Genomic DNA, 57,671 nt, shown 5'->3' on the forward strand with positions numbered 1-57,671 from the left:
TAGAACGTGCAGAAGGCTTATTATTGCGGATTTACTTACATTGTCCCGAACAGCGCCAAACTATTTTAAATGCATTAGAAGAAAGAGACTTACAATTTAGCCTTTCTCACCACCGCTTTTTATGGCAAAAAATTATCGAGTTAACCATAGAGCAAGTAGACTTAATTTCCAATCTGCAAGATAGATACCTAGAATTAGCTGAGGATTTGAATTTAGTATCTCATTTGTTTCATTTAAATGAGAAAAACAAGAAAGATATCATGCGGACTCCGCAAGTAGTTCAGGCTGCGATCGCTTGTATGGAAAGGGTAATGCGAGAAAAGCGCTATCGTCACTTTTTGGAACTTTGGCAAGAAACCGATCCAGAAGCAGAACCAGAAAGATGGCAATCATATTATCAAGCTTTTTATAACGAAAAACTACAACTTCAGGAATTAGATCGTCAACGCCAATTTTCCATCACAGACTTGGTTTAGCCATTCAATTTGAGTTTTGATATTTCCATCAATCTGTAATTTGCCCAGAATCATTTGTAGAAGCGTTTTTGAAAAATACCATTTTGAAAAAAGAATGTGACAGATTGGTAGGTAGGGGCACGGCACCAGTAAGATAATTTGATATACCAAAAGATTATAGATGCCGTGCCCTTACAAAGAATTTATTTGTCGCAAATATTATTTGAACTTGGATAAGAAATATAAACTCTTGATGTATCAAATTTTTGATGAATACTAAAGTTATTTAATAGTTGATTTTGAAACTTCTATGAATGATGATTCAAAATTCTTTTTAATGTTTGGTTCAATGTTTGCGGGTATTGGCGGTCTATTTGCTGTTATAGGCATTGTTTTTTTCATTAATACTCACTCTTTTGTCAAAACAGCCGAATCTCTACCAGGAACTGTAATTGATTTCAAGTTACGTTCATCAAGAGATAGTAAGGGTCGATCATCTTCTGCTTATTATCCAATTGTTAAATTTACACCCAGTTCTGGCCAAAAAACTATATTTGAATCCCATACAGGTAGTAAGCCACCAGCATTTAAAAAAGGTCAGCAAGTAGAAGTTTTATATCACTCTCAAGACCAGGATTCCGTCATGATTAATTCTTGGTTTGAGCTATGGTTTTTGCCTACAATGTTTACTGGGTTGGGTTCAATTTTCGTATTGGTTGGAGGAACTGTACTAGTTATACCTTTGCGGAGGTTGGTAAGTTTGAAGTAACACACCCTTGTATCTTATACCAATTTGAAAAAAGAATGCGACAGATTGTAGGGGCACGGCAATGCCCATTGGTGTCAACTTAAGCTAAAAGCTATATACGGCGAGTGTTGTAAAAAAACCCTCGCCCTCATCCCCTAACCCCTTCTCCTGGGGGAGAAGGGGAATTAAATCTCTTGCTCCCCTCTCCTCGTGGGAGAGGGGCTGGGGGTGAGGGCGAAACCTTGCAACCAAGCGGGTTTCACGTTAAGTTGACAAGTATGGGCACTACCGTGCCCTCTAGAATATATTGATGTGTCGCAAATATTATTTTATTTAGTATTAGACGCGCGAGAAATTCTATCAAATTTTGCAAAAACTCCTAAAAACAACAACACCCAAGCTGCGATTTGCTTAGTGATTTCCTCTCGTTTATCTTTGCACACGGGGCTACAATTACTAACTACATACTCGCTATGTAATTAACTTTTTGTATTATCCCCCTCTTTACCACATTGAGGAAATATTAGCTTTCGAGTTGGGTGTTGTTGTTAGTTGGCGATACTGACTATCTAACAGCTTTTTTACCTCTTAACTAACTGGACTTTGTCAACTTGGCTGTTGTATTCGCCGCATGAAGCTTGATTTGCTTCATATTTTTAAAATAGCACGCTTAATTTCTGATAGATTCAGTATGAAAATAAACTTTACTTTTAAAAATATTTGATTTATAAATAGCAACAATTCTTTTCAATAAATGCGTCAGATTCTAACTGCTGGAAGTTCAGATAATTTTAAGGGCATAACCATGTTATGCCCTACCTAATCTAACCGAATCCTATAAAATTTTGGCAAAAACCTCTAAAAACAACAACACCCAAGCTGCGATTTGCTTAGTGATTTCCTCTTACTTCGGCGTTACAAATGGGGCTACAAAAATTATCTACATACTCGCTATGTAATAATAATTTACTTGTATCATCCCCCTCTTTACTAGATTGAGGAAATATGAGCTTTCGAGTTGGGTGTTGTTGTTAGCTGACGAGACAGACGAATTAACAGCTTTTTTACCTCTTAACTAACTTGTACTTTGTCAACTTGGCTGTTGTATCTGCCAGGGAAGCTTGATTAGCTTCATGTATTTAAAATAGCACGCTTAATTTCTGATGGATTCTACTGAAAATAAACTTTACCTACTTAGATGTTCTTACTCATCGATTGCAACGTTTTCTTAAAGATAGATAACCAAATATATAGCTAACCTAAATTATTGATGAGAAAATAGATTGCCTGACTCTACAGTTAGGGAATTTACCAAATAAAACCTCTGTTATCTATAAAAGGCGATCGCAGTTTTTACAGAGAATTCAGGACAAATATGCTCATGATTCTTTTAAGAAAACTAATTTACCACCTGCGCTTAACTTAAATTTTTGTCCGCGCCAGGTGATAGTGCTACCGACAAAGCCACTACACCAAATCGCAAAGTGGAACAAATCACGTACAGGAATAGCCCAAAAAAACTGTTTAGCGACTGAATCTTTCAGCATGGTTACGCCAACCACCCAAGCCATCAGCGATCGCATTATCCAGGTAATAGCGAGTACTACCCAAGCAAAAATTGATCCTCCCGTAGCTAGCAAAAACAGCAAGCTATTAACTGTACCGAAAGTAAATAGCAATCCCAGATAACCCCCAGGGCGAGAAACGCGGATACAACGCGCCCAACGGATTTGGCGCTGGATAACATCAGCCAAGGTGCTATCGTCTAAAACATGATCGACGATGTAATCAGATAGCACCACTTGATAACCAGCTTGGGCGGGTAAATAACCTAGTTGGAAATCATCAGCCAGATGATCGGCGATCGCATCAAATCCCCCCATCGCTGCTAAGGCTTGTTTGCGGATGACAATCGTAGAACCAAAGGCGAATTTAATCCCCTCCAGTTGATTGCTGACTAAAACACCAGGATGAAAATCGCAAGCTGTACCGATAGCTTCTAAAATTGTTACCCATCCTTGAGCCAGAGAACGGTATAAACAAGTAACTACACCAACTTTCTCTTCTTTGAATGGTTGAATGACTCGTTGCAAATAGTCTCTACCAACGCAAATGTCACTATCAGCGATGAGTAAAATTTTATGTTTCGCCGCAGTTACAGCATTCGCCAAATTACTGACTTTCAGGTTAGCGCCAATAATGCGATCGCTGACCACCAAATCAATATCTATATCAGGGAACTGCTGGATAATTTTATTGATAACTTCTATCCCCGGATCTTCGCGATCGCGCACCGCAAAGATAATTTGATATTGGGGATAATCTTGTTGGCAAAATGAAGCCAGGTTATTTTCAGCATTGCGATCAACGCCACAAATAGGCTTGAGGATGCTAACAGGGGGGTGGAATTCTAAATCAATATCACGGGGTTGGCGAAAAAAAGCGATCGCTGCATATATGGCAAAAGAGTAAAAAAAGATAGCTGATAAGCACAAAATAAATAGTAACGCTGGAATAATTGGGATTTGCAACCCGAAAACTGAACTCAACCCCACGTGAATCTCCTCAATAAGTGCGCGATTAAACGGTCGTCCTATTTCTTTCCAGATTTAATCTAAAATCCAAAATCGTCTCGGTCAACTATTCCATTAGATATATGACATTAGGAATATTGCTTTGGCGATCGCTCTTATTTATCTTAAGACTTAGGGTGCTAAATTCTTCTTAAGCTTTACTACCATAGCAGTAGGTCAATGAGATTTATCAAAAACTAATTTACCAACTCAAATATTTATAAATCAACTTGGCATTTTCTACAGTTTTATTTTAGTTAATTTTAATAATTAAAAGGTATAATTGCCGTGTCTTCATCTAAAATTATCGATAGAAAACATTCACAAATTCAGACTTTACCTAAGTGGGAATTTTGGCAAGGAGTTGGTCAAGTAACTGGTGGTACACTGCTATCAATAATTCTATTATCAACTTCTGTGATATCTGGCGGCTTAGTTGGTTTAGCTATTAGTTTTCGAGATTTACCAGATGTAAGACAATTACGCAACTTTTTTCCATCAGAAACAACTTATATCTATGATATTAAAGGCAAGCTTTTAGCCAGGATACATGGTGAAGCTAATCGACAAGTAGTGTCTTTAGATGCAATTTCTCCTAATTTAAAACGAGCTGTATTAGCTAGTGAAGATAGTAATTTCTTCGATCATCACGGTATTAATCCTGTGGGGATTGGACGAGCTGCGATCGCAAACTGGTTAGCTGGTGGTGTCCGCGAAGGTGGTTCGACAATCACCATGCAGTTAGTAAAAAATATATTTTTATCCCAGAAGCGTGCTATTACCCGAAAAATTGCCGAAGCAGTATTAGCAATTAGGTTAGAGCAAGTTATTACTAAAGACCAAATTTTAGAAATGTACCTCAACCAAGTTTACTGGGGACACAATAATTATGGTGTACAAACAGCCGCACGCACTTACTTTAATAAATCAGCGGCAAATTTGACTCTAGCTGAATCAGCAATGATGGCAGGTTTAATTCCCGCCCCAGAAGAATATAGCCCGTTTGTGAATATGAAATTGGCTAAACAAAAACAGAAAGAAGTACTGGGGCGAATGTTGGAATTAAATTGGATTAGTCAGCAAGAATATAATGATGCTCTCAACCAAAAAATCAAACTTGGTAAAATCAAATCTTTTCAAGGTAGCGCTTTGCCTTACGTTACCAATACTGTGGCTCAAGAACTAATTAAAAAATTTGGACGTGAAGCATTACTCAAAGCTGGAATGCGGGTACAAACCACAGTAGATACAGACTTCCAACTGATGGCAGAAGACACTATTAAGAAGTGGCATCAAATTCTTGAAAGTCAAGGGATATATAAAAATCAAATGGCTTTAGTGGCTATCGATCCGCGCACACATTTTGTCAAAGCATTAGTGGGTGGTATTGATGCCAAAACTAGCGAATTCAACCGCGCTACACAAGCACAGCGTCAGCCTGGATCTTCTTTTAAGCCGTTTGTTTACTATACCGCTTTTGCCAGTGGGAAATTCACACCCAATTCCACGATATTGGATACCCCAGTTAGTTATCGAGATGGTAGCGGTTGGTATTATCCACGCAACTATGATAATAGCTTTATGGGAGCAATATCGATTCGTACTGCTCTGTCCCTGTCCCGTAATATTCCCGCAATCAAGCTTGGTAAAGCTGTAGGGATGGATAAAGTCATTGAAACTTGCCGTACCTTAGGCATTATGAGTCCAATGGTGCCGGTAAGTTCTCTGCCACTAGGTGCAATTGGTGTCACACCACTGGAAATGGCTAGTGCTTATGCAACCTTTGCTAATTATGGCTGGCAATCACCAGCGACGATTATTGCCCGTGTGACTGATAGCAGTGGTAATGTGTTGCTAGATAATACTCCAAAACCGCAACTAGTTCTTGACCCTTGGGCATCAGCCGCCACTTTAGATGTGATGCAATCGGTAGTGAATGAAGGAACTGGTAAAGGCGCAGCTATCGGTCGTCCAGTCGCCGGCAAAACTGGTACAACTTCTTCAGAAAAGGATATTTGGTTTATTGGCACTGTACCACAGTTAACTACTGCTATCTGGGTAGGAAGGGATGACAACCGACAATTAGCTCATAGTGCAACGGGTGGTGGTACAGTGGCCCCTGTCTGGCGTGATTTTATGCAGAAAGCACTTAAGGATGTACCAGTAGAAAGATTCCAGCCTCCTTCTAAGTTTCCTCGGCCTAAATCCAATTGAAAAATAGATATTTGAGAAATGCGGATTCTGGTAGTGGAAGCCCTGACTGACTTAGTGGTGCTAGACAATACTGATAAACTTTTGTCTGCGAAACGTCTTGACCAGATTAAAAGGTAACAGCAAAGAAGTGATCAAGGTGTACTGAGTTTTTTCCAAAATCAAATACAAGTCATATATCTTTTGATATATGCAAATTTCATTGAATTTTCATTTTTTAATGAAACGCTATTGATAGTAGAAACGACTGCTGAAAAGCGATCGCTAAAAATTATGTTAGTGAGGGGAAAAATTCTGTGGTTGAGGCTTTACCGCCAGATGCTGCAACCTAGACGCTTGGCTTTCTTTGAAGCTTGTGTGATTGGTTTGGTGTCTGGATTGGCAGCAGTTGTATTAGGGCAAGCAGTAGACTGGGCAGGGGCATGGCGAGTTCATATTTCTTACCTTTGGCCTGCCTATTTGGTGTTACCTGTTATTGGACTCGTAGGCGGAGTCTTAGCTGGTTGGCTAGTAGAACGCTTTGCACCCGAAGCATCAGGTAGTGGGATGTCGGAAGTGAAGGCGGTATTAGCTCGTGTACCGATGCCGTTGAATTTGCGAATTGCTTTAGTTAAGTTAGTCAGCGCCACTTTAGTACTGGGTTCGGGAATGCCTTTAGGACGGGAAGGGCCGACTGTGCAAATTGGGGCGGCTTTAGCCAATCAACTGAGTAATTGGGTGCCGACTTCCCCAGAACATCGTCGTCAACTGATCGCCGCTGGGGCTGGCGCAGGGTTAGCTGCAGCTTTTAATGCGCCAATTGCTGGTGTGTTATTTGTAGTGGAAGAACTACTCCAAGATGTCTCAGGTATTACCCTTGGCACGGCAATTTTAGCTTCTTTTATTGCTTCAGTTATCTCTCGGTTATATGGCAGTCACAGCTTAGATCTGAACGTTAATTTAGCTGTGACACATACAACATTCTTTGCTCAGGAAATCCCTTTCTACTTGATTTTAGGGGTGCTGGCTGGGTTACTAGGAATTCTCTTTAATAAGAGTGTGATTGCTAGTTTGGCAGTTAACCGCCGCCTGCTACGCTTGAGTTTACCCTGGCGAATTGGAATTGTTGGGTTAATTACTGGTGTTGCGATCGCACTTTTGCCTGTAGCCTTTCGCAATCATGCTGGGTTGCGAGATCTGTTACTTACAGGTAGTAGTGATTCAGTATTGGCTGCGATCGCTTTTGTTGTTCAATTTAGCTTAATTATTTTAACTTACGGCTCTGGCGCACCGGGTGGTTTACTAGTTCCCACCTTAGTCTTAGGTGCTGCCCTTGGCTATTTAGTAGGTGCTACGCAAGAGAGTTTGCTGGGCATGAGTGCAGCCACAACCTACGCCCATGTAGGCATGGCAGCATTTTTTAGCGCTGTCTCCAAGGTGCCAATAACTGCTGTGGTCATGGTTTTTGAGATGACCACAGATTTTAATTTGGTGCTACCGTTAATGATTGTGTCTGTAGTTGCCTATTTAGTTGCAGAAAAAATAGACTATAGGTCGCTTTACGATTTGCTACTTGAATGGAAAGGCATTCACATTAAAAAAGAACCCGTTGCCGAGGGACTTTTAGCACAGTTAACTGCCGCAGATGTTATGCAGCGCCGTGTGGAAACTCTCTCTAGCAAAATGAGTATTGATGAAGCAGTACAGGCATTTTCCCATTCTCATCATCGCAATTTCCCAGTAGTGGAGAATGGCAAACTTGTGGGTATTGTGACTCAAAAGGATGTGGTAAATACTGGCTCACAGCAGTTAGCTCGTGATACAGCTATCAATGGGATTATGACACCAGAGCCAGTTACAGTCAGCCCCACAGCTACCCTGGCTTATGTTTTACATCTACTCAACCGTTATAACTTGAGCTGTTTACCTGTTACAGAAGGTCGCAAACTTGTAGGAATTATTACACGCACTGATATTATCCGCGTTGAAGCCGAGCGACTCAATGGTAATGTAGACAAAATTGAGCCGACCAAGACATTAGAACCTTCTTATGTAATTTACCAAACTCGCGCTCCGGCTATGAGAAAAGGCAGATTGTTAGTGCCATTGTCCCATCCACAGACAGCCGAGACCTTACTCGAAATGGCAGCAGCGATCGCAAAAGAAAAGCATTACGAAATTGAATGTCTGCAAGTGATTATAGTTCCACGCGATCGCTCTCCCTCTGAAACGCCAGTGTCAACTGCCAAAAGTCATCGTCTGTTGCAACAGGCTGTACAGTTAGGGAAAGATTGTCGAATTCCTGTGCATACACAAATTCGCGTTGCCCATGATGTTGCTGGGGCAATATTAGAGACTGTTAAAGAGCGACATATAGATTTAGTACTCATGGGTTGGAAAGGCAATACTTCAACTCCGGGTAGAGTTTTCAGCCGAGTGGTAGATACTGTGATTCGCCAGGCTGCTTGTGATGTTGTTTTAGTAAAATTAAATGACCATAAAGGTTTTGAGCGTTGGTTGTTACCAATGGCAGGTGGCCCCAACTCCAGCCAAGCAATCCAGCTATTACCAGCTCTAACTACCCTCAGTTCATCACCTGCGATTAAGCTATATCAGGTTTTCAAACCTACTGAATCTCAACCAGATACAACATTGCTCAACAGATATCTTCGCTTTCTTGAGCCGAGAGTTAGCGGTAAAGTGACTGCTACCCCAGTCTGTGCTAGTTCTGTTCCTGAGGCTGTCATTGATTGCGCCCAACAAGACTGCAGTGATGTGATTATCCTGGGTGCTAGTCGTGAAAGTCTTCTCAAGCAAGCGATTAACGGTAATATTCCTGAAAATATTTCTCGTAGAAGTAATTGCACAGTTATTTTGGTACGCAGTGCTACAGCTTAGGACTTGCAACTCAAAAAATATTCCATCCCTGCGGGACGCTACGCGAACGCTGTGTATGCAGAGGAAGCAGAGGAGAAAGAATCTCCCACTATGAAAATGGAATAATTTATTTTCTGGAAGTCTCTTAGGTATTTCCAAGAAATAAATTATTCCATCTTGTGGGGCGGGCATCTTGCCCGCCACATAAACTGGGCGGACAAGATGTCCACCCCACAATAAATACTGGGATATTTTTTTATTTGGAAGTCCCTTAAATAGGTTCTTTCTTGGTTATACCCATCAATATTTAAATGCGATCGCCCTGCTTAGTCCATGAGTATAACCGATTGTTTCAAATCATAACGTTGTTTATATTTCTCTTCGATTATATTTCTCATCGATCATCCCCATAATTGCCCATGTGCTATTTGTTGGCTATACCAGCACTACATCAAAAAATCCATACCACAAAATTTGACGGGAGATACTATGAGCAGCGAAAGCGGATGCCCATTTACGGGCGGAGGCCAGAAATTTCAGGCTCGTCATGTGCCGTCTAACCGAGACTGGTGGCCAAATTATTTGAATCTGAGCATTCTCCACCAGCACTCACCCCAGTCCAATCCTATGGGTGAGGCGTTCAACTATGCTCAGGAGTTTCAGAGTCTCGACTTAAATGCTGTCAGGCAAGATATCTATCAGCTGATGACCACCTCTGTTGACTGGTGGCCAGCCGATTATGGTCATTATGGGCCGCTGTTCATCCGCATGGCTTGGCACAGCGCAGGCACCTATCGGATTGGCGACGGTCGCGGCGGCGCGGGATCGGGTAGCCAAAGGTTTGAGCCACTCAACAGTTGGCCTGACAATGCCAACCTCGACAAGGCGCGGATGTTGCTTTGGCCAATCAAGCAGAAATACGGCAAGAAAATTTCCTGGGCTGACCTCATGGTCTTCGCTGGTAACTGCGCCTTGGAGTCGATGGGCTTCAAGACGCTCGGCTTTGCTGGCGGGCGCGTGGATGTCTGGCAGCCAGAAGAAGATATCTACTGGGGTTCTGAAAAAACCTGGCTCGGCGACGAGCGTTATAGCGGCGATCGCGTGCTGCTGAATCCCTTGGCTGCCGTTCAGATGGGTCTAATCTACGTGAATCCGGAAGGGCCCAACGGTGAGCCCGATCCGGTTGGCTCAGGGCGCGATATTCGCGAGACCTTTGGGCGGATGGCAATGAATGATGCAGAAACGGTGGCGCTCGTTGCCGGCGGACATACCTTTGGCAAATGTCATGGTGCGGGTGAGGCAACCCACGTAGGTCAAGACCCTGGGGGTGCCACCATTGTGGAGCAGGGTCTTGGTTGGAAAAGCACCTTCAACACGGGTGTCGGCATCGATGCGATCACTAGCGGTATCGAAGGCGCATGGACTCCCACGCCGACGCAATGGGACAACAGCTATCTCGAAACCTTGTTCAAATATGATTGGGAAGTTGTGAAAAGTCCTGCTGGTGCACATCAGTGGGCACCTAAAAACGGCGCTGGCGCGGATACGGTGCCTGACGCGCACGATCCAGCAAAACGGCACGCCCCCATGATGACTACGGCGGACATGGCCATGAGGCTTGACCCCATCTACGAGCCGATTTCACGGCATTATTACGAGCACCCGGATGAGTTTGCAGATGCATTTGCCAAAGCGTGGTTCAAGCTGACACATCGCGACATGGGGCCGCGATCGCGCTATCTCGGCCCGGAGGTTCCAGCCGAAGAGTTTTTGTGGCAAGATCCCGTCCCCCCAGTCACCCATGAATTGATTGATGAGCAAGACATCGCCGCTCTCAAAGGCAAGATTCTGGCCTCGGGACTGTCTGTTTCCCAACTCGTTTCAACTGCTTGGGCATCTGCGTCAACTTTCCGCTGCTCTGATATGCGCGGTGGCGCGAACGGGGCGCGCATTCGTCTCGCGCCACAGAAAGATTGGGAGGTCAACCAGCCGACCCAACTGGCAACGGTGCTGCAAACCCTAGAGGCAATTCAACAGGAATTTAACAGCTCGCATTCTGGCGGGAAGCAGGTTTCGCTGGCTGACTTGATCGTTCTGGGTGGATGTGCAGGTATCGAACAAGCGGCGAAAAATGCTGGTCACGACGTGACGGTTCCCTTCCAGCCGGGACGCACGGATGCGTTGCCAGAGAAAACGGATGTCGAATCCTTCGCCGTCCTCGAACCGGCTGCGGACGGGTTCCGCAACTATACCAGTGGTAAACACAGCGAATCGTTAGAGGAGTTGTTGGTTGATCGGGCACAATTGCTGTCCCTGTCAGCCCCGCAGATGACGGTTCTTGTAGGCGGCTTGCGCGTCCTGGGTGCGAACTATGGAGCATCCAAACACGGAGTTTTCACCCATCGCCCAGAGACGTTGACCAATGACTTCTTCGTAAATCTGCTCGACCTGGGTACAACGTGGAAGGCGACCTCTGAAGATGAATATGAGTTTGAGGGGAGCGATCGCAAAACAGGTTCACTTAAGTGGACTGGTACCCGTGTTGACCTCATCTTCGGCTCAAACTCTCAGCTACGAGCTCTCGCGGAAGTCTACGGCTCTGAGGACTCACAGCCGAAATTTGTGCATGACTTTGTGGCGGCGTGGGACAAGGTGATGAACCTTGATCGCTATGACCTCAAATAGTCGAAAGCGAGAAGCTTTTCGAGGGTTTCTCGGCGTAACTTCGCTCATTTGGCAATTGGGGGTCGAGATGGAAGCAAAAGAGCAGAAATCCTGAACTTGGGTGGAAGCTGAAACAAATATGAGGACAGTATTTCAACATAAATTGAAATACCGCCCTCAAAGAGTGCATGAATAATGCAGGAAGCAGTCCCAATGAAACAAGTTTCACCACCAAGCATATAATACCAATTCATAGGTGGCGAAGTGGCAAAGGCAGAATTTACCGATGCAGTTTTGGATGTGGCGCGGTGGTGGCAGTAGTAGCGTGGCAAAGCTAAAATAGTGCATGGCTCAAACTCTTGTGGGATGGGCATCTTGCCCGTCCTGGGCAGACAAGACTTCGGCGTGAGCGCTCAGTCGAACGCTGTCCACCCCACAAGAAAATTATATTGCCTCATTTTAGTCTAGACACGCCAGTAGGATGCGTTAGCCTCCGGCGTAACGCATCCTCCCAATTGTTAACTCTGTTTCATTCCCCATTTATCCACAGTTCTCAACTCAATTAAGTGGAAAAGGTAATTCACAGCTAAACCCAAACTAGCAATCACGACTAACCCAGCAAATACACGATCCGTTTGCAGTGTGTCTACAATTTCTTTCACGGTTCCGGGTACAGGTGTCATCACTGCAACTTGATGTCCAAGATAGACGGCTTCTTCTATGGAATGGGTGATTAAAATCAATGTTACCCCTGTACTGTGCCAAATATTGTTGAGTTCATATTGCAGTTGAGTACGGGTTAAAGCATCGAGTGCTGCAAATGGTTCATCCATGAGCAAAACTTGAGGTTTAACAGCCAAGGCGCGTGCGATCGCCACTCGTTGTTTCATCCCACCTGAGAGTTGATGCGGATATTTATCCCTGGATGCGGAGACTCCCACTAATTCCAGATATCTGCAAGCTTCAGCAATGGCGGTTTTACCTCTGGCTTTATTTGTCGTTTCCAACGCATAAACTACATTTTGCAATACAGTTTGCCAAGGTAAGAGCTGTTCAAAGTCTTGAAAAACAATCATTCTCTCGGGACTGGGTGTGGTGATGCGCTTACCTGCAATTAATAATTCGCCACTAGTGACAGGTACAAAACCTGCGATCGCTTTTAACAGGGTACTCTTTCCACAACCCGAAGCAATACTGCTCGGTTAAGGATTTTCAACTCGGAATTTGGTTTGGGGAAAAGGTGAAAGGGTAAGGGTTAAAGGTTTTTTCTTGCCCCTTTTCCCCTTCCCCTTTCCCCCTTAACCGACAAGTATTGCAACCCGAAGGCCCAATGATGGCAAACTTTTCTCCCGATTTCACACTAAAGTTAACATCTTGTACAGCCGTAAATTTCTGCTTACTATCTTTGTAGCTAATATGCACATTTTTAGCTGCAATCAACGAGTCTAAATCTGCCATAAATTAATCTCCACCAGCACCTTGAAGTGTCGGTAAAATTAATTCATCAATTGATTTTGGCTGCTTGTTTAGCATCCCTATTTCATGCATGAATGCGGCATATTTAAGAAAGGCTTTTGGCTCTGTACCGTAGGCTACAGCTTTATTCTTCAGCCATTTTTGATATTGTGCCACTGATACCTTACCGCCATCTATTTGCGAGAGAATTTTTGCAACCTCGGCTCTCATACTCATCCAAGTGAGCCTTGTTTTAATCCCTAATAGGGATTAAGTGAAGTTTAAACGCTAATGCTTGAGTAAGTGTGCTGGCAATGTCACGTTTCAATCCCTAATAGGGATTAAGTGAAGTTTAAACTTTACCTGGATAAGAAAATCGCCTTAACCTTCTCTTGTTTCAATCCCTAATAGGGATTAAGTGAAGTTTAAACAATAATACGCCCATTAGAAGCGAACCAATTTAGTTTCAATCCCTAATAGGGATTAAGTGAAGTTTAAACGAGCGCCAATACAAGGCAATGATGGACGAGGAAAAAGGTTTCAATCCCTAATAGGGATTAAGTGAAGTTTAAACCTCATGGAGTGAAAGTTGGAACTCCCACCACTGTGTTTCAATCCCTAATAGGGATTAAGTGAAGTTTAAACTTAAAGGAAGCAAAAAGCCGTTGTTACTTATCGAGTTTCAATCCCTAATAGGGATTAAGTGAAGTTTAAACCAAATTCTGATATTCCGAATTACACCCCAGATCCGTTTCAATCCCTAATAGGGATTAAGTGAAGTTTAAACACATTATCCTATTGACACTACCGACAATCAAAGTTACGTTTCAATCCCTAATAGGGATTAAGTGAAGTTTAAACGTAATAGGTTTATCAAAATACTGGAGGCTATTAGGTTTCAATCCCTAATAGGGATTAAGTGAAGTTTAAACGAAATTCAATGAGTGGGTTTTCGCCAAGAGTTGTGTTTCAATCCCTAATAGGGATTAAGTGAAGTTTAAACTAAAAATCCTTCACCCGAATACATAGAAGCAGCAAGTTTCAATCCCTAATAGGGATTAAGTGAAGTTTAAACTTGCCTTTACTAGCGTTTTTATCGCTAGCTATTGCTGATTCGTTTCAATCCCTAATAGGGATTAAGTGAAGTTTAAACGAAAGGCAGGCAAACTGGGGCATCGATAGTATATGTTTCAATCCCTAATAGGGATTAAGTGAAGTTTAAACACAGTCAGCACCCCTCAAACCCTTGCAAATCAAGGTTTCAATCCCTAATAGGGATTAAGTGAAGTTTAAACAGCGGAAGCCCCAAAGCCAATGTATATATAGTTTTCAAGGTACTGTTGCGCGGACAGTGCAATCATAACATAAGCAATAATGAAACAGCAAACCCAAAATAGCTGAAAGTCAATCTCTGTAAGGTGCGCGGGTGATTGGACAGCAATAAATCAGTAGAAGCCTTATATACAAATAGTTTTAACGGTTTTTGGTGAGATTACTTTTCTAACACCTACCCATCCGCGCATTCTGGCAAGAAAAGAGTATGGTTGCGGGCGGCTGATATTCAATCATAGCAGCACAGGCAATGCATTAGGGAAGGCTAAAACATCAATTATTGAGAGCTAGTTAATCGAAAAATTGGCTCGTTGGTTGTGAAGGAGAGCTGGTTGTGCGTGAAGGAGATCTGGTTGTGCGTGAAGGAGCGCTCATTGATAGACAACCCGATCATGTTGGTTATGAAGGAACCGATGTTCTCTATGGATGAGCGCTCATTGGTAGACAACCCGATCACGTTGGTTGTGAAGGAACCGATGTTCTCTATGGATGAGCGCTCATTGGTAGAGAACCCGATCACGTTGGTTATGAAGGAACCAATGTTCTCTATGGATGAGCGCTCGTTGATAGACAACCCGATCAGGTTGGTTATGAAGGAACCAATGTTCTCTATGGATGAGCGATCGCAAGCTATGTAGACGCAGTCTATCCGTAGAAATCGCATCCAGTAGTGCTAATTGTTGACTTTGTCTGATATGTATAGGCGCGGGTAAACTACGCAATTATACTCAGCAATGAAGTGTGTAAAGATATTTGTCCACTGCCTCACAAATCCCGTGGTTTTTGCGATTGCTACCCTGCGGGAAGGCTCCGCCTACGTCGTTCCTCTTGGCTGTGGACAGGCTTCGAGAGCGATCGCACAACCATTAGTTAGATGATCAAACCAAGCACTAGGGGGAATTTTAAGACTTGTGTGTACACCGTAGCCCACTAGGAGAGGGGAGCAAGAGATTCAATTCCCCTTCTCCCCCAGGGAGAAGGGGTTAGGGGATGAGGGCGCGAGGTATTTGTACAACGCCCGCCCTATATAGCTTTTAGCTTAAGTTGACACCAATGCATCTTGTCCGCCCAGGACGGGCAAGATGCCCATCCCACAAGAGTTTGAGCAATGCACTATTTTAGTCTAGACACGCTACTACATTCAATTCAGATTTTTGTTCACGTGTTGTGATATATAGCTCATGGTTATGGTGTTGTGCCCATTCTCTACCAGAAATCTCGACAACACAAATACTCATTAATGCCTTGGGATGATGTGAGGCTTGATATTGGCGATCGCTTGATTGTTTTAGCCACTAGCAATAGTTTACAGCGAATTGAATGGGGTGAAATGCTACCTCGCCTTTGGCAAGTGCAAATCGAACAAGCTGTGACTAGTAGTGCTATGGCTCATGCTGTAGAGAAAATCACCTTGATTACAGGATGTACTGCTGCTGATGTTCTGCAATGGATGAATAATTTGCCCACAGTATTACCAACACTACTTTATAAATACCAAGCTCAACATCTGGTACGCGAGTTAAAAAAATTACAAATTATTGCCAGCGTCATCTTGATTAAATAAGCCTGGAAGAAGGCAGTCCCAATTAAACAAGTTTCACAAGCCTTATATAATATCAAGTCCGGCTAATTACTTACGATATGGTTGGTCATTGGGAATTGGTCATTAGTAATTATTAAACTGGATTTTTCTTTCCCATTACCCATGACCCATGACCCATTACCAACCTTCACAGATATGATAAGTCCTCAAACGGACATGATATGAAAATTTAGCTTTGTTAAGGTTGAATTGATACTATGCTGTTGTAATTGCTTGAATGGCTAAAGGTGAACTGTCAAACTGTGTTAACAAGTCAGCTGGGTCATTGTAAATAGCGATCGCATTTTCTAATTGATCATCATCAAAGCCACCGCAACGCAGCGCAATCACATCAACACCAGCTTTATTTGCTGACTCAATATCATAAGGAGTATCACCCAGCATTACTACCTGGGATGCGGGAATGTTCAGCCTATCCAAAGCAGCTTGCACAATATCTGGAGCTGGTTTAGAAGATTCAGCATCGTTAGATGTGGTGGCTTCATCTTGACTGAGTAAGTCGTCAATGTGTCCTGCTTTTAGCAATACCGAAAGTTCTTGACTGCTGGCTGAACTAGCGATGATCAGGCGTAATCCCACAGATTGCATTTTCAATATTAGTTCCCGCGCCCCATTGGTAGGAGTCAGCTCTTTACTAAACTTGTTAATGATTAGTTCTTTGCGTTTATCGGCAATTTGCTTACCTTTACCTTGTTGATCCGAAAGTCCTGGCACAAATTTGGGAATAATCTGGTCGCCTCCCATGCCAATTAGCGGTCGGACTTGTGTAAACTTTACCTCATAGCCAAATTCTGCAAATGCTTCTACCCAAGCTTCAGCATGAGCATTATTACTAAGAATCAGTGTCCCATCTACATCTAGAATTACACCTTGGTATGCCATTGCAAATCTCTAGGTTACTTTAGTGCTTCTACTCTAGTGAAAGCTTTCTGTTCTTACCTCTATCTCGATTGTTACTTCTATTGGCAGAATTATATGGGGCATTGGGCATTGGGCATTGGGCATTGAGTAATGGGTAATGGGTAATGGGTAATTGGTAATTGGTAATAGATATTTCTCCCGTGCTTCCTCATCCTCCTCATCTCCCTCATCTGTCTCACCCAATCCCCAGTCCCCAGTCCCCAGTCCCCAGTCCCTAATCCCCAGTCCCCATTTATATGACAATAAATAAATTGCCGCCTTGCTGTACTTTGTAAACGCTGAAGAAGTAAATATGGTCAAACTTAATACATCTCCAGTGACACCTAGCACCGATTTATTTGAGCGTGTCGCTTCTCTGGCTGCTGACTTTGCTACTCGCGCTGCAGTGCACGATCTCGATGGTTCTTTTCCATTTGAGAATTTTACGGCTCTCCAGCAAGCGCAGCTCTTGAATTTGACTGTTCCTAAAGAGTTTGGCGGACAGGCTTTAGGATATGCGGCTGTCAGTCGGGTGATTGAAACTATAGCTAGTGGGGATGCGGCTACGGCTTTAGTGTTGACGATGCATTATCTCCAACACGCTAATGCTAGCCGTTCACGTCGCTGGCCAGAAGAGATTTATCAACGGTTGTGTCGGGAATCGTTGGCAGGTATTGCTTTATTAAATGCTGCCCGGGTGGAACCAGAATTAGGTACGCCAGCGAGGGGTGGATTACCTGCAACCACAGCTCAACAAACCCCAGATGGTTGGCTATTAAATGGTCATAAAATATACACTACAGGCAGTCCAATTTTAAGCTACTTCGTTGTGTGGGCGCGCACCACAGAGCCAGAACCGCGAGTAGGAAATTTTCTCGTACCTCGTGATGTTCCTGGTGTACGAATTGCAGAGACTTGGGATCATTTGGGAATGAGGGCTACTGGTAGCCATGACCTGATTTTAGAAAATGCCTTAATTCCTTTAGAATACGCTTTAGATATTCGCCCATTGTCAGCTTGGTCATTACCAGACCCCTTGCAATTAGCTGGTAATAGCCTGTGGCTGAGTGCTTTGTATCAAGGTGTAGCCAAAGCCGCCCGTGATTGGTTAGTAGGTTATTTAAATGAGCGATCGCCTTCTAACTTAGGAGCTAGTTTAGCCACTCTACCCCGCTTTCAAACCGCAATGGGTGAAATTGAAGCTTTACTCTACGCCAGCGATCGCCTAATTTACGGTTTAGCCCACGATATCGACCGCGCCGAGTATGATAACACCGTAGCATTACAGGCACATTCCGTAAAATATATCACCACAAGTAACGCCATTCGCGCCGTTGAAACAGGACTAGAACTAATTGGTAATCCTGGCTTATCACGTCATAACCCTTTAGAAAGATACTATCGCGACGTTCTATGCAGCCGCATCCATACCCCACAGAATGATGCGATTTGTATGTCGTTGGGTAAGAGGGCGTTGGGGAATGGGTAATGGGGATTGGGGATTGGGGAATGGGTAATGGGTAATGGGTAATGGGTAATGGGGCAAATTACTTTTGACCTTTGACCCTTGACCCTTGACCCTTGACCCTTGACCCTTGACCCTTGACCTTTGACCCTTGACCTTTGACCCTTGACCCTTGACCTTTGACCCTTGACCTTTGACCTTTGACCCTTGACCTTTGACCTTTGACCTTTGACCTTTGACCCTTGACCCTTAAGTTCATCGCGTCTCTACAATTGACTTTTCAACCTGTTGCTTTCCCTGCATACCTATGCAATACTCTTAGATGACAAATAAATACGGTATACACATAGAATTACCGTAGTTTTATAGAAATCTGATTTTGCAGCCATATTAAATAGGGATTATGCAACTACTTTGGTTTATCCCCACGCACGGAGAAGGACGCTATCTTGGTACTACTATAGGCGCGAGGGCAGTAAATTTTGATTATTGGCGACAAATTGCCCAAGCCATCGATCACTTGGGTTTTACAGGTGCTTTGTTACCAACAGGGCGTTCTTGTGAAGATGCGTGGATTTTGGCATCAACGCTAGCAACCCATACAAAAAAAATGCGGTTTCTGGTGGCGATTCGCCCGGGGTTGATGTCACCAGGAGTTGCGGCGCGGATGGCTGCGACGTTTGACCGGATTTCTGGGGGACGCTTGCTAATTAATGTGGTTACAGGTGGCGATCCCGTAGAGTTGGCGGGTGATGGTTTGCATCTTTCCCATGACGATCGTTATAAACTCACCGATGAATTTTTGACAGTGTGGCGGCAAATCGCAGCGAATGAAGTTACTAACTTCCAAGGCGATTATCTCAACATCCAAGAAGGGAAGATTTTATTTCCACCTGTACAGAAACCATATCCACCGTTGTGGTTTGGTGGTTCTTCTCCCATTGCTCAAGAAATTGCTGCCAAGCACGTAGATGTTTACTTAACTTGGGGTGAAACACCTGCACAAGTTGCCCAAAAAATTGCCTCAGTGCGTCGGCTAGCAGAAGCGCAAGGACGGACAATCCGCTTTGGTATTCGCCTGCACGTCATTGTGAGAGAAACTGAAAGTCAAGCTTGGGATGCAGCAAATAATCTAATTCGCTATGTAGACGAAGATGCGATCGCTAAAACTCAAGAAGCATACGCCCGTATGGACTCTGAAGGACAGCGTCGGATGCAAGAATTACACAAGGGTAGCCGCGACGCTTTAGAAATTAGTCCCAATTTATGGGCAGGAATTGGTTTAGTACGGGGTGGTGCGGGGACTGCTTTAGTCGGCGATCCCGATACTGTGGCTCAAAGAATGTTGGAGTATACAGACTTGGGGATTGATACTTTTATCTTCTCTGGTTATCCCCATCTAGAGGAAGCTTACCGTGTGGCTGAATTACTATTCCCACGCTTGCCTTTAGAAAATTTACCTGCGATTGAACCGCAATTCACAAGTCCGTTTGGCGAAATCGTTGCTAATCAGGAATTTCCCAAACCACAAATTAATCAGCCAACAGCTGCGACTGTAGATTAACAGCAAAATATTCTCAGGAGAACTTTAGAACATGGCTCATATTTTAGCGATCGCAGGTAGTCCTTCCCATCCTTCCCGCACCTACTCTTTACTGGAGTATGCTAGCAAACTGCTTGTACAGCAAGGCGTAACGGTAGATATTATCTCAGTGCGCGACATTCCAGCGGAAGATTTAGCTTATGGACGTTACGATAGTCCAGCTTTAGAAAAACCAAAAGCTCTGTTAGAAAAAGCTGATGGCGTAATTATTGCTACACCTATTTACAAAGCTGCTTACACAGGTGTCTTAAAAGCCTTCTTGGATTTATTACCCCAGAAATCCTTAGCCGGAAAAGTTGTACTTCCTCTAGCTACAGGCGGAACAATCGCCCATTTATTAGCAATAGAATATGCGTTAAAACCCGTGCTATCCGAATTAGGAGCGCGGCACATCCTAAGTACTATCTACAGTATAGATAAGCAAATTCAAGTACAAGCTGATGGCAGTATTCAGCTTGATGCAGAAATTGCCCAGAGATTACAGGATGTACTGTCTGATTTCGCCAAAGTGATCGATATTTCTGCCGCTACAAAAGAAGTCGCTCACGCCAACTAGCGCATAATCTTGATTCTTTCTGCTCCCAGTAGCAGTTTGGCTGCTCTTCCCAGACTGCTACTTTTCTCATGGATTGGGGGATTGGGGATTGGGGACTGGGGACTGGGAAAAAGCAGGGGGACAGGGAGCAGGGAGCAGGGGAGACATAATTAATGACAAATCCCAAACACCAATTACCAATTACCCATTACCCATTACCCATTACCCATTACCCCATGCCCCATGCCCCTTAATTTAATACCCTTGTCGCTGCCAAATTCAGACTTGCTGCGTCTGCTTTTAACTGGGTGAGTTTGGCAACAGTCGCGTCAATGTTTTTCTTGGCATCGCCAAACAGCATCAGGGTGTTGTCTTTGTAGAAGAGGGGATTTTCTACGCCGGCGTAGCCGCTAGCCATGCTGCGTTTCATGACGATGACGGTGCTAGCTTTCCAAACTTCTAAGACTGGCATTCCGGCGATGGGACTGTTGGGGTTTTCTAAGGCGCTGGGGTTGACGGTGTCGTTAGCGCCAATTACCAAAACTACATCTGTTTCGGGGAAGTCGTGATTAATTTCATCCATTTCTAAAACGATGTCGTAAGGCACTTTCGCCTCTGCCAACAGCACGTTCATGTGTCCGGGCATTCTACCCGCTACGGGATGGATACCAAAGCGAATTTTAACGCCGCGATCGCGCAGTTGTTTGACAATTTCGGAAACTCCATGTTGCGCTTGGGCTACTGCCATGCCATAGCCAGGGACGATAATTACACTCTTGGCGCGGTATAAGAGTTCTACTGTGTCTTCTATTGTGGTGGCGGTGAATTTGCCTGTAGGTTGTTCGCTACTTTCCGCAGTGGTGGTTTGAGCGCCAAAACCTCCTAAAATGACGCTGATAAAGGAACGGTTCATGGCTTTACACATGATGTAGCTGAGGATAGCGCCACTACTACCTACCAATGCACCTGTAATAATCAGCAAATCGTTGGATAACATGAAGCCGGCAGCCGCCGCCGCCCAGCCAGAGTAGCTGTTGAGCATGGAAATTACCACTGGCATATCTGCACCACCAATTGCCATGACGAGATGAACGCCTAAAACGCAGGCAATTGCAGACATGATTAGTAGTAGTTGCAATCCAGGGAGGGATGCTGTGCCGAGAAACTGGCTACCTAACCACAGGACAGCAACTAGCATCGCTAAGTTGAGGATGTGCCGCCCTGGAAGTAATAGCGGTTTGCTGCTGATGATCCCGCGCAGTTTGCCAAAGGCAACTATTGAACCTGTAAAGGTGACTGCCCCAATAAATACACCAATATAAATTTCTACTTGGTGGATAGTTGCTTCTACGGGGGTGAGTGGCGTTTCTTGGAGATAATTAGCAACGCCTACCAAAACCGCCGCCATCCCTACAAAACTATGAAGAATTGCCACTAGTTCTGGCATGGATGTCATCGCCACCCTTGAGGCGACAATGGCACCTACAATGGCTCCGGGGATCGCGACAGTAGCTAAGATACCGTAGGCGTTTGCCTGAAGGGTAAGTGTAGTAGCGACAAAAGCAATCAGCATCCCCACAATGCCGTAAATATTGCCTTTACGAGCGGTTTCCTGGTCAGACAATCCCCCCAAACTGAGAATGAATAAGGCGCTAGCTACAATGTACGCCACTGTCAGTAAATTATTTGACATAAATTTCTTCTATTTTTGGAACATCTTGAGCATTCGTTGCGTGACGAGGAAACCGCCGGAAATATTAATCGTGCCCACTAAAATTGCGATCGCGCCTAGGATGGTAGTAGCTGAGTTAGCAGATCCGGATATTTGCACCATACCGCCGATAATAATGATGCCGCTAATGGCATTGGTGACGCTCATCAGTGGTGTGTGCAAAGCAGGTTTTACATTCCAAATGACTTGCCAACCAATAAAGCAAGCTAAAACAAACACGGTGAAATGAGCTAGGAATTCTGGCGGTGCAGTGATGCCGATACCTACTAAGGCTAAAGCCACTATCAATAGCCAAAAAAAGTTAACTCCGCCCCCTCCTTGGGAAGTTTGAGAAATTGGTGCTGTAGGTGTAGTTGCTAATACTGGCGGCGTTTCTTTGACTTTTTCTACTACTTTCTCGACTTTTACCTCCACCTTTTTCTCAAATTTTGGTGCTGGCCAAGTAATATCACCCGCATAAGCGACTAAAGCGCCGCGCACTACCTCATCTTCCAGATTTACTTGGTATTTACTCGCCCCACCCATCTCTTCTAAAAGATGGCAAAGATTCGTCCCATAAAGCTGACTGGCTTGTTGTGCCATGCGGCTGGGTAGGTCTGTTAACCCAACAATTGTGACTCCGTTGTAACGGTACACTTCATGAGGATGGGTACAAGCGCAATTACCTCCCTGTTCTGCGGCCAAATCAACGACTACAGAACCCTCTTTCATACTCTCAACCATTGCTTGAGTAATCAGTATGGGTGCTGTTCTCCCAGGAATCAAGGCTGTGGTAATGATGATGTCAACATCCTTTGCTTGCTCCGCAAACAGTTCCATCTCTGCTTTGATAAATTCATCGCTCATTACCTTGGCGTAGCCACCTTCACCAGAACCATCCTCAGCAAAGTTGAGTTCGAGAAACTCTGCGCCCAGGCTTTCTACTTGTTCTTTTACCACCAAGCGGGTATCAAATGCCCGCACAATTGCCCCCAATCCTTTAGCTGTACCAATGGCGGCTAGCCCAGCTACACCCACACCAATCACCAATATCTTCGCTGGTGGAACTTTACCTGCTGCTGTAATTTGACCGTTAAAGAAGCGTCCAAAGTGGTTAGCGGCTTCAATTACAGCCCGGTAGCCAGCAAGATTGGCCATGGAACTCAAAGCATCCATTTTTTGAGCGCGGCTAATGCGTGGGATTGCATCCATCGCCAGCGCTGTAGCTTTGCGTTCTAGCAGTTTTTGCAGCAGTTGGGCATTTTGGGCAGGCCAAATAAAACCAATGATTGTGCTGCCCTCACGCAGCAAATCCGTTTCATCTTTGCCTAACTCGGGATGCATTTGGGGTGGGCGTACTTTGAGTACAATATCTGCCTCTGCCCAAAGAGTGGCAGCATCGGCAATAATGTGGCATTGGGATTGCCTATAGGCATCATCGGCAAAATTTGCCCCGCAACCTGCACTCGTTTCTACAAGTACATCAAAGCCAAGTTTTTGTAGCCGCTTGGCTGTGTCTGGTGTGACAGCTACACGCTGTTCACCAGGGTAAACTTCCTTGGGGATACCAACCTTCATGGGTCTTCTCCTTTTGATTTAGCTGAGTTTCCCAGAAAAAAGAAACGTGAAGCAATTCAAAATTCGCTCATTCAACAAACCCCTGATGAGAGGCTGTGCCAACGGGGTAGGGAACTCTTGAAGTAGGCAGAGGGGCAGGGGGAAGGGGGCAGGGGGAAAAAGAAAAATATTGTTGGGCAGTCCCTTGAACACCTGTGATCCAAATTGTAGATTGAAAATCTTGAACATCTGGCTGTTTACGGATTCTCAAACAATGCTGGCTATACTAATTTGGGATTACCTGTTAAGAGTTCGCTGTGAAAATGAAAAACTAATTTGTTGATAGTTATTCTGGCGGTTGGCTGTATGCAATTTCAATGTGGAGGTGTCTAAAGCGGTAGCAACTTCCACAAAACTTGGAAACAAAATTTCCTTGCTTTTTGCCTCCCTATTTAGGTTTTATGTTTTATTGAGTTGAATTACTTCTGTTAAAGATACTATTTACTGTAGTCTGATGGATCTAGATTTGTATCAATTCTTCACAAGCTTTTGTATGATGATTAAAAGATAAAACTTGTAGCAATTTGATATAAAACTGAAAAGAATCTTATTATCACAGCAATACACAAGAATGATATTAGCTTACTAAGCTGATGGGAATAATATTTTTTGTGTGCTGCAAATTTAATAGTATTTCCCAATCTAGGTAAGGTACGCCCATAAGGACAGGGCAGTTCCGTGCCATTACACCTGGCGATATAATTTTGTACCTTATCTGCATCAGAAACACCATAGAGTATTTCAACTCTGTGCAACTTCTATCATGCAAATATCGGGTTGCAGTAAGCTTACCCCAATCTAATTTTTGAGTTAGAAGACATCTCCTAGAGGTGGTATTAAAACCAAAATATTTTGGTATTCGACTGCAATTAAGGATTGCAAAACTACATTAATTGTAAATAGCTAAAAATCCTTCTAAGTTGAAGGATTTTTAGCTATAAGAAAGAAATTATCCTGAAAGTGCCAACTTTAAAAGTCGTTTCTCAATTTCACCCGATGTGACTTTTTTTAGTTTGCACAAACGAGGTAGAGATAGCGTACTCTTAATAATTAAGCAGGCATAGCAGCTGATTGAGTTAAACCAACAGCTTCTGCATATTTCAAATAGGTTTCAACAGAAGCGATAACGATCCGAGCTTCAATAGCTAGTAGTTCAATACCTACTAAAGAAACACGTACCCACGCATCTACAACGATACCTTTGTCTAAAATACGGTCAATAACTTCTGCCAAACTTGAAGAGGAATTAGTTTTTTCAACTGCCATTGTTTTTTACCTTACTCATTGTTGATTGTTAGTAGTTTCAGCTAGGTTTTATTCCTTCGCTTCCCACTGAATTAATATTAAACATACCTTGGTTAAATGTAAATAGTTTTGGGCAGAAAAATGTAAAAAAATATGCACTTAGATAGTTAAATTAAGGGAAATAATTGTATGCAATGTTTGAATTGTATATATTCTTTGATAAACAAGGAGCTTTTTATGGTGAAAATTGGTTGATTTTGATGATTTTTATGTATATTGTAGAATTCAAAAATTGCTAATCTTATTCAATGATAAATATGGGGTGAAAGCCCTACTGTATATAGATAATGCTTGGCTAGAGAAATAACAGCGTTTTTTTAAATCATCTCAAAAATTAAGTGATAATACGGTTATAAAAATATAAATATCTCGCTATAAAATAATTTGATATACTATTTAATATAGTTTTTAGCAGAGAAAATTTTTTGGAAATACCAGGTAAAAAAGCTATTACTTCTTTTTGAAGCAATAGCTTTTTTAATTATCTAGAAAAAGATTAATTATGTGCTGCAAAACCTCAAATCTCAAATCGCTGAGGGCGATCGCTTCTAGCTGAAAGTTATCAACTCAATATTTCCAGGTATTTGCTAGAGGCTGTTCCTAGGCGGAGATTTAGTCAAGAAGAGGAATTGGAGCAGGGAGGAAGACTGGGACGGAGCTTGGACTCCGCCCCGTATCAGCCCATATAGTTCAGTTAAGCTCATTAGCTATTGATTTGTCATTTATTAAAGAAGCTAGAAGAATTGGGGGATTCTCCCCCAAACCCCCGATTGGGTGACGGTTGCGTCCCCCAAACCCCCTCCAAAATTATTGTTCTGTTTTTTGTTGAGTAACTAGTTTTTTGGTTTTGTGATCAATTAATTTTCTGAACATTGAGGCTGCAGGGGGAACTTGGGGCCACATTTGGGGATTGGGGAGATGAGCAGTCGTTTCTGACGTTCTAACTGCAAAGCTGTTTTGACTCTTTCAAATTCCGCTTCTAACTGATGGAGTCGCTCTGGTAGATGGCTGATTTCAGAAAGAGCGATCGCTTCGATTTCTCGACAAATTTCTGTGAGATTTCTGGCTCCTAAATAGGCGCTACTAGATTTCCAGCTATGGGCTAGACGGTGTACAGTTGTGGTATCTCCTTGAATAACGGCTTCCCGCATTTGCTCCAGTATATGTGGGGAATCTTCTAAATAGCAGTCAATAATTTCTAAGACAAAGGTTTCATCGTCTCCAGCCATTTCGTAAATTTTTTGCATAGCTTGAGTATTAATGGCTGGTAAGTCTGCTATTGGAATAACGGCGGGATTTGTTAGTGGTTGATTGAGTGGATGGGATTGGCGATCGCTTCTGTTGGGTGGGATAAAACCACCATTGCTAGAAACTATCGGTACGCATCGACTTAAGGCTTGAGCTAGTATTTCAATGCAGATAGGTTTGCTGAGATAGTCATCCATCCCTGCTGCTAGACATTCCTCGCGATCGCCTTGTAGGGCGCGGGCTGTCAAGGCAATAATTCGCGGACGCAAACCCACTGGATATTTTTGGCGGATCAGCTTTGTGGCTTCTAATCCGTCCATTTCGGGCATTTGCACATCCATTAAGATTACGTCATAAGACAAATGCTGGATGATTTCTAGAACTTCCTTACCATTGCTGACAACATCAGCACGGTATCCCAATTGTTTGAGCATTAATAATGCTAGCTTTTGATTCACTGCATGATCTTCCGCCAGCAAAATTCTTAAGGGGAATTTTTCTGCCATTGCAGAAGTGAGTGAAATTAGATGAGATGGCTGGGTATTTGTGTGGCTAGTAGCCTGCACATTAGCTTCTCTGGTAGGTACAGGATAACTAGCCGGGACGCGAATCGTGAAATAAAAAGTAGAGCCCTCTTCCAGGTGAGTCTCTACCAACATTTTGCCGCCCATCAATTCGCTAAGTTGGTGTTGAGCAGCTTGCAAAGCCATACGTCCACTGAGTGATTTGCAAAGCACATAACCCTGTGACTCTAACATTTTGGCTAACAAACGTAGATTATCGGGGTTATCATCTATGAGTAGAATATTGGTTTGTGATGCAGATTTCAGTAAGGTATCCATTGGTAGTTGGAATTAAGGCCGATTGATAATAGCGATCGCTTTTTACAGAAAGCAATCAACTCCATATTTTCGAGCATCTGCAAGAAGTAATTCTCAGCAGCAAATCTTCGCCGTTATTTCGTCAAGTCTGTCAGCCTTAAGAGTCGCTCTCAAAATTTCTACATTTAATTATTTATATTGCACGGGAGACAGATTGTAAACTCAAATCAAGCTTATATTTAACAATTACCTCTACTTCATTAAGTCATAAAGTGTCATTCTCAATCATGCCATGATTACTTAAAGTCTGTAGTTTATCATATATGCCAATACGGTTAAGTGAAGAATAATTAATTGGAAGTTGGGTTGTAGCAAGATCCCGTAGGGTACAGAATGAAACCTAACAAAGTTGCCAAAATCTTGGGACGAGAAACATTAATAATTAAAAATTTCTGAAATCAAATTATGCAATTTTTAGAAATGATTTTTCCCATGCTTCTACAGCCAGAAAGTAATAATTAATCAAAACAACTAATACCGATTCAAATAATGTTTGCGACAGATAAATTCTTTGTAAGGGCACGGCATCCGCAATCTTTCGGCATATCAAATATCTTACTGGTGCCGTGCCCCTACCCATCTGTCGCCTTCTTTTTAAAAAATGGTATAACTAATACCAAATCATATTAAATTTGGCTAATTACTTAGGATATAGTTGGTCATTGGCTATTGGGAATCAGCAAAAAACGACAAATTTAAAGCAAACTGGCTACCAAATACCAGAGGAGAGCTACTCCTCCTTGATATGCTTGGGAACAAGGAGGAGGAATGACACTTTAATTATAATGTTGCGACTAGTTCCTTGAGGCGATCGCGTCCATCGTGAAAAACTGACCAACCATCCCCGACTAATATTGTTTCTACTTGAGTCAGGTTTGCCAATCTTTGCACAGATGCTACAGCTTGTTCGCGGTTTACTAGCTTTTCGTCTGGCAATATAGTTAATGTACCTGCTCGATGGGCGCGCACCAAGTCCCCAGTAATTAAAGTAGTTTCTTCTAGCAATAGCGCTAGTTCGCCTGGAGTTTTAGAACCTTGAAGTTCAATCACCTTTAATCCTGGGACTAATTCTTCGCTATCACTCAGCCAGCGATCGCAATTTATCGGAAAATTATCTTTTTCTGCTATCGGCCCTGCTATTTTAGCGTAGGTTTGATCGGCAATATCCTTCGCTGCTCTAGCATGATCGGAATTAGTCAGTACAATCCAAGCTACATTACCCAAAGAGTTTAAGTGATTCCAATCGTGATTGGATAAAGCTACCGGATCGATTAAGATATTGCCCTCTGGACGAATCCAGGCAATCCCATTAAAATCAATGTTTCTTGCGGGATTGAAAGTAGACCAACCATATAGATCCGGACGGTGCAGAGATTTCATATTTATTTTGGGTCAATACCTTCAATAATTCAGTATCCGTAAATTTAGGATATAAATCAAGCTAGTGTTGCTTTAAAGGAGTCAAGAGATGGAAAGACGCGAGCAATCACGTCTGTATTCAAAAGTCAACACCGAGATTTCTGATTTTTCCTCTATTCAGTTATGTACAGAGGTTGCAGTTGCAATTTCTACGGCAATGCTTGTCATACAATAAAATTATTTTACAGTTTTAAATACATTTAATTTTTTTAATCATACCTTTTTAAACTAGTACAGCACGGCGTAAATAAACAGACCATTCAAAATCAACAAAACCCTTATTCTGTCTTGATTTTGAATTTTGAATTTTGAATTCCGCCTTGCGGTACTAGTGCTTATGCTTTCTCAAGAAAATATTAAATTACATACTATATAACTCTGATGGGTGTAAAAAATCGATATGGCTATACTTTTTCTTGCTTTTTCCCTATTCCCTATTTCCTGTGCCCTGATTCAGCAAATAATTGCAGTAATTAAATCCCATTAAAAATAATATATGCAAATCTGCCAAAATCCCAATTGCTCCAATCCTTTTAGCTCCGATGGTAATAGATTTTGCACCAGTTGTGGAGGAAACAGCTTTGGTACGTTATTCAAAAACCGCTACCGTATTAATCGATTATTAGGTGAAGGTGGTTTTGGCAAAACTTATGAAGCCAGAGATATAGATAGATTAGATGCACCTTGTGTAATTAAGCAATTTGTGCCCCAAGTGCAGGGAACTAGCGCACTTCAAAAAGCTGCGGAAATGTTTAAAGAAGAAGCAAAGCGCTTGTTTGAACTAGGAGAAAATCATCCTCAAATTCCCCGGCTAGTTGCCTATTTTGAGCAAGGATTAAACTTGTATTTAGTTCAAGAATTTATTGCTGGAGATACTTTAGCTGCAGAAATGAAACAACATACTTTTAATGAAATGCAGATTCGGGAACTGTTAGCTGATTTATTACCAATTCTGCAATTCATTCACGAGCGTAGTGTCATTCATCGGGATATTAAACCAGAAAATATCATTCGTCGGAGCTACGATCGCAAACTGGTACTAATTGACTTTGGGGGTGCGAAACAAGTTACACAAACAACTTTAGCGCGCCAGGGTACAGGGATTTATACAATTGGTTATGCTCCCTTAGAACAAATGCAAGGCTACGCTTACCCAGCTAGTGATTTATATGCTTTGGGTGCAACTTGTGCACGGCTAATAACTCGGTGTTTACCGCTACAAGACCCCTATGGTAATCTTGCAGATGCTCTTTATGATGTTAGAGAAGCGCGTTGGCTGTGGCGAGAACGAGTTAAGGAGCAAGGGTTAAGCATTAGTGACGATTTAGGACGGATTATTGATAAATTGCTCAAACATTTTGTTGGAGAAAGATATCAATCTGCAGCCGAAGTTTTGCAAGATTTACAAGCACCTCAAATTAGTAATGTACCACCAACAATTCCGGTTACCCCATCTGCAAATAATGCTCAAGCTTATAACTTTTGGGGATTAGATAAGGCTCAACGCCAAGATTATCAAGGTGCAATTACAGATTTTAATCGCGCTTTACAAATAGATCCCAATTATTTTGAGGCTTGGTGTAATCGAGGTAATGCCTACTTACAAATAGCCCAATATGATGCTGCACTAGCAGATTACGATCGCGCTTTAACTATCAATCCTACCTTTGCAGAGGCATTGCAAGGAAGGGAGAAAATTTTGTCTATGCAGCGCCGAACTGTACCTGTGCAGTCGCAACTGCAATTCCAACAAGCGGTTTTCGCCTATAATTTAAATGGACACTCACAGCTAGTTAGATCTGTAGCCTTCAGCAGAAATTCTCAAACCCTTATTAGCAGTAGTAACGATAAGACAATTAAAATTTGGAATCTGCAAACAGGCAAACTGCAAAGTGTATTAAATGAAACTGGTATTTGGATAGTAACTGCGATCGCTCCCGATAATCAGACTGTAGTGAGTGGCAGTAGCGATAATACAATTAAGATTTGGCATCTGAATGCTAATAAACCCCAGCGCATTCTTAGAGGACATTCTGACTTAATTAATTCTTTATCCATCAGTCCCAATGGGCAAACTATTGTCTCTGGAAGTAGAGATAAAACAATCAGAATTTGGCAAGTAGAAACAGGAAACCTACAGCAAACTCTCCCTGTAAATGCTGGTTTTATTTACACCACAGCTATCAGTCCCGATGGTAAATTTCTCATTAGTGCTGGTAGTGATAAAGTAATAAAAATTTGGCAGTTAGACAATGGGCAATTACTCCACACTATTACAGGTAACCCTGGCTTCGTGCGTGCTGTGGCTGTGAGTTCAGCGCTACAAATCATCGCCAGTGGCGGCTTTGGCCCAACCATCCACCTTTGGAACCTGCTTACAGGACAACTACAGCAGCGCTTGGAAGGACATCAAGGTTTGATTCAATGTTTGGCAATTACCCCAGATGGGCAAACCTTGATTAGTGGTAGCAGCGATCGCACAATCAAAATTTGGAATTTAAAAACTGGTAAATTATTACAAACTCTGACAGGACATACAGCAAGTATCTTATCTCTTGATATCAGTTCCGATGGGCGAAATCTTGCCAGCGCTGGTGAGGATAAAACTATCAGGATTTGGCAAGCAGCTCAATAATGAATTACTAATTCGTAATACCCTGTGGGAAGCCGCTACGCGTCTACGTAATTCCAAATAATTAATGATAAATAGCTAGTACAACAAGGCAAAAGTAAAAAGGCAAAAGTAAAAAGAAAGAATGATGATTTTGTAAGCTTTTCGCTTGTTTTAAATAGGTGGCTTATTTCCGCCGTATTGTACTAGTGACCATTTATCATTAATTGCACTAAACTACTGATTTTTCAAGGTGCTAACCAAGAAAAAGGAGCAAAAGGAAGATTTCGCAATACCCAATAAGCTACAATAATTTTTAACATCAACCAAATCCAATTTGGTTTAATAAAAACTTGGGGAATTTTTTCACCGAGAATTACAGGCGCGCTGTAGGATATATAAGAATAAATTAAATATGGCAGTGCTAAAATCATCAACGGGTTCAAATCAAAAGCCTTGATGATATGCCCGTGGAGTAATTGATGTAAGCCTCGTAGCGTACCACATCCAGGGCAATATAAACCAGTTAGCGCTTTAAAGGGGCTAGGCGGGTAAATAGAAGAATTGCTCGGATTGAAAAAGTAGAGAATAATTGCAGCTACAACAATAACGCCCGACAGTGCTGCAACTTTAACAGTTCTCACAGATATAGAAGATGAGCGACGAGGAATAATGTTCATTGTTTGTAGATAATATTTTTGCAATTTTGAACGCTGCATAATTATTATTGCGGTGCTAAAGAAGCCAAAATTACTAGGAGAAAATAAATTAAAAACACAGCTAATCCTGAACCAAAAGATACCCAACACCATGTTTTGGCGCTTTTGGATGATTGCATTGCTCCTTCATAATCTCCTGCTTGCAACTTTGTATTCACTTGAGCAGCATAAACAATCGCCACAATTCCAAATGGTAAACAGCAGAAAAGTGTAGTTAAAATTGCTTGGGGCAAATAGTTGGGTACATTCTGAGATTGCATTAAAACACCTTTGCAATGTCATTAATCCGACAATATGCGTTTCTAGAACACCGATTCAGTATTCAGAATCATGACCAAAAACCAGATTTTTTGGTGCTGCAACCATTAATATTTGGTTGTATTCAGACGTTAAAACTGGGTTTTTCAGCCTCTTAATTTTATTAATGAATCGGTGTTACGGTAATACGTCTCTAAACGATATCAGAATTAGCTTTGGGACTAGAAAGCTGCTTCATAAAAATAAATACTTGAGTATAATGGCGCAACATTATTGGTACTCTTACCGCATTCTATTGCACTGTAAATTGCTGTATATAGCTAGGATGCAAATTACTTTCATAAAAAAATACTGACAAAATCCCCGACTTTTTCAAAAAGTCGGGGATTTAAATCTCGATAAAGATAATTACCATGTAGGATGCGTTAGCGATAGCGTAACTCATCCCGCGTGAATTTCAAAAATCAAATCAGATTTCTATAGATTGCTTCTTGATGCAAACAAAGAGAAAATGCCAAGTTTTAACAAAATTATAAACTCGTCATTACCTGAGCTAATTCTTTAGATAAATCTGGTGTATCTTGTTGGCATTTGCTAAATAAAACCCCAGCCAAGAAGTAATAATCACCAGAATAAAATGCCATCTTATGTCTACGCAACTCTTCAATGTGATTTTTTACTTTTGGTTCTGAGCTATAGTAGCCGAACTTTAAAGGTAAGACCACAAAGTTGTTGACAACATATCCGTGTTCTTGTGCTTGAGAAATTGTACTTGTAGGATTAGAAAAACTAGAGACCAAAACTAGCACATTTTCATAGCCTAAAGCCAAAAGATTATTAGTAATTGTAGCTCCATCTATACCACCAAATAATAGGGGCATATAGATATCTTTATCGGGCGCTGGCAGATAGGGAGGATTGGCTACAAGATATTTACCTTCTGGTTTATCCGATTGAAATAAACAAGAATTGTTGATAATATATTTATTGGTAAGATGATATTCATCAATTGTTAAATTAGCAGCTTTCCAGGCAGAAGTATTTAATTCAAATCCCTGGATTACACCTTCAAATTGGTTCCTTAAGAGTGAGTTGATTACCGGACTACCATCGCCAGAGCCAAACTCAACAATACACTCAGGATTTTGGCAATTTCTGAGCACTAAAGTTTCTAAACAATTTGAGTAAAAATTAGATTCTTCTGGGCAGAAAAATATATCTTTCATGTGACCTCGATGCAAGTTTAAGATGTAATCAGGCTTGAAGAAATTACTACAACTGCATTCAGGCAAGAAAAACTGTTTCTTTAGTAATCAAGCTGTTACTAAAGAAAGCCGTTTTTGAGCCAATGATTAGGGCTAAAGTCAGAATTTTTTCAGTATTATATTTATCGAATACTCACAGCAGCTTGTTCGACTTCACGTATGGAACGAACAACAGCTTTGGCGGCGCGATCGCCCATAAATTTTTCTTGGTCATAACCTAGTACTATTTCCCAAGCATCATCAGGATACTTATCTGCCAAGGGTAAAGCCACATCATCCAACATCCAACGACCGTGGCGTTCATCTTCCTTAATGTGCAGTTCCCAGTAACCCATTGCTGCTTGTGACAGTCCCAATCGTTGCGCTGCTGCTAAATAATTTCTGTAAGCTGCAGGGCCAGCTACTTCAAAATAGGTTAATGCACCGCTGTAACGGAGAAAATAGCGTTTACGCTGTGTAGTTAAAAAATTATGGTTATCACAAGCTAAAACTTCCCAAGGTACTAAATCAAAATAACCCTCAGGTTCAGTATTCATGCCAAACTCATCTAACATTTGGGCAAAAAATGTCGAATGCTTGCGAGGTAAACGACCGTTGCCGTATTCTTCCAAGAATACTCGCACCAGCGTACACTGCACTTCATTCGCTGCACCACCCAAAATGTTGGTCATGCGGCTACCTTCTACCAAGCCATCAAAAGATGCGATCGCTAATAAATGACGATAGCCAACCTCGCTCATTTCCTCCTGAAGATAGCGACTATCCGCCGATAATGGGGGATCGACATCCAAAGATGCGCGTTCAGTAAGTGCTTGTTTGACATGCAATTTTTGCAATCTGGGCAAGTCGAATTGTGCTAGTTCCCAAGCTTGCCAAGCAGCTTCAATTTGCTGACGACAGGATAACAAGTAAAGCGATCGCTCATTGTCATAATGTCGCAAATCGTCATACCAAAACAAATTCAGTCGATTAATTCGATAAAGTATTCTTTGCAAAAACAGATGAGCCTCTTGTTCGCCACAGCCATTTTCGTAAGCTGCACGAATCGCTATTGAAAGCGTCTGTTCAAAAGCCTTGGCTTTCTCTGCAACATTTTCTAGTTGCTCATCTAAATTTTCTGTTGCTAGCAGTTCTATAAACAGCTGCTCAACATAGTGATACTTAGTACGCTGTGTTTGAGTTGCGTGTGAATTATTCCCTGCTACCTTCAGGCTAGGGAACATAACCAGATTATTTTGCATGGAGGATTTAGTAGCTTTGCCAAGATGTGAAAAATTCCATCTCTACTACCTAAATTTCCACAAGTTGAGTAATCTCTACATCTTTCTCTGGTTATAAACAAAGATTAACTCTATAGAGACAGGGCATTGAAGCTGACAAGTGTATTCACTAGTCTGCATTCCAATGCCCTATACTCATTGACAATTATTTTGTATGTTACTAGATGCTTAGTACCCAGTTAGTAAAGACTTTCGCACCACAAAAATAGATTCACAGCCATTGAAAGTAAGCGCAACAAGATAACCTTATTAGCAGCTTGCTTGTAGCTTTCACTATTTTGAAAAAAGAAATTTCTGATTTACTCAATCATCTTGCTTGAATGATTTTATCTGCTACCCAGCATCTATAAATCAAAGCAAATTTTGCAAATAGCTAAGAGATAATTTAGGCTTGTGCTATCTGCCGCTACCACGTTCGTCAGAGGAATTAATTAACATTCTTGCCTTCCTTAATTTGTTTGCTAAATGTACAGAAGCATCCCACGACAAAAGATAGTCACACCATTTAGATCTACTCTTAATTTTTGCTTAAGCAAAAATTAAGAGTAGATGAATTACACTTGACTCAAAGGATTTGGCTAGCGCAATTCTTTTGTATGAGATATCTAATATCGCCACTTGAGAGAAAGATGTTTTGTGGCTATGCAGAGTTTCAAAGTCAACACAAAAGTTTAGAATCAACAAGGTTTGACTTTTGCGCGTCAGTTTTACCCTTCAGGTGAAGGAAACGCCACTTATAGCTTGCTTAACTGTATCAATCAGGTTTTTCTGAGAATTGAAACCTGATGGACTAAGACACTGATTGCTTGTGAATGTAGTAATTTTATATTTGAGATTAGTTTGTTGTTTGCTCAACGCCACTTTTTGACTGAGCAAATCAAGAATATACTCATTCCTCTCGAGGAGAACCTATGCCAACGCTACCGCTTCGCTAATAAAAACCTCAAAATGTCTGATTTCTACATAGCGGTACTAGGTAATTAGCAGATTTAATCAATGCCTGCATTCCAGACAAAACTTATTTCAGAAGTAATCACATCTCTGCTATTAATATTGCCGAAATTTCGTAAGCTGCTGGCATGATGCTTAATCATCCTTAAATTACCTTAAGAAGATGGAGTTTTGAGCTTGCTGTAATGATTGTTGGGTGGTTTTAATTTAATCTTTTACAAGAGTAATCAGCCTGCAGGCAAAGTCCTGTTAAATCTATTTTTTATTTGCATTGTAGCAATTTTTAAGATTTGTTATCTAAGCATATCTGTATTTTTGATTGTTTGAAAACAGAGTTTATACATAACTAACAGAGATTTATTGTCTAGGCAGACTTTCTCAAATTACTGAGGAAACGACTAACAATAGTGAAATACCGCAATAGATTTTTTAAAAATTTCTAGGATAGCAAATCAATTTCAGCAGTATAACTTAGGCTGATGAAGATTATTTTGTAAAGAGATTAAATATTTATACAGATAAAATTTTTCTAGAGAGATTAATAAAGTTATTAATTTACTTAAATCCTACAATTAGCAACAGAAGTTTTTAAAATTGACATGTAGTTCTTACTGAAATCTACACAAAAATCTTGACTATAGCGCGTATAAATACGCGAAAATCTCGTATGCATACGAGATTTCTATTTAAACATCCTTAAGGATTGTATTTTGTATATGGTTTTACGTGAATGCAACTAGTTAATAGCAATAAAAGATGCGATCGCGTCTTTTACCTTAGGCCCAACATCGTCTCTTGTATAGTATGTATGTCCTTCATCTATGTATGCAGATGTAGTATCTATCCATTGTGCAATAATATCCCTGTGAGCGTTATCTATGTCTTCACTCACTTTTATATTTGTATATCTATTTTTCCTGTCTTCTGGCCGCAATAAAACTCTACTGTCTTTATATGTCTCTCCTGGCTTCGCCTTAAATCTTTCATTTAAATCAAATTGCAGGCGTAAATACCGTTGAGATTCATATCCTCCCATAATTTGCCGACAAATAGTGCTATTAACCTCAGACGTAGGCTCCATAAAAATATCAGGAATATGTTGTGCCCAATCTAACGGCTTCCACTTGTTGATTTGCTCAAATTGATAAGGTTCGCCAGTTTGACCAGTTCCAATCGAAAGGATAGATATGTCTTCCATCTGGAGGTTATCTAGCTTATATTTGCATTTTGTTTCTTGGGAAACAACCCGATCCGAACATTGACTGATTTTCATAATTAAACTCAGCGCCGCCAAAGCCGGATTATTAGCTGATACGCCACCATCAATATGTGGAAATACCCAATTGCCAAATTTCTCTTTGTTAACAGGCTCTAAGTTATAAGGTGGAAAAAACGAAGGAGCCGCTGCCGAAGCGACACATAACTGCCATAAATAACATTCATCGTACCAACGGTAGCCTAAATCTGGATGACAATTTGTAAAAAATGTGGTGTTGCGATAAAGGGTATCGTAAGCCAAAATTAAAATTATCGGACTATCTATATCTTGAATTCTGCGGTATCCCAACTCATCTATCAAAACTTTAATCAGCCCTTCGTGAGAATATTTGCTAGGTGACAATGCCTCCAAAATGGGTTGTATGAACGATGGGAACCTTTTATAGCGGTTTTTAATTTTCAGGGGGAAGATGTATTTACCCTTATTCACATATAGATTTATTAGTTCTGCACTAGTTTTACCTAAAGCAATTCCCGCTGCTAAAATTGATCCAGTAGAAGTACCAGCAATGAGGTCGAAGTATTCATTTAAAGACTGACCTTTCTGTTTTCTAATCTGGTCTTCAACTTCTTGGAGTATACGTGCAGTAATCACTCCACGCATCCCGCCACCATCCATACTGAGGATTTTGAAGGACATAGTTATTCTCCTTAATTAGTGGGTAGAGTAACTTTTGGTGCATAGTGCTTCTGCTTCTAGATGATTTTAAGCAAGCTTACACATCACAAAGTTGGTCGCCAATGACACCTGTTCTCACCCGATACACTAATAACGTCAAGACTGCAAGTGACAATTCTACACGCTCTACTGAGTTTAGTCCTGTATTGAAAATGGGCATAGGGCATGAGGCATGGGGAAAACTTGTTTCCCATGATTAGCTGACTGGAAAGTGCTGAGTGCAAATCCCAGTCAGGTATTTTCTTTCCCTTTCTCCCTTCACCTTTTGCCCTTTTACCAACAAGTATTGATATTAGTTACAATATGTAGTAGACAATTTCATACTACAACTGTATTATAAATATTAGTTATTAGTCTTAATCACACATACTACAGAAATTCAATGAACCGCAGATTTTCCTCAACACATAAGTGCGCGATAGATTGCCGACCCAGCAAGGGTTTGGGTAATGCGATCGCATTCTGTAAAGCCGCTAGCCTGTATGGGCTATTGGCATTTGAGGGAATATATCGGTTTGTGGGCAGTAAATCTGCAAATCAAGGGATTTTAAGAGCGATCGCGCTCTGGCTAAATCCAAATCGACTGATACAGAGCGGGAGGTGCAAGTGCTTTCTTGTGCCAACTATAAAGCCAAGAGTATTAACTACTTGACCCCCGCTCCTGAATGACTAGAGGCGGGGGTTATTTTTTTGAGGAGTGAATTCACTTATGGAAGCTCAACCACAGACTCAGAAATCACACATATTACAAAATTCGGTGGTCGTGTTCTCTAAGAACTACCTACCATTAGCACGGGTTAACATTAAACGAGCCATTGTGCTTTTAGTCACCGGACAGGCAGAATCGTTAGAGTTTGGCAGTACTAAACTTTGGGAAGTTCGCTCTCCTAGCTTCGTACTACAAGTTCCCGAACATATTCGTCTAACATTTGGCAATCCTGAACGTCATTGGAAAGTACCACCTGTAAATAGACGTGAAGTTCTCAAACGTGATGGGCACACCTGCCAATACTGTGGAAGCACCAAGCGTCTCACCCTCGACCATGTAATTCCCCGTTCTAAAGGTGGTCAGCATACTTGGAACAACGTTGTTACAGCTTGTGAACGCTGTAACTCAACCAAGAGCGATCGCCTACCACATGAAGCAGGAATGGTACTTAAAACCAAACCCAAAGCTCCAATCCACCCAGCTGTCGCATTTGCAGAACAGTTTTGGAATGCACAACGCCTTACTGAGAATGAGTAATTCACTCCTAATACCGTTTAGTTAAGATATCTCTTCGTTAAGGCAGCAGAGAAAGAAGAGAAAGCAGAGGAGCAGAGGGAGAAATTCTTCCTCTGCTTTCTTTTTTTGGACATACTACAAGAACAAGATTCAATTTTTCATTTCAACTTTATTGAATTAATTCCCTTAAACCCAGTGAGAGAAAGCCATACAGCGATTACATAATCCTACCCTCTCACCCTCGAAAAAAATTTGTAGTATACCCTTGACACTTTTGTAGCATTTATGTAGTATAAATGTAGTGAAGCAAAAGAGCCTCTGCAAAAGGCACAACGCTAACACTTCTGAACCATGAAAACTAAATAATTGCCACCCAACGTGGGGGTGTAACTCAGTTGGTTAAGAGTGCCTGTCTGTCGAACAGGAAGTCGCGAGTTCAAGTCTCGTCATCCCCGCCTTGTAGCCTTTTGGACGAGTAGATTAAGTCGCTCTGATTCTCAGTCAGAGAGAAGCGGGTGCAACTCCCGTCGAGGCTTCCAAAAATGTCCAGGTCGCCTAATGTTAGGGTATTGGTCTGCAAAACCGACTGTGCGAGTTCAATTCTCGCCCTGGACTCCAAACGTTGCAGTGTAGCTTAATGGCAAAGCCCCAAGCTCATAACTTGGTATATGCGAGTACCCTTTGGGAAGCCGCTCCGCGTCTACAAATCTCGCCGCTGTGACCAATGCACAGATGGTGTAACGGCAGCACCAGGGTCTCCAAAACCTTTGGTCAGGGTTCAAATCCTTGTCTGTGCGTTCTACTGCGTGTCCTAACCTAAGAAGCTTACAAACTGGTCATCTGATTTTCTCAATCAGAGTAGGTTCAAATCCTACAGCCTCCACCAAACCTGGGGGCTGAAAAAACAGCTTCTCAAACTTGCATGTGGTAGAAATTTCACTCTTGGTGCCGTAGGCAAATTGGTAAAGCCACCTGTCTTTCAAGCAGGAGATTGCGGGTTCAATTCCCGTCGGCACTGCTGACTTGAGTTGGGATGGCAGAGAGCAGGACAACTGGTCTCTCCATTCCTTTATTTCACCCAGAAATCTCAAGTAATTACTCAAAGTTGAGGGTCGGCTCGCCTACTGGTGTGGGCAACGGTCTGTAAAACCGCCGCGTTTGCTTTGCTGGTTCAATTCCAGCCCGACCCATAGCGGGATAGAGTAGTGGTCACTCACAAGTCTCATAAGCTTGTCTAGGAAGGTTCGATTCCTTCTCCCGCGTCTGTTGGAGAGGTGGCTGAGTGGCTCAAAGCATCCTCCTGCTAAGAGGAAACGGGTTTTAAAAACCCGTCGCAGGTTCAAATCCTGTCCTCTCCGCCTTTGAGAACGTGGTGTAACTGGATAACACATCAGTCTACGAAACTGAAAAGTGAAGGTTCAAGTCCTTCCGTTCTCGCTTTATCCCCTAGTAGCTCAGTTTTGGTAGAGAGCGCTGGTCTGAAAAACCAGAGGTCGTCAGTTCGATTCTGACCTAGGGGACTGGCACATTGCCCCATAGCTCAATGGCAGAGCAAGCGGCTGTTAACCGCTTTGTTGTAGGTTCGAGTCCTACTGGGGCAGCCATTCATTGCCGAGTGGACGACTTGGAAAGTCGCTGTGACTCTGAATCACAGAGATGTTGGTTCGACCCCAACCTCGGCAACCAATTATTGCCCTGTGGTGTAACTGGCAACATCCCTCGCTTTGAACGAGGAGATTCCAGGTTCAAACCCTGGCAGGGCAGCCAAATTATGCTCCTGTAGCCCAATTGGAAGAGGCGGCTGTCTCAAAAACAGTCTATTTTGTACGGGTTCGACTCCCGTCAGGAGTACCAACGGGATGTGGCGCAACTTGGTAGCGCGGCAGCTTTGGGAGCTGAAGGTTGCAGGTTCAAATCCTGCCATTCCGATATGCCCTTGTGACGAAACTGGCAAACGTGCTGGTCTTAGAAACCAGATTTTGTGGGTTCGACTCCCACCAAGGGTACTGATACTCCCGTGGCGAAATTGGTAAACGCTTCCGTTTGAGGGACGGAATTGTTGCAGGTTCAAATCCTGTCGGGAGTACCAAATTGGGTCGTTGGCAGAGCGGATATGCAGCTGCCTTTTAAGCAGACTTATCCAGGTTCAACCCCTGGGCGACCCACCAAATTATGCCCCTGTGACCCAATTGGAAGAGGTGCCAAACTTAAAATTTGGAAGTTGCTGGTTCAAATCCAGTCAGGGGTATGGCTGAGATGAAGCGGTGGTCGCTCATTTGGACGACTACAATTTCTAGTTTCAGATCTATAAATGCTGGTGTAGCTCAATGTGGCAGAGCAATCGCCTTGTAAGCGATGGGTTACAGGTTCAACTCCTGTCACCAGCTCCAGAATGCGATCGTGGTGTAAAGGCAGCATCAGAGTCTTCCAAACTCACGGTACGAGTTCGATTCTCGTCGATCGCTCCAATAGTGCGGATGTGGTGTAAGGGTAACACTGGAGTATGCCAAGCTTCAGATACGAGTTCAAATCTCGTCTTCCGCTCTCGTAGCCCTGTAACTCAGTCGGAGAGTGCCTCTCTTACAAAGAGGAAGTCGCAGGTACCCTTCGGGAAGCCGCTCCGCGTCTACAATCCCTGCTAGGGCTACCAATTTATGGGAGTGTGGCCTAATGGATGGGCATCGATCTTCTAAATCGACCTATGTAGGTTCAAGTCCTACCACTCCTGCTGTATGGGGTCATAGCTCAACTGGCTAGAGCATCCGCCTTGCAAGCGGAAGGTTAGGGGTTCAAATCCCCTTGATTCCACTGTGGTGTCTGAAGCCAAAGTGGTCGCGGCGCTGGTTTGTGGAACCAGTCATTAGGGAGTTCAAGCCTCCTCAGACACCCCTGAATGGAAGATGCCGCTAAATGGTCGGCAACTGGTCTTGAAAACCAGGGTACAGTCAACTGTAGGGGTTCGATTCCTCCATCTTCCGCCTGCCACCAGAAGCCGAAAAGTGAGGCGCTGTGCTGATAACACAGATACAGGAGGGGCAGTACCTTCCTGGTGGATTAGCAAATGCGATCGCGTGATCAAAACATCCCTTGTAACTAGGGTACTGGACTTAGAAGTCTATTCGGCTAAAATCTATCAAGTAAGAGCGCGCGAGGCCAACGAGATTGGACGATAATTATCAAACTTACTTGAATCGGGTAGCAAGAATGACGCTACCAGAAGCTTACAGATCTCAAGTCCAGCATATTCAAGAATCTTCTAAATTTCAGCCAGACTCGGGTTCTAGGCAAGCAGCACCATTTCCCGGCTACACGCTAATTACCCCACCTGCGGGGGAAGCAACAGAAAACTCTGCTTTCTATACGCAGTTAAAAGCTTATCAACAAAAACTGTTGGAGTTACCTACCAATAGTGATTTGATTGTGCCTGTACCGGATAGTAGTTTCCATTTGACGGTGGCAGATTTAATTTGGGATAGTGCTTACCGTGATGCTTGTGAAAAAAATCCCCAATTTGAACAGCAGTTACATTCTTGCTGTGGGGAAATATTTCAGGAATATCAAAAATCTCTCACAGCTGATAGTAAACCTATTTATTGGCAAGTGCTGGGATTGATAGTCATGCCAAGAGCAATAGGAGTTTGCTTAGTACCACAGGATGAGCGCTGCTACGAACAGGTGATTAAACTTCGCCGTACTATTTATCAAAATTCTCAATTAATGGCTTTGGGCATTGAACAACATTATCATTTCACCGCCCATATTACATTAGGCTATTTTGGAGCAATTTCGCCAGAACTAGACCGTACCAACTTGAGTACTATGCTGTCTGATTTGAATCAACAATGGCTTTTAAATTCACCGGAATTTTTAGTAGATCGCGTTGAATTGCGAAAATTTGATGACATGACACGCTATTATCGTCAACCTGATTGGCCGACTTTAGCTATTAGTTAATAGTCAATATAAGGATGAAAGATGAAGTCTGAATTATGAAATTAATGTGCCCAAATGTAGATGGAATATAAACTATAAAAGCTGATTTTTTGTTTATTATTCCATTTTGCTGATACCAATTCTTATTTCATCCTTCATCCTTTATTTAAAATTCTTTTTGTTTATAAGCCAGATAAATCGCTTCTAAAAATTCGTCTGAGGAAACACCAGCAGGCATCTGCTCTAGGTTAATAATAGCTTGAACCTGTTGCGATAATTTTAGCGCTAGTAAAGATTTAGCTTTAGCTGACATTCCACTACGTCGTTGTAAATATTCTCGAATTACAGCAAAATCATCTGGTAATAAGGGAGATAAATCAGCAATTTCTATTAGTTGTGCGTGTAATGATTTTGCTGGTTCTGAAATAGTTAAAGTTGCTGTTCCGATTGGGATTTGGTCTTGAATCACAATTGTGCCTGCAGCTAAATCGCCTAAGCGCTTTTCTTGACGAGTCAACATAATAAAAAAAGCGCCGATAAATAAAAATTCATCAACGGGACGCAGTAAGGCACGTAAAGCTGCCTGTTGTAAACCAATTGGTCTACCATCATCTCGAACAACGCGAATTTTAGCAATGCGTTTACCAGGGGTTTGTCCTTGCCATAAAGTTTCTAGAAACACGAAATAACCTGCATAAATAGTAAAAGTGATGATGAATGCGATCGCAATCATCCACAAACCCAAAGTAGAACCAACAACCGTTATCCAAAAATCCGAAAATTGGACGACAAGCAGCCAAAAAAGAATGTAGAACCCCACCAAAATGAAAGCCAAAATATGATAATCAATTATCAATGCCCAGGCACGATTACCAATTCCTGCAAGGGTAAATTCTAGTTCTACACTTTCGGGAGTACGGAATTTAACACGGTTAAAAAGGTGCATAAGTAATTTAAAATTAGCTATAAAAAAGCAGTCCTAATTAAATAGGACGAGGAGTAGGTTGTTGACTGTTGACTCTAGTACAGACGCGATTAATCGCGTTTCTGTGGCTTTTGACTGTTTAAATTTCGCGATCGCGTAACTTTAAGCCTAAGCCTTCACGACGACTCCGCAGGTCATAATAAATTACAGCTTTGATGCTTTGCCAAAATGGAAGAACGGCTGCGCCACTGGCAAAACTTAAAGCCAGAACTAGCAAAAATACCAGCACACTCGCAGCACTGTTTCCCTGTTGCAGTAGGGGTGTGAAAATTAACTGAATAATAGTTGCGAGGATTTGCACTACTAGTTGAATCGGAAATGTGATCAAAACAGCTACAAAGCTAATCAACAGAATCCGCCAAACGTAACCTTGAGTTAACTCCCAACTCCGGCTAATGGTTGAGGTCGCATCAACATTATCCTCAATTGATAAGGGAACATCCACTAAATAGAACCTGGTTAACAGCCAAAACACTGCAACCAAAGCCGCAATACCTACAATCAAGCCGATTAAAACTACAAGCAATGTCACCGCAGGGCTGCTTTGTTGACCTAACCCTCCGACTACGACAGCTGATAAAACGCCAACTATCACAAATCCAAAGCTAATACCGAAGACAATTCCCATAGCGACAATCGCCATTAACAGCATTGTTAATAAAAATTGCCATAATCGCGAATTTACAAAACGTTCACCCTCGCTAATGCTTTCTGGTTGATCGACTAAATCGCCAAAAGCTAAACGAGAAATCAGCCCTGTCAGGGCATAAAATTTCGCCCAGCCATATACTGGAACAAGTATCCAAACGTAAGCTTTGAGGGCAAGTAAAAAGTAATCTTTGAGGTGAGAACGATACAATCTTATTCCTGCACTCACGACATTGCCCACACTCAGGGGTTGCATGGGACTAGGAGAACCAAAATCACCAGTCATGATGTTATATTTTCCTTGCAAGTACGGAGATGAATTGAGGCTATCTTAAATTACACTCACCCAAATCCTCCCAAAATTTATGAATATTCAACGTTGGATTGCGCGACGGGAATTAAATTGGCAGCGTTTGGATACCCTTTTACGGCAGGTAGAAAAAAAAGGGTTAAAATCGCTGCGGGCGATGGAAATTAGGGAATTAGCCAGTTTATATCGTTCAGTAGCAGCAGATTTAGCACGCGCCCGTACTCAAAAAGTCGGCAATACGTTGATTCAAAGTTTACAATCTTTAACGACTCGCGCCTATACGCAGATTTATCAAGGTTCGCGACGGCAGGAATGGCAAGCTGTATTAGAGTTCTACAAATGGGGATTACCTGCTGTAGTGCAGCAAACATTCCCCTATATCGCTATAGCTACGGCTTTATTTTTGTTAGGGGTGTTAGTTGCTTGGTGGTATGCTTGGCAAGACCCCAGCTTTATGCCGTTGATTGTACCCGAAAGTTTAATTTCCCGCGTGCGAGACGATCGCAAATTGTGGATGGGGTCAATTGTGGGGATCGAACCCCTAGCATCGAGCAGTATTATGATTAATAATTTATCGGTTTCCTTTGGGGCTGTTGCTGGTGGAATTACAGCCGGGGCATACACAACATATTTAATGATATTTAATGGTTTATTAATTGGTGCGATTGGCACATTGGTAGGTCAAAATCATCTTGCTTATCCCTTTTGGGCTTTTGTATTTCCACATGGTTCTTTAGAATTACCTGCTATTTTTTTTGCTGGTGGTGCAGGATTGCTAATAGCAAGAGCAATTTTGTTTCCTGGTAAATATCGTCGTCGGGATGCACTGAAATCTTACGGTTCCCAGGCAGCACAGTTAGTATTTGGGATTGTACCGATGTTAGTAATTGCTGGCACTATTGAGGGGTTTTTCTCACCTAATCCCAGCATCCCAGACCCTTTAAAATATCTTGCGGGGATGGGATTGTTTGTGCTTTTGGTAATGTATTGTAGTCGTAAGCGTTAAGGGGCTTCCAACTAAAAACTATCCTATCGCTAGGGCGAGCAGAGAAAGAGAAAGAATTTGTTCCATATCTTCGCCCTTTCTGATTGAATAATTTAATTTCTGAAAGTTCCTAATCAAGTCTCTTAATTAGCATCGCTTTTTCATCACTTGCTTTAAATTAGAATAGTAAGCCCTAACTAATACCAATTCAAATAATGTTTGCGACAGATAAATTCTTTGTAAGGGCACGGCATCCTCAATCTTTTGGCATATCAAATATCTTACTGGTGCCCATTGGTGTCAACTTAACGTGAAACCCGCTTGCTTGTAAGGTTTCGCCCTCACCCTGTGCCCCTCTCCCACAGGGAGAAGGGAGCAAGAGATTTAGTTCCCCTTCTCCTGCGGGAGAAGGGGTTAGGGGATGAGGGCGCGAGGTATTTGTACAACGCCCGCCCTATATAGCTTTAAGCTTAAGTTGACACAGGTGACTGGTGCCGTGCCCCTACTCATCTGTCGCGTTCTTTTTTCAAATTGGTATAAGAAATTAAACCCCTCCTTCCACGAGAAGAGGGGTTTAAATTTAAAATTTAATTACGAATTAGAAATTACGAATTACGAATTACTTTAATATCCTTCTTCTTCGTATTCTGGTTGTTTTTCTTTGACTTTCTTGGGAATATTTACTGGTTGGGGGACATCTTCCCACGCATCGCCATCTACATCGTCATAGTTGTCATATTCATCGACGTAGGGCTTTTTGTAGGGTTGAGCTTCAAATTTAGCGGGCTGCGAATACCTGTCTTTATCTGTAGCCTCACTCCAGTTGTCTTCTTCGTCGTCTTCTTCGTATTGAATCGATTCGTACTGGCGCGCTTGCATTACTTGGCGCTGGGGTCTTTCTTCTTCTACATAGTCCTCATCCCACTCTTCCCTGGCTACGGGTTCGGGGGTGTGAACTTTGGGCTTGGGTGGCTGTAATGGTACACCGCTGGGTAGTTGTTTGTCTGGGGTAACTGTGCGAGGCGCACTATAGCCGTATTCTTCATCATCGCTGCGATCCCAGGGGGCTTTGCCGATTCCCATGCGTTCTAGAACGCCAACTGTCAATTGATTGACGCGTTCTTCGGCTCCTTCAAATACAATTAATCGACTGGGGCCTGTGCTGACGATTTCATCTATTGAGAGTTCGTAAGTACTTAGCACTTGCTCGGGAATTTGTGGTAATCCCACAGAAGCAATGACTATAGAGTGAAGTTTGCCATTTTCACCATTGAATTTGAAGCCGCGTACTCTACCTAGTACTTCACCGGTTTCTGTAATTACTTCCCAGTTAATCAGGTTGCTTAATGCTTCAACTTCAATATCTTCGATTACGTCCTCGTTATCGACCAGGATGACATCACCAATCTGGCTGATACTGCTAAGGTACATATTGCGCGGTATACCAGAAATAGAGATCAGGCTGTCTCTCAAACCAAGAGCTACAACCTCTCGTTGGTCAATATCCACCCAGACTTGACTAACTATACCTACCCGCTTACCGTTGTCGCGGGTAATTACCTGGGTATTTAATATGTCGGAACGCCTAATTATCTGTTCAGAGGTCATTCTATACCGAGTCCTGATCTCGAATCCGGTTAATCTATACACTATTATTAACAAAAACTCAAGCAGATGTATGGTCGGCTTGCAATTTAATTCCCAAAACTTGGGTGTAAGCTCCCCGTGCTTGAGTAACGCCTATTGTGCGTTCGGCTGATTCTATCATCGGTCGGCGCAAACTCACAACTATAAATTGAGCTTGTTTAGCCTGTTGTTTAATCATTTTAGCTAATCGTTCTACGTTTGCCCCATCCAAAAACATATCGACTTCATCGAAAGCATAAAAGGGGGAAGGACGATAACGTTGTAGGGAAAAGATAAAGCTTAAGGCTGTTAAGGATTTTTCTCCCCCAGACATGGAGGCTAGTCTTTGGACTGGTTTACCTTTGGGGTGGGCGACTAAATTTAAGCCGCTGCTAAATGGATCTTCGGGATCGTCTAGTTGTAGGTAGCCGTCACCCTCGGAAAGGGTGGCGAAAATAGATTGGAAGTTCTCGTTCACTGCGTCGAAAGCTTCCTTAAAGGCGCGTTGACGTAATGTAGTAAAGTTTTCAATCCGTAAAAGTAATTCTGTGCGCTCCCCTTCTAAGGTTTCCAGCTTTTGCGTCAGTTCTTGCAGACGGTTTTGGGTGCGTTCGTATTCTTCCAAAGCCAGCATATTTACTGGTTCCATTGCTTGCAGACGTTTGGCAAGCGATCGCAATTCTTTCTGCAATTCTTCTAAGTCTACTTGATCGGGGACTTCCGGTAGGGGGCTGGGTAGTTCGGCGGCGACGGTTTGCAGTTGCTCCCTCACATTAACGATTTCCTCGCGCTTGGCTGTGAGGGTTTCTTGGAGTTTTTGCAGTTCCCATTCTAATTGTTGCTGACGCAGGAGGTGCGATCGCAGTTCTTGTTCGGTGCGATCGCGTTTTTGTTTTTCTTCGCCTAAACTCAGTTCCATCTGACTCAATTTCGCCTTAAGTGCGGCGATTTGAGCGCTGAGTGCTGAGTGTTGGGTGCTGATGAAGCTTAATTGATTTTGCTGGGTTTCTTGCTCATGCTGGTATTGGGTAATCCGTTCCTCAGCTTCTTGGATTTTTTCTTGTAAACGCTGTTGCTGGTTTTCGAGATTTCTTAACCTTTGCTCTGCTTCCCGTAAGGCTGTTTCTCGTTGTTGTAATTGTTGCTCTTGGTTTTTAATGGTGGCTTGGATTTGTTGCCATTCACTGGGGGTTTGGGAGGCTTCTAACTCCGCTAATGTTTGTCGCCATTGTTGCAACTGATTTTCTTGTCCCGGTAATTCCCGATCCAAAACTTCCAAGCGAGATTGCGCGGTGGCAAATTTTTCGCTGTTTTGCGCTAATTGCGATCGCGTATTTTCTAACTGCGCTGTCAAAGTTTTAATTTCTTTTTGCAGCTGTTCTAATTGGATCTGCTGTTCTCGCCTGGCTTGACGCGCTTCTGTAACTTCTTGCGCTAAGGTTTTGGTTTTGGCTGCGAGAGTAGAAATGGCTTCTGTACAACGTTCTAAAACTCTCTCAATTTCCCCCAAGCGTCTTTTTAAAGCGGCGACTTCTTCGGGTTCAGCCGCTTCGACGTTCCCAAAGCGTAACGCCGAACGCTGGGTGTTGCTACCACCAGTCATCGCACCGCTAGTTTCCAATAATTCCCCGTCTAAGGTGACGATGCGGTATAAACCTAAGTTTTTCCGCGCCTGTTCTAGGGTAGAAAAAACGACGGTATTACCAAAAACATAGCTAAAAACATCTTTATAACGGCGATCGCACTCAACTAAGTTTACAGCGTAGTTGACAAAGCCACTGGCTAAACGCAGTGTGGCATCTTGGGTAAATCTGGGAGCATTAATTTTATTTAACGGTAAAAAAGTGGCTCTTCCGGCGCGTTTCTGTTTCAGCAGTTCAATTCCCGCCGCACCAACACCGTCATCTTCCACCACTATATGTCCCAAGCGCCCACCAGCGGCAATTTCCAAAGCTAGTTGGTAACGGGGTTCAACTCTGCCTAACTGTACCACTAAGCCACAAAGTCCCGGCAATCCCGATTGCAAGATGACTTTGCTAGCTTGGGTTCCTTGAACTTCTTGCTGTGCTTGCGCTTGCGCTTCGAGTTTATCTAGTTGGCGTTGTTTTTCCCGCTGTTCTTGCAGTAAGCGCTTTTGCGTATCTTGTTGAATTTGCAGTTCTTGTTCTGTGGCTGCCAGGTTTTGCGCTAAATTTTGAATGGGTTCGCTAGAGGTGTTAAATTCTGCTTCTAAGCGACTACATTCAGCTTGTTTTGTGGCTAATTCTGGCTCTAAGCTAGCCACCAGCTGGGTTTGTTCTTGAATTTGCTGCTGTAGCTGATCGTTGCGTTCTCTTAGCTGCGCTTGTTCGGTGCGTTGGGGTTCCAGCGTTTGCAGCAGCGTTTCAATTTGACGGTTTAACGCCGTTTGTTGCTGTACCCAAGCTTCCGAAGCCGAAGCAATTTCCGCCGCTGCTTGGCGAGAAGTTTCTAGTGCTTGTTGCGTCTCATCTCGTTGCTGTTGTAAGTAGACAATCGATTGCTTTTCAATTACCTGAGTTTCCGCAATTTGTTCGAGGGAACGTTGGTGTTGTTGAATTTCTTGCTGACTTTGCGTCTGGCGTTTCCCAGTTTCTTGAATTGCGGTGTCTAATTCGCTGCGCTGACGCTGGAGTTGTTTGTGTTCAGCTTCTTGGGTGGCGAGGGTAGATTGTACTGCTAACAGTTCCTCTTCCCCTAAAGCTTTAACATGGGCGTTGAGTTTATCTAATTCAACGGTGGTTTGCTCAATTGTAGTGTTAAGAGTTGTCAGTTCCGCAGACAGTTCTTCAGATTTGCGATCGCCACTTTGAATTTGATTAGCTAATTTTTCTTGCTGTGCTTGTAGGGAACGCCAGGATAACACAGCTTCCCAGGATTGTTTCGCCAAATATTCAGCGCGGAGTTTTTGATACTTTTCAGCTTTGGCGCGGTCTTGAGACAGGCGATCGCGTTGTACAGTTAATTCAGTTTCAATAATCCGACAACTATCTTCCTTTTCCTTCACCTCATCTAAAGTCGCCTTGGCTTGGTGAATTTTGCGATCAAACGCCGCTACCCCCGCCAATTCATCAATAATTTCTCGCCGTTCTCTGGCGTTCATCGAAATAATGCTAGTGACATCCCCTTGCAGTACCACGTTGTAGCCTTCGGGGTAAATCCGTAGTGTTTCTAAGGCTTCATGTAACTCTGTGAGGGTGCAAGAAGCGCCGTTAATATAGTAATTCGATGTATAAGTTCCCTGGTGCGTCACCCGTAGTTTTCTGGTGACACTCCACTCATTCGACGATTCGGGATTGGGAAGTTTGGATTTTAACTTGTCTTCCTCAACGTTCTCAACTTCCTCAACTTCCTCAATTTCTAATACTTCGACTTCCTCTATATTTTCTAGGCTTTGCGGCTTTGTATCATTGATTGAGACTGCATCCGAAATATCAAAAGTCACCGTCACACTAGCTTCTACAGTGGCACGGCTTTTAGCTGTTTGAGTATTATTGACCAAATCTGGGAGGCGATCGGCGCGCATCCCTTTAGAACTAGCGAGTCCGAGACAAAACAACAGCGCATCAAGAATATTAGATTTCCCAGAACCATTTGGCCCAGATATGACAGTAAACCCCCCCAGCAAAGGAACTTGGGTAGTACCACCAAAGGATTTAAAGTTTGTAAGTTCGACGCGCTTTACATGAACCATAGGCGCAAGGTAGCTGGGTTTATGAAGTAAAAGTGTAGCAAGGAAATATAGATTGTCTACTAGTTGAGCTAGATAATTTAGGTTTTATTGAACCACAGAGGCGCAGAGAACGCAGAGAGAAGGAAAGGGAGTTTAGCAGTACTGTGAAGCAACTGGATACTTTCCATACTGCTCGGTCAAGTATTTTAAACTAGTAATTTGGTTCAGGGAAAGGGTGAAAGGTTTTTTATTGAACCTTTTACCCTTCTCCTTTTGCCCTGAACCGACAAGTATTGAGTATATTTTTACTCACTCATCTTCACTCGTAGTTTAGTTAGCAAAATTATTTAAGCATCACCAGAGGATGCTTATCTGAACATTTGTACTAGCGTTAATATACCAGTCTGAGAGGATGTCTGAAAAATTAAGTTTTATCAGTAACGAAATTTATAAGTGTGAATTTGTCATTGAATGTTGTCAATTCTAGAGCAAATGTCTAACTCTCAAACTTTTTAAGAATTGCCGCGATCGCTTCTAGACTAATGGGCTTACTAATGTAGTCATCCATACCAACGCTTAAGCACTCCTGGCGGTCTTCTTGGCGTGCATGAGCAGTCATGGCAATTATGCGAGGTTGAGCAGCAGCAGGGAGTTCTTTACGAATCCGGCGGGTAGTTTCCAAACCATCCATTTCTGGCATCTGGATATCCATAAATACAACATCATATATTTGTCGTTGCAAAGCTTCTAGGGCTTCTCGTCCGTGATTAGCTACATCTGCGCGGTAACCTAAACGCTCCAGTAACTTTAAGGCAACTTTCTGATTTACTAACCCATCTTCTACTAGCAAAATCTTCAGTGGCACGTGTTGCACAGTTTGTTTCTCATGTTCTGAGACGGTTGCAATGGGTAAGCGGGAGTAAGAAGGGATAGTTGATTTGGGGTCAAGTTGGTTAGAGCCAGCACTACGAATAATTTCTAGTAAGGTCTGATGTAATTGATACTGCCTCACTGGTTTGTGCAAATAGGCATGAAACTCAGCCGCTATCTGTTTGACTTCTAGAGTTTGTTTACCTTTAGAACTCAGCATCACCAAAGGTAAATGTCGGTGTCTGGGTATGGCGCGGATTTGTGTTGTTAAATTGAGAATATTTAATTGCGGGCTATCAATATCTAATACCGCTAGGTCAAAAGTAGTTTTTTGGCGTATCCAGTGCAGAGCTGCCACATTCGATTCTACAGCTTGGACATATAGCCCCAAGGTCTCCAGTTGAGAAGTTAAGCATTTTCTTAAATTGGCATTAGCAGCAACTAAAAGTAATTTTTGACCACGTAATTCTAAATCAAAAATTATGGTGCTATTAATAGTAGCTGGATCAACTAATAATGTCAGATTGAAATAAAAAGTAGAACCTCTACTTACTTCACTTTCTACCCACATTCTCCCGCCCATCAACTCGCACAAACGGGTGCTGATAGCTAATCCCAATCCAGTACCACCATAACGTCTAGTCATGGAAGCATCAACCTGGCTAAAAGGTTTAAACAGTCGATCCAGGCGATCGCGGGGGATGCCAATACCTGTATCTCTAACTGCAAATTGAAACTCGTAGATTTGCGGTTCGGTGGATGTAGTTCCCCGGTGGAGGACTGATGGTTGGGCGGCGATCGCTACAACGATTTCCCCCTCATTCGTAAATTTCACGGCATTACTGAGCAAATTCCAGAGAATTTGGCGCAGGCGGGTAATATCACCAATAATTTGCGTTGGAATATCGGAATCTAATTGATACATCAATTCAATCCCTTTTGAGGCCGCCTGGGGAGCCAATAAGTCCAAGGCTTCCTCTATACACACCCGCAAGTCAAAGGGCTGTTCTTCCAGATCCAGTTTGCCAGACTCAATTTTAGAAAAGTCCAGAATATCATTGATAATCGTTAATAATGCATCGCCACTGTTGCGGATGGTTTCCACAAAATCCAGTTGCTCAGGCTCTAAAGGAGTATCCAAAAGCAGTCCTGTCATACCGATAATCGCATTCATGGGGGTACGAATTTCATGGCTCATAGTAGCGAGAAAATTACCCTTAGCGATATTCGCAGCTTCGGCGGCTTGTTTGGCAAAATTCAGCTGTTCATTCTGCTGTGCTAAAAGATAGGCTTGATGAGTTTCTTGTGCCAGTAATTGAGCTTGGGTAAGCGCAATACCCATTTGATCGGCAAGATATTTCAGCAAATCTACTTCCCATTGCGTCCATTGTCTGGGGCGATCGCATTGATGCACAATTAGTAAACCCCATAAATTTTCTCGCACCCGAATCGGTACGACTAAATTAGCTTTTACCTGAAATTGCTGTAAAACTTCTACATAACAAGGCTCTAATGTCGCTTCTTCCAAATCAGCAATCATTGTCGTCTTGCCCTGACGATACAGATTCAGGTATTGTTCTTTCAGACAGGGATCTTCAATGTTGTGACCAAGAGTTATCAACCATCCAGGAACTACAGCTTCTTGAATAATTTTGCCTGAACCATCTGGGTTAATTTGGCAGATAATGACGCGATCGCTCTGCAAAATTCGTTGTACTTGTGTGACTGTTGTCTGGATAATTTGCGGGGCTTGTAAAGACTGACGAATTTCTTCGGTAATTTGCTGGAGCAGCATAGCACGTTGATATTGCTGTTGTAGGGCTGCTGCTGCTTGTTTGTGCTTGGTAATATCCAAATGTGTTCCTACCATTCTCAAGGGTTTTCCTTGGGAATTGCGATGCACCAACTTACCCCGATCCAAAATCCACTTCCATTCTCCAGATTTACCAAGTAAACGTAGTTCTGCTTCATAAACAGGAGTTTCACCCCGAAAGTGGGCGATCAGTTTTTGTCGCATTAAAGCTAGATCCTCTGGATGGATCAAGTGATTTTTCGCTTTGATATTGCTTTCTATTTCTTCTGGGGCATAACCCAGCATATAAAACCAACGTGAGCTACGATATACTTCTCCAGTCCTTAAATTCCAATCCCATAGCCCCTCTTCTACGGCATCCAAAGCTAGCTGTAACCGTTCTTCGCTCAATTGAAGAGCATTTTGTGATTCCTTTTCTAAAGTGATATCGCGATATTTCCACAGATGACCATAAAATTTTTGCTCACCCACAATCGGAGCATAATCTTGGGCAATCGTTCGTCCATCTTTGAGTTGCCATTCTTGATGTACAACTACTTTCTTTTGCTGATGAACTTCATCTAAATACTGTACAAATTTTTCAGGTTCAGCAAACAGTTGCTTACAATTCTCCACTGCTTGACGACAGTCTAAACCTTCTAAAGCTGCTGCTGGAAAAGAAAGCTGAAACTGATCGCACAACTGCTGATTCACTAATAAAATCTTTTGATTTTCGTCTTCTATCAACACACCAAAATCTAAACTTTCTATCAGCGTTCTTAGTCTTGCGGTTGTGGCTTCTAATTCAGCTTGTTGATGTGTTGTGACATCTGTGAGATCTGGATTCTCAGTGGGTAATTTCACAAAATCATCAGGAACAGAGTCATATAAAGGAATATTATTGACTGGCAAATTTAGCTTTTGCAACTCAGCAATATCCTTCATTTGAGGATAACCATGAAACAGCACCTGATCAGATGCTTCCATGTATACCATCTCTCCCTTGAGATGGATTTTATGGTCGTGGGATTCCAAGAGAAATAGCGATCGCTCCCTACAACTAAGGCGAGTAACCTGGAAATTATCTTCTAAGTACGTATCCGCGATCGGTTCCAGAATACTTTTAATTACTTCACCTACCTGGACAATCTTCATCTCTCTATCGATCACCAGATGAAAAGGAAATAATGTCGTAAATTGCTCAGGGCTAAGGCTGAATTGTCTTAACTCGGTAGCCCGATCATTTGTCATAAGGAATGGGGGATTGGGGACTGGGGATTGGGGACTGGGGATTGGCGAGATGAGGGGGATGAGGAAGCAGGGGAAGGGGAGAAATTCCCATTACCAATTACCCATTCCCTATGCTCAATTCCCCCTATCTAAAACCAAAGCCAAAGGATGATACTTTCGATCATGCAGTCGCAATCGAACCGAGTGCTTGAGTATTTGTCCGGATTTGTGGCAATACAAGTTTTTAGGACACAAGATTGTTGTGTACCTACTCCACCCGATTGATTTTCACAGGTTGCAGTTGTTCAGATCCCCGACTTTTTCAAAAAGTCGGGGATCTATGACCTCTCGTAATTTGTTTGGCGGAATACTACATATCTGTGGCATTCTTGTTTCAAATTTGGTGTAATACCAGTTCAAATAATGTTTGCGACAGATAAATTCTTTGTATGGGCACGGCACCAGTAAGATATTTGATATACCAAAAGATTATGGATGCCGTGCCCCTACCTATCTGTCGCGTTCTTTTTTCAAAATGGTGTAAATTCCCCAATCTACTCAAATAATATTTCTCTTCCTCCCCCCTACTCCCTGCCCTGACAGGTGTAGGTATTTTACACGAAGGCTAAAACCCTGATGATTGCGTGGTCAATATGTAGGATGATGAATCTTAAAAAGGTGTGTTGTGTATGAATCCATAATTTTTGACCGACTTCTCGAACGATTATTCAAGTGTTCCAATCATTGGACAATTGAAAAGTGAAGTTTTGAGAGAGTTCAACACGTTGATTTTCAAGTATGGACTCATGCCCGTGCAAAAAACCTACACCTGTGAGTACTCCCTGCCCCCTGCTCCCTTGCCTAACTTTGCTCCTCATTCACTTCTTCCACGACTTCCGATTTATCGGTTAAAGGTTTGACTACTCGTGCGATCGCTTCTTGGACAAAAGCCTTAATAAATTCATCGCGGCGATTAATTTGAAACTGTCGCTGCACAACCTCTGTCATTCCACCATCGCCCCAATCTTGATCGTGACGAAAATATTCAATAAAGCTTTTCCCAGCAATTCGAGTTAAATAAGCTGCTGTTACGCCTTGAATTGCCCGCCCAACAATAAAAGTAGCTGGGTTAGTTTGCAAAGCTGTAGAAAGTAGTTGAATTGCACCTTTGACAATTCCTAAACTCGCCAGGGTTTTGGCTAAAGATAGGGCTAATTCTCGCCCTCGTTCCATGTTTAATTCACAACCGTAAATTCTACCGATTTCTACGACCATTTGGGCATTTACAGCCGCAGTTGCTAGTAAATCTACGACTGGTAAAGGCGTAACTGATACCACACCTGCACCAATCCACTGGAAGCGCTCCACTATTTTATCGGCTTGGCGGCGGCGTTGAGCATCAATGAGTTTCCGCGCTTCTTCTCCCAATCGCAGAGATTGCAAGAGAATATTATCTGCTACTAAATCTTCACCCTCTGCTCGTAAAATTGCCGCCATTCGCCGCAGCAAAGGCACAATATCGGCTTCTGGCTGAAAGATTTCACCTGTTTCTAATTGGGCAGTTTGAGGATTAGCTGCGATCGCTACCACATCGTTAGGGGCGATAAATCCCCGCACCCGTTGACGTAAGCGCGCCAAAATAGATTCTTTATCGTCGTCTGTATATAAATCTGTTTTATTGAGAATTAACAGCGATCGCTTACCAATTTCCGCCAAACCTTTGAGGGGTTCATATTCAGATCGCCGTAAATCATTATCGACAACAAACAATAATAAATCAGCTTCTGTTGCTAAAGCCCTTGCTAGTTGTTCCCGTTCTGTTCCTGCAACTCCTGCTTCTAAAATCCCTGGGGTATCGGTAATTAATATTTTCCGTTCCAATCCCTTCAACCGCAGACAATAGGTTTCTCCTACCTGGGTAGTACCCATTGGTGCATTCACCTGTCCTACCATGCGCCCCATAATGGCATTTACCAAGGAAGTTTTACCAGCACTTCCCGTACCGAATACTACTACTTGGATTTCGCCCCGTGCTAAATTAACTTCAATCTCCCGCGAGCGGCTGAGTAAAGCTTGTCTTGTCACCTCATCTTGAATTTGTGCCACCTGCTGGCGCACAGCTTGTAACGTCGAGGAAGCCGCATCAGATTTAGCAGCCGGGATTTGCGCTGGAGTCACACGCGGACGCTGGCGGCGAGAACGTTTTTCCCCAGCTTGTAGCACCATCACATAATAAACAAAAGCTGCAACTAATCCGGCAATCAGCACAATTAACAGCAGCAACAGCAAATTGCCCAGCAGTGGCGAATAAGACAACTGCCAATAAAGGCGTGATAGGGAATCAATCAGCCACAGGCTTAACCCCAAAATCACTATCAAACCAACAATCAGCGTTACTATGCGCGAGAGAGGCATGGTGAGTATTCAGTAAGCGGATGTTTTTTTATCTTAATGGGGATTGGGAGATGAGGGGGAAACGGGGAAAGGGGAAAGGGGGAAAGGAAAAAAAGGGAAATTATTATTACCGATTACCAATTACCGATTACCAATTACCAATTACCAATTACCAATTACCCAATGACAAATCCTTAAGTCGGTTTATGATCTAACCTTGTAGCTTGTTCTAATGCCGCTTTTTCTCTGGAACGGCGTGCATAAGGTTGTAGTTGGGTGCGATCGCAACCTGTGAGAATGCTCAAATTTTCTATAGTCATACCTCGCATTAACATTTCTACGCGCCAGGTATGTTGTGCT

Annotated in this window: 38 protein-coding genes, 27 tRNA genes and 1 CRISPR repeat array (2 of these 66 cut by a window edge); of the genes, 41 read left to right on the forward strand and 24 right to left on the reverse strand. The window is 42.6% G+C overall.

Features of this window, described 5'->3' with window-relative positions; genetic code table 11:
- Positions 1 to 476, forward strand: the final stretch of a protein-coding gene (dnaG, locus tag AACU25_RS13595) for a DNA primase (RefSeq protein ID WP_096576442.1). 1,441 nt of this gene lie to the left of the window's left edge; the window shows 476 of its 1,917 coding nt (coding positions 1,442–1,917); the start codon falls outside the window, past its left edge; it ends in the stop codon at positions 474 to 476.
- Positions 477 to 765: 289 nt separating this feature from the next.
- Positions 766 to 1,224: a DUF3592 domain-containing protein gene (locus AACU25_RS13600; protein ID WP_096576444.1), complete on the forward strand. Its 459-nt coding sequence runs from the start codon at positions 766 to 768 to the stop codon at positions 1,222 to 1,224.
- Between the two features lie 1,358 nt (positions 1,225 to 2,582).
- Here AACU25_RS13600 and hpnI read toward each other — a convergent pair.
- Positions 2,583 to 3,752, reverse strand: a complete 1,170-nt coding sequence (hpnI, locus tag AACU25_RS13605) for a bacteriohopanetetrol glucosamine biosynthesis glycosyltransferase HpnI (protein WP_321206809.1) — start codon at positions 3,750 to 3,752, stop codon at positions 2,583 to 2,585.
- 312 nt (positions 3,753 to 4,064) lie between these two features.
- Here hpnI and AACU25_RS13610 point away from each other — a divergent pair, with 312 nt between their 5' ends.
- The 3 genes from AACU25_RS13610 to katG all read left to right on the forward strand — a co-directional run bounded on the left by AACU25_RS13610 (position 4,065) and on the right by katG (position 11,528).
- Positions 4,065 to 5,990, forward strand: a complete 1,926-nt coding sequence (locus AACU25_RS13610; RefSeq protein WP_321206808.1) for a transglycosylase domain-containing protein — start codon at positions 4,065 to 4,067, stop codon at positions 5,988 to 5,990.
- A 270-nt stretch (positions 5,991 to 6,260) separates the two neighbouring features.
- Positions 6,261 to 8,864 carry a chloride channel protein gene (locus AACU25_RS13615; protein WP_096576446.1) on the forward strand — a complete coding sequence of 868 codons (2,604 nt, stop codon included), beginning with the start codon at positions 6,261 to 6,263 and terminating at the stop codon, positions 8,862 to 8,864.
- A 468-nt stretch (positions 8,865 to 9,332) separates the two neighbouring features.
- Positions 9,333 to 11,528, forward strand: a complete 2,196-nt coding sequence (gene katG, locus AACU25_RS13620) for a catalase/peroxidase HPI (protein WP_096576448.1) — start codon at positions 9,333 to 9,335, stop codon at positions 11,526 to 11,528.
- A 497-nt stretch (positions 11,529 to 12,025) separates the two neighbouring features.
- Here the strand turns inward: katG and AACU25_RS13625 are convergent, their stop codons facing one another.
- The 4 genes from AACU25_RS13625 to AACU25_RS13640 all read right to left on the reverse strand — a co-directional run bounded on the left by AACU25_RS13625 (position 12,026) and on the right by AACU25_RS13640 (position 15,016).
- Positions 12,026 to 12,700 (reverse strand): ATP-binding cassette domain-containing protein, encoded by a 675-nt coding sequence (locus AACU25_RS13625; protein WP_096576452.1) that lies wholly within the window; start codon positions 12,698 to 12,700, stop codon positions 12,026 to 12,028.
- Positions 12,701 to 12,719: 19 nt separating this feature from the next.
- A complete protein-coding gene (locus AACU25_RS13630) occupies positions 12,720 to 12,965 on the reverse strand; it encodes a hypothetical protein (RefSeq protein ID WP_096576454.1) in 246 nt (81 codons plus the stop codon).
- A gap of 3 nt (positions 12,966 to 12,968) precedes the next feature.
- Positions 12,969 to 13,193: a hypothetical protein gene (locus tag AACU25_RS13635; RefSeq protein WP_190445902.1), complete on the reverse strand. Its 225-nt coding sequence runs from the start codon at positions 13,191 to 13,193 to the stop codon at positions 12,969 to 12,971.
- A 19-nt stretch (positions 13,194 to 13,212) separates the two neighbouring features.
- A CRISPR array of direct repeats spans positions 13,213 to 14,257; the repeat unit is 37 nt; unit sequence GTTTCAATCCCTAATAGGGATTAAGTGAAGTTTAAAC.
- Positions 14,258 to 14,791: 534 nt separating this feature from the next.
- Positions 14,792 to 15,016 carry a hypothetical protein gene (locus AACU25_RS13640; protein WP_339382025.1) on the reverse strand — a complete coding sequence of 75 codons (225 nt, stop codon included), beginning with the start codon at positions 15,014 to 15,016 and terminating at the stop codon, positions 14,792 to 14,794.
- Positions 15,017 to 15,028: 12 nt separating this feature from the next.
- On the opposite strand from AACU25_RS13640, the gene AACU25_RS13645 reads away from it, so the two are divergent.
- Entirely contained in the window at positions 15,029 to 15,172 is a 144-nt protein-coding gene (locus AACU25_RS13645) for a hypothetical protein (RefSeq protein ID WP_339382026.1), read from the forward strand.
- Between the two features lie 317 nt (positions 15,173 to 15,489).
- On the forward strand, positions 15,490 to 15,858 hold the full coding sequence (locus AACU25_RS13650; protein WP_190445882.1) for a hypothetical protein: 369 nt from the start codon (positions 15,490 to 15,492) through the stop codon (positions 15,856 to 15,858).
- A gap of 234 nt (positions 15,859 to 16,092) precedes the next feature.
- Here the strand turns inward: AACU25_RS13650 and AACU25_RS13655 are convergent, their stop codons facing one another.
- Both AACU25_RS13655 and AACU25_RS13660 read right to left on the reverse strand, forming a co-directional pair.
- Complete coding sequence (locus tag AACU25_RS13655) at positions 16,093 to 16,779, reverse strand: HAD family hydrolase (RefSeq protein WP_096576462.1); 687 nt, start codon at positions 16,777 to 16,779, stop codon at positions 16,093 to 16,095.
- A 33-nt stretch (positions 16,780 to 16,812) separates the two neighbouring features.
- Positions 16,813 to 17,118, reverse strand: coding sequence for a hypothetical protein (locus tag AACU25_RS13660; protein ID WP_096576464.1), 306 nt, complete (start codon positions 17,116 to 17,118; stop codon positions 16,813 to 16,815).
- Here AACU25_RS13660 and AACU25_RS13665 point away from each other — a divergent pair.
- The 3 genes from AACU25_RS13665 to ssuE all read left to right on the forward strand — a co-directional run bounded on the left by AACU25_RS13665 (position 17,111) and on the right by ssuE (position 20,421).
- The gene (locus AACU25_RS13665) at positions 17,111 to 18,286 is read left to right on the forward strand and encodes an acyl-CoA dehydrogenase family protein (protein ID WP_096576466.1); all 1,176 of its coding nucleotides are present in this window, start codon (positions 17,111 to 17,113) and stop codon (positions 18,284 to 18,286) included. The genes AACU25_RS13660 and AACU25_RS13665 overlap by 8 nt on opposite strands.
- A 379-nt stretch (positions 18,287 to 18,665) precedes the next feature.
- The gene (gene ssuD / locus AACU25_RS13670; protein ID WP_096576468.1) at positions 18,666 to 19,826 is read left to right on the forward strand and encodes an FMNH2-dependent alkanesulfonate monooxygenase; all 1,161 of its coding nucleotides are present in this window, start codon (positions 18,666 to 18,668) and stop codon (positions 19,824 to 19,826) included.
- A gap of 31 nt (positions 19,827 to 19,857) precedes the next feature.
- A complete protein-coding gene (gene ssuE, locus AACU25_RS13675; RefSeq protein WP_096576470.1) occupies positions 19,858 to 20,421 on the forward strand; it encodes an NADPH-dependent FMN reductase in 564 nt (187 codons plus the stop codon).
- Between the two features lie 229 nt (positions 20,422 to 20,650).
- On the opposite strand, the gene pntB is transcribed toward ssuE, so the two are convergent.
- The 5 genes from pntB to AACU25_RS13700 form a co-directional block, all read right to left on the reverse strand.
- Complete coding sequence (gene pntB, locus AACU25_RS13680; protein ID WP_096576472.1) at positions 20,651 to 22,093, reverse strand: Re/Si-specific NAD(P)(+) transhydrogenase subunit beta; 1,443 nt, start codon at positions 22,091 to 22,093, stop codon at positions 20,651 to 20,653.
- A 9-nt stretch (positions 22,094 to 22,102) separates the two neighbouring features.
- Complete coding sequence (gene pntA / locus AACU25_RS13685; protein WP_096576474.1) at positions 22,103 to 23,689, reverse strand: Re/Si-specific NAD(P)(+) transhydrogenase subunit alpha; 1,587 nt, start codon at positions 23,687 to 23,689, stop codon at positions 22,103 to 22,105.
- A 1,089-nt stretch (positions 23,690 to 24,778) separates the two neighbouring features.
- Positions 24,779 to 24,994, reverse strand: a complete 216-nt coding sequence (gvpA, locus tag AACU25_RS13690) for a gas vesicle structural protein GvpA (RefSeq protein WP_010996411.1) — start codon at positions 24,992 to 24,994, stop codon at positions 24,779 to 24,781.
- Positions 24,995 to 25,890: 896 nt separating this feature from the next.
- Complete coding sequence (locus AACU25_RS13695; protein ID WP_096576477.1) at positions 25,891 to 27,123, reverse strand: response regulator; 1,233 nt, start codon at positions 27,121 to 27,123, stop codon at positions 25,891 to 25,893.
- 819 nt (positions 27,124 to 27,942) lie between these two features.
- Complete coding sequence (locus AACU25_RS13700; RefSeq protein ID WP_096576479.1) at positions 27,943 to 28,542, reverse strand: MBL fold metallo-hydrolase; 600 nt, start codon at positions 28,540 to 28,542, stop codon at positions 27,943 to 27,945.
- A 535-nt stretch (positions 28,543 to 29,077) separates the two neighbouring features.
- On the opposite strand from AACU25_RS13700, the gene AACU25_RS13705 reads away from it, so the two are divergent.
- Positions 29,078 to 31,216, forward strand: coding sequence for a protein kinase domain-containing protein (locus AACU25_RS13705; RefSeq protein ID WP_096576481.1), 2,139 nt, complete (start codon positions 29,078 to 29,080; stop codon positions 31,214 to 31,216).
- A gap of 224 nt (positions 31,217 to 31,440) precedes the next feature.
- Here the strand turns inward: AACU25_RS13705 and AACU25_RS13710 are convergent, their stop codons facing one another.
- The 5 genes from AACU25_RS13710 to AACU25_RS13730 all read right to left on the reverse strand — a co-directional run bounded on the left by AACU25_RS13710 (position 31,441) and on the right by AACU25_RS13730 (position 37,583).
- Entirely contained in the window at positions 31,441 to 31,911 is a 471-nt protein-coding gene (locus AACU25_RS13710; RefSeq protein WP_321206798.1) for a DUF2752 domain-containing protein, read from the reverse strand.
- Positions 31,912 to 31,916: 5 nt separating this feature from the next.
- Positions 31,917 to 32,171, reverse strand: a complete 255-nt coding sequence (locus AACU25_RS13715; RefSeq protein ID WP_096576483.1) for a CD225/dispanin family protein — start codon at positions 32,169 to 32,171, stop codon at positions 31,917 to 31,919.
- 528 nt (positions 32,172 to 32,699) lie between these two features.
- Complete coding sequence (locus tag AACU25_RS13720; RefSeq protein WP_096576485.1) at positions 32,700 to 33,395, reverse strand: class I SAM-dependent methyltransferase; 696 nt, start codon at positions 33,393 to 33,395, stop codon at positions 32,700 to 32,702.
- Between the two features lie 161 nt (positions 33,396 to 33,556).
- Positions 33,557 to 34,675 carry an iron-containing redox enzyme family protein gene (locus tag AACU25_RS13725; protein WP_096576487.1) on the reverse strand — a complete coding sequence of 373 codons (1,119 nt, stop codon included), beginning with the start codon at positions 34,673 to 34,675 and terminating at the stop codon, positions 33,557 to 33,559.
- Between the two features lie 1,726 nt (positions 34,676 to 36,401).
- Positions 36,402 to 37,583: a patatin-like phospholipase family protein gene (locus AACU25_RS13730; protein WP_096576489.1), complete on the reverse strand. Its 1,182-nt coding sequence runs from the start codon at positions 37,581 to 37,583 to the stop codon at positions 36,402 to 36,404.
- A gap of 748 nt (positions 37,584 to 38,331) precedes the next feature.
- On the opposite strand from AACU25_RS13730, the gene AACU25_RS13735 reads away from it, so the two are divergent.
- The 29 genes from AACU25_RS13735 (at position 38,332) to AACU25_RS13875 (ending at position 42,801) form a co-directional block, all read left to right on the forward strand.
- A complete protein-coding gene (locus AACU25_RS13735) occupies positions 38,332 to 38,868 on the forward strand; it encodes an HNH endonuclease (protein ID WP_096576491.1) in 537 nt (178 codons plus the stop codon).
- A 359-nt stretch (positions 38,869 to 39,227) separates the two neighbouring features.
- Positions 39,228 to 39,302, forward strand: a tRNA-Asp gene (locus AACU25_RS13740).
- Between the two features lie 6 nt (positions 39,303 to 39,308).
- Positions 39,309 to 39,386, forward strand: a tRNA-Glu gene (locus tag AACU25_RS13745).
- A gap of 5 nt (positions 39,387 to 39,391) precedes the next feature.
- Positions 39,392 to 39,465, forward strand: a tRNA-Cys gene (locus AACU25_RS13750).
- Between the two features lie 5 nt (positions 39,466 to 39,470).
- Positions 39,471 to 39,571 (forward strand) — tRNA-Ile (locus AACU25_RS13755).
- 2 nt (positions 39,572 to 39,573) lie between these two features.
- A tRNA-Trp gene (locus tag AACU25_RS13760) sits at positions 39,574 to 39,644 on the forward strand.
- A 147-nt stretch (positions 39,645 to 39,791) separates the two neighbouring features.
- A tRNA-Glu gene (locus tag AACU25_RS13765) sits at positions 39,792 to 39,865 on the forward strand.
- Positions 39,866 to 39,956: 91 nt separating this feature from the next.
- Positions 39,957 to 40,037: transfer RNA gene (locus AACU25_RS13770), tRNA-Tyr, on the forward strand.
- Between the two features lies 1 nt (position 40,038).
- Positions 40,039 to 40,110, forward strand: a tRNA-Met gene (locus AACU25_RS13775).
- Between the two features lie 5 nt (positions 40,111 to 40,115).
- Positions 40,116 to 40,205, forward strand: a tRNA-Ser gene (locus AACU25_RS13780).
- A gap of 5 nt (positions 40,206 to 40,210) precedes the next feature.
- Positions 40,211 to 40,284, forward strand: a tRNA-Arg gene (locus AACU25_RS13785).
- A gap of 6 nt (positions 40,285 to 40,290) precedes the next feature.
- A tRNA-Phe gene (locus AACU25_RS13790) sits at positions 40,291 to 40,367 on the forward strand.
- 9 nt (positions 40,368 to 40,376) lie between these two features.
- Positions 40,377 to 40,451: transfer RNA gene (locus AACU25_RS13795), tRNA-Asn, on the forward strand.
- A 5-nt stretch (positions 40,452 to 40,456) separates the two neighbouring features.
- Positions 40,457 to 40,533: transfer RNA gene (locus AACU25_RS13800), tRNA-Gln, on the forward strand.
- 5 nt (positions 40,534 to 40,538) lie between these two features.
- Positions 40,539 to 40,614 (forward strand) — tRNA-Gln (locus AACU25_RS13805).
- Positions 40,615 to 40,620: 6 nt separating this feature from the next.
- Positions 40,621 to 40,701 (forward strand) — tRNA-Leu (locus AACU25_RS13810).
- Between the two features lies 1 nt (position 40,702).
- Positions 40,703 to 40,776, forward strand: a tRNA-Pro gene (locus AACU25_RS13815).
- Positions 40,777 to 40,779: 3 nt separating this feature from the next.
- Positions 40,780 to 40,853, forward strand: a tRNA-Leu gene (locus tag AACU25_RS13820).
- A gap of 5 nt (positions 40,854 to 40,858) precedes the next feature.
- Positions 40,859 to 40,936, forward strand: a tRNA-Leu gene (locus tag AACU25_RS13825).
- A gap of 4 nt (positions 40,937 to 40,940) precedes the next feature.
- A tRNA-Lys gene (locus AACU25_RS13830) sits at positions 40,941 to 41,015 on the forward strand.
- Positions 41,016 to 41,021: 6 nt separating this feature from the next.
- Positions 41,022 to 41,095 (forward strand) — tRNA-Leu (locus AACU25_RS13835).
- Between the two features lie 65 nt (positions 41,096 to 41,160).
- Positions 41,161 to 41,237: transfer RNA gene (locus tag AACU25_RS13840), tRNA-Thr, on the forward strand.
- Between the two features lie 4 nt (positions 41,238 to 41,241).
- Positions 41,242 to 41,315: transfer RNA gene (locus tag AACU25_RS13845), tRNA-Gly, on the forward strand.
- Between the two features lie 5 nt (positions 41,316 to 41,320).
- A tRNA-Gly gene (locus AACU25_RS13850) sits at positions 41,321 to 41,391 on the forward strand.
- A 5-nt stretch (positions 41,392 to 41,396) separates the two neighbouring features.
- A tRNA-Val gene (locus AACU25_RS13855) sits at positions 41,397 to 41,497 on the forward strand.
- Positions 41,498 to 41,503: 6 nt separating this feature from the next.
- A tRNA-Arg gene (locus AACU25_RS13860) sits at positions 41,504 to 41,575 on the forward strand.
- Positions 41,576 to 41,581: 6 nt separating this feature from the next.
- Positions 41,582 to 41,655: transfer RNA gene (locus AACU25_RS13865), tRNA-Ala, on the forward strand.
- Positions 41,656 to 41,742: 87 nt separating this feature from the next.
- Positions 41,743 to 41,825 (forward strand) — tRNA-Ser (locus tag AACU25_RS13870).
- 184 nt (positions 41,826 to 42,009) lie between these two features.
- Positions 42,010 to 42,801: a DUF1868 domain-containing protein gene (locus AACU25_RS13875; RefSeq protein ID WP_190445883.1), complete on the forward strand. Its 792-nt coding sequence runs from the start codon at positions 42,010 to 42,012 to the stop codon at positions 42,799 to 42,801.
- Between the two features lie 145 nt (positions 42,802 to 42,946).
- Here the strand turns inward: AACU25_RS13875 and AACU25_RS13880 are convergent, their stop codons facing one another.
- Positions 42,947 to 43,726 carry an RDD family protein gene (locus AACU25_RS13880; RefSeq protein ID WP_096576495.1) on the reverse strand — a complete coding sequence of 260 codons (780 nt, stop codon included), beginning with the start codon at positions 43,724 to 43,726 and terminating at the stop codon, positions 42,947 to 42,949.
- A gap of 118 nt (positions 43,727 to 43,844) precedes the next feature.
- Positions 43,845 to 44,699 carry a DUF975 domain-containing protein gene (locus AACU25_RS13885; RefSeq protein WP_096576497.1) on the reverse strand — a complete coding sequence of 285 codons (855 nt, stop codon included), beginning with the start codon at positions 44,697 to 44,699 and terminating at the stop codon, positions 43,845 to 43,847.
- 79 nt (positions 44,700 to 44,778) lie between these two features.
- On the opposite strand from AACU25_RS13885, the gene AACU25_RS13890 reads away from it, so the two are divergent.
- Positions 44,779 to 45,729, forward strand: coding sequence for a stage II sporulation protein M (locus AACU25_RS13890; RefSeq protein WP_096576499.1), 951 nt, complete (start codon positions 44,779 to 44,781; stop codon positions 45,727 to 45,729).
- 603 nt (positions 45,730 to 46,332) lie between these two features.
- On the opposite strand, the gene AACU25_RS13895 is transcribed toward AACU25_RS13890, so the two are convergent.
- The 5 genes from AACU25_RS13895 to AACU25_RS13915 all read right to left on the reverse strand — a co-directional run.
- Positions 46,333 to 47,316 carry a PRC-barrel domain-containing protein gene (locus AACU25_RS13895; RefSeq protein ID WP_096576501.1) on the reverse strand — a complete coding sequence of 328 codons (984 nt, stop codon included), beginning with the start codon at positions 47,314 to 47,316 and terminating at the stop codon, positions 46,333 to 46,335.
- A gap of 58 nt (positions 47,317 to 47,374) precedes the next feature.
- Entirely contained in the window at positions 47,375 to 51,046 is a 3,672-nt protein-coding gene (gene smc, locus AACU25_RS13900) for a chromosome segregation protein SMC (RefSeq protein ID WP_096576503.1), read from the reverse strand.
- Between the two features lie 475 nt (positions 51,047 to 51,521).
- On the reverse strand, positions 51,522 to 54,938 hold the full coding sequence (locus tag AACU25_RS13905; protein WP_096576505.1) for a response regulator: 3,417 nt from the start codon (positions 54,936 to 54,938) through the stop codon (positions 51,522 to 51,524).
- 840 nt (positions 54,939 to 55,778) lie between these two features.
- On the reverse strand, positions 55,779 to 57,332 hold the full coding sequence (locus AACU25_RS13910) for a YcjF family protein (protein ID WP_096576507.1): 1,554 nt from the start codon (positions 57,330 to 57,332) through the stop codon (positions 55,779 to 55,781).
- Positions 57,333 to 57,505: 173 nt separating this feature from the next.
- On the reverse strand, positions 57,506 to 57,671 hold the 3' portion of the coding sequence (locus tag AACU25_RS13915; protein ID WP_096576509.1) for a TetR family transcriptional regulator. 1,064 nt of this gene lie beyond the right edge of the window; 166 of the gene's 1,230 nt are visible here — the last part of the coding sequence; its start codon lies off the right edge, out of view; its stop codon occupies positions 57,506 to 57,508.

Source organism: Tolypothrix tenuis PCC 7101 (assembly GCF_963874875.1).
Classification (GTDB): Bacteria; Cyanobacteriota; Cyanobacteriia; order Cyanobacteriales; family Nostocaceae; genus Aulosira; species Aulosira tenue.

Bases quoted from the DNA above. Each gene is read 5' to 3' on its own strand.
- AACU25_RS13600 (WP_096576444.1), top strand. From the start codon at position 766: ATGAATGATGATTCAAAATTCTTTTTAATGTTTGGTTCAATGTTTGCG.
- AACU25_RS13615 (WP_096576446.1), top strand. From the start codon at position 6,261: ATGTTAGTGAGGGGAAAAATTCTGTGGTTGAGGCTTTACCGCCAGATG.
- katG (WP_096576448.1), top strand. From the start codon at position 9,333: ATGAGCAGCGAAAGCGGATGCCCATTTACGGGCGGAGGCCAGAAATTT.
- AACU25_RS13630 (WP_096576454.1), bottom strand. From the start codon at position 12,965: ATGGCAGATTTAGACTCGTTGATTGCAGCTAAAAATGTGCATATTAGC.
- AACU25_RS13635 (WP_190445902.1), bottom strand. From the start codon at position 13,193: ATGAGAGCCGAGGTTGCAAAAATTCTCTCGCAAATAGATGGCGGTAAG.
- AACU25_RS13645 (WP_339382026.1), top strand. From the start codon at position 15,029: ATGAAGTGTGTAAAGATATTTGTCCACTGCCTCACAAATCCCGTGGTT.
- AACU25_RS13655 (WP_096576462.1), bottom strand. From the start codon at position 16,779: ATGGCATACCAAGGTGTAATTCTAGATGTAGATGGGACACTGATTCTT.
- AACU25_RS13665 (WP_096576466.1), top strand. From the start codon at position 17,111: ATGGTCAAACTTAATACATCTCCAGTGACACCTAGCACCGATTTATTT.
- ssuD (WP_096576468.1), top strand. From the start codon at position 18,666: ATGCAACTACTTTGGTTTATCCCCACGCACGGAGAAGGACGCTATCTT.
- ssuE (WP_096576470.1), top strand. From the start codon at position 19,858: ATGGCTCATATTTTAGCGATCGCAGGTAGTCCTTCCCATCCTTCCCGC.
- pntB (WP_096576472.1), bottom strand. From the start codon at position 22,093: ATGTCAAATAATTTACTGACAGTGGCGTACATTGTAGCTAGCGCCTTA.
- pntA (WP_096576474.1), bottom strand. From the start codon at position 23,689: ATGAAGGTTGGTATCCCCAAGGAAGTTTACCCTGGTGAACAGCGTGTA.
- gvpA (WP_010996411.1), bottom strand. From the start codon at position 24,994: ATGGCAGTTGAAAAAACTAATTCCTCTTCAAGTTTGGCAGAAGTTATT.
- AACU25_RS13695 (WP_096576477.1), bottom strand. From the start codon at position 27,123: ATGGATACCTTACTGAAATCTGCATCACAAACCAATATTCTACTCATA.
- AACU25_RS13700 (WP_096576479.1), bottom strand. From the start codon at position 28,542: ATGAAATCTCTGCACCGTCCGGATCTATATGGTTGGTCTACTTTCAAT.
- AACU25_RS13705 (WP_096576481.1), top strand. From the start codon at position 29,078: ATGCAAATCTGCCAAAATCCCAATTGCTCCAATCCTTTTAGCTCCGAT.
- AACU25_RS13710 (WP_321206798.1), bottom strand. From the start codon at position 31,911: ATGCAGCGTTCAAAATTGCAAAAATATTATCTACAAACAATGAACATT.
- AACU25_RS13715 (WP_096576483.1), bottom strand. From the start codon at position 32,171: ATGCAATCTCAGAATGTACCCAACTATTTGCCCCAAGCAATTTTAACT.
- AACU25_RS13720 (WP_096576485.1), bottom strand. From the start codon at position 33,395: ATGAAAGATATATTTTTCTGCCCAGAAGAATCTAATTTTTACTCAAAT.
- AACU25_RS13725 (WP_096576487.1), bottom strand. From the start codon at position 34,675: ATGCAAAATAATCTGGTTATGTTCCCTAGCCTGAAGGTAGCAGGGAAT.
- AACU25_RS13730 (WP_096576489.1), bottom strand. From the start codon at position 37,583: ATGTCCTTCAAAATCCTCAGTATGGATGGTGGCGGGATGCGTGGAGTG.
- AACU25_RS13735 (WP_096576491.1), top strand. From the start codon at position 38,332: ATGGAAGCTCAACCACAGACTCAGAAATCACACATATTACAAAATTCG.
- AACU25_RS13880 (WP_096576495.1), bottom strand. From the start codon at position 43,726: ATGCACCTTTTTAACCGTGTTAAATTCCGTACTCCCGAAAGTGTAGAA.
- AACU25_RS13885 (WP_096576497.1), bottom strand. From the start codon at position 44,699: ATGACTGGTGATTTTGGTTCTCCTAGTCCCATGCAACCCCTGAGTGTG.
- AACU25_RS13890 (WP_096576499.1), top strand. From the start codon at position 44,779: ATGAATATTCAACGTTGGATTGCGCGACGGGAATTAAATTGGCAGCGT.
- AACU25_RS13895 (WP_096576501.1), bottom strand. From the start codon at position 47,316: ATGACCTCTGAACAGATAATTAGGCGTTCCGACATATTAAATACCCAG.
- smc (WP_096576503.1), bottom strand. From the start codon at position 51,046: ATGGTTCATGTAAAGCGCGTCGAACTTACAAACTTTAAATCCTTTGGT.
- AACU25_RS13905 (WP_096576505.1), bottom strand. From the start codon at position 54,938: ATGACAAATGATCGGGCTACCGAGTTAAGACAATTCAGCCTTAGCCCT.
- AACU25_RS13910 (WP_096576507.1), bottom strand. From the start codon at position 57,332: ATGCCTCTCTCGCGCATAGTAACGCTGATTGTTGGTTTGATAGTGATT.